Consider the following 57,671-nt stretch of genomic DNA (forward strand, 5'->3'; position numbering starts at 1 on the left):
GCAGCTTGTTACGCCTTATCAGCCGGATTAGCTTACACGCTGCCGCAAAGCTTTGTCTTTTCTAATACGCTCTACAGCTTTGACAAGGCTATGCTGGTGTTGAGCCTGTTCACCTTTCTATCATTAATTTTAGGGCAGGTTTTGCTGTATTTCGTCAAAAAAAGGTGGCGTTTTTTGGGACAGATTCTTTATCTGCTTTTGATCGCTCTTGCGCCGCTCTTAATTTTTTATCTGCTGGAAAGCCCTTCAGCTTATGATTCTAATTTGAATGCAGCTGATATTCCGGCCAATCTGGCTATTATTACTATCGTTTGGCTGACTTTAGCCATGATAACCACTTCTCTGCGCTTGGCGAGCATGCTGGCTGCAGTTGCCGCTCTTATCATGGGAATCGTCAATAAGGTATTGATTGCCCTCAGGTCAACCCCCCTTTTAGCTTACCATTTTCTGCAGATTCGCGATGGTTTAAATGTAGCGCAAAATACGGCTATCATCGTTGAACTGATTATCCCGAGACTTATTTTTCTAAGCGCTCTTTATTGCATAGCACTGGCTTTCCTGCCATCTTCCAGAAAACTATTTGCCAGACCAAAGCCTTTTTCTGTTTGGCAGAAACTGCCAAGCAGGCTGGCCTTTTTGCGTCAGACAGTTTATCAGAAAATCATAACCGCTTTTATCGGTGTACTGGCCGCATTTTTTGTGGCCAGACCCCTGGTCTACCATATTGCTGACAGTGTGGAGATGCGCCTGCTCTTTTTTGCGATGCAGAAAACATATTATGAACATGGATTTGCTCTTTCTTTTGTCAGATTTTATGAAGTCTCGCACGTCACAGAGCCGGAAGGTTACAGCACTGATGCTGTCAAGGATATTTTGAGTCAATACCCGAGAAAGACAGAGACTGCCAAGCAGAAACCGAATATTATCATTATCCAAAATGAATCGCTGACCGATTATGCGCAATTGACGTCTTTGGAATTTGAGCCTGATCCGCTGGCCTTTATCCACTCTATGGATGATAATACAATCAAGGGGGTGCTCTACGCTTCTGTACTGGGCGGCGGTACGGCCAATACGGAATACGAGGTGCTGACCAGCAACAGTTTAGCTATCTTACCACCAAATGCTTTTCCTTATCAGCAGCTGATCACCTCACCTAAAAATAATATCACCAGTGCTTTAAACAGTTATGGCTACCAAAGCGTAGCCCTTCATCCTTACTTGGAAAATTTCTACCGCCGCAATTTAGTCTACAGCTACTTTGATTTTGCCGAGAGCTATTTCAACAATTCAACACCTAGCATTGAAGATCTTGTTGAGGTTCAGAATTTGCGCAACTATGTCAGTGATGCCAGCCTTTATCAGGCCAGTCAGAAACTGATTGAAGAAAAGCAGGATCCGCTCTTTAATTTTATTGTTACCATGCAGGGACACGAAAGTTACGGTCTTCCGGAAGAAGAGAGCCCGAGGACTGTCTCTATTGTCAATGGAGATGATGACAGCAGTGCGACTGATTTCTTATCCAGTGTCAAAGCATCGGATGAGGCATTCAGCGACTTTATCACTTATCTTAAGACTTCTGATGAACCGACTGTGGTCATCATGTACGGCGATCATCAGCCGGGACTTTCTAACAGCTATTTTGAACCGGCATTAGATGCCAATGATCCCAGCGCCAAATATCAAACGCCTTTTGTCATGTGGGCTAATTTTGATCTGCCCCAGAAAGAAGAAATTCAGCTCAGTCCCAATTATATTGTTCCTTATCTGTTTGACATTCTGTCGCAGACAGACTATCCTTTGCCAGTATCGTCTTATTATCAGTTCCTGTCAGAACTGCAGCAGCAAATTCCTATCATGACGACTTGGGGCTATTATGATGACGGCTATACTTATTCTGAAGAAGCCCCTGCAGACAGCCAGCTCCTCAGCCAGTACCGGCTGTTGGAATATAATAATGTGATGGATAAAAGTGCCCTGACTTTAACACAGTATTATGAATAAATCAAAAAAACTCACATGATGTGAGTTTTTTTGATTGACCTGCAGATTATTTAACTAGTTATTGATAGCTGCCAAGACAGCATCTGCCTGTTTGCTGAGTTCTTCTAAAACGTTATCATTTAAGGTCAGCTCTCCGCTTGCCCAAGCTTCATCATTAATTTGCGCTGCAGTGACTTGATCTACAAAAGTTGTTCGAATGAAAGGAAGCAGGTCACGATAAATAGCAGCTGTTTGCTCATGACCGCCGTTAGCCAGAAGAGACACTGTTGTTACTTTGCTGTCAATAGCTGATAGCCCTGTCGGATCAGCCAAATCAACGGCGCGTGACGCCCAGTCCAGTAAGTTTTTCACCGGACCTGGAATTGAAAAATTGTAAACGGGTGAGAAAATCCAAACAGCATCAGCTTCCTGAATGGCTTTGCGCATATCTGCGACTGCTGGCAGAACCGACGTTTCAAGATCCTGATTAAAGAGAGGCACTTGACTGTAATCCAAGTAGGATACCTTGGCTTTACCGGCAAGGATCTTTTCTGCGGCCTGAGCCATTTGCAGATTGAAAGAACCCTCACGAAGTGAACCGACAACAAATAAAATATTTTTCATTTCCTCTTCTCCTTTAAAAAACTGTTTTAATGCGTTAATAAAAGACATTTGCACTCCTATCTATTTATCACTATATAGTTATAACTGTTACTATGTAGTAAATTATAAAACAGTCTGCCGCTAAAGTCAATCAAAATGCCTACAAATCTTTAAATTTTTTTAATAGGGCAATCAGCTCTTCTTGTTCGTTTTCAGAAAGCAAAGAGAAGACCGCTTCCACTTTTTCAATATGAGCTGGCAGAGCACGTTCAATAACACGGCGGCCCAGACTGGTCAGATCAACCAAATAGGCCCGCCTGTCCTCAGGATTAAGTCGGCGGCTGACCCAGCCTTTTTTTTCCATATTTTTGATAACCACAGTCATATTCCCTGATGTTGCCAGCATCTTGTCAATCAGTTCACCGATTGTCATCTCTCCCTTAGCATAAAGGACATCAAGAGCAGCAAACTGAGTTGCAGTCAGGTTATCTTCTTTGTAAGATTCCGAAACTTTAGCGTCTATCGTTCGAAAAGCTTTACGCATAACAACCATTAATTTGACAGCTGAATTTTTAAATTCTGTCATTGCTCCCTCCTCACAGTGACCCTCTTTTTTATCCTAACACTAATTAACTGTTTTCTCAACCGGCACTGCCAGCTTTTAAGTCAAAACAAAACTCCGGACAGCTGGAACTATCCGGAGATACCACTGCTGAAAATAGGAGTTTATCCATTGACTGATTAAAGAGCTCAGGCTGTTTCGTTTAGTCTTAAAAGAAATCGTCAAACAGACTGAGCTGATTGTCTTCCGGCAGGTTGCCTAAAATTCCCATTTCGTCCATTTTTTCAACAAGAGTTGCCGGCAGACCGCCGCGCTTGCGCAGCTCCATCTTCGATAAGAACTCACCTTCTTTGCGGGCAGCTACAATCTGTCTGGCAACATTTTCACCCAAACCATCCAAGGCTACAAAAGGCGGTATCAATGTATCGCCATCAATCAGAAAATCCACCGCATCGCTCCGGTATAAATCCAGCTGACCGAATTTATAGCCACGCTCCAGCATCTCATTGACAAGCTCTAGGCTGGTGAACAAATCGATTTCCACATTAGAAGCTTCATTGTTTTTGCGCTTCGTACTGATATTCGCCATCCGTGCTTTAACCGCTTGAAGACCAGCACTCATGGTTTTTAATTCAAAGGCCTTAGCACGGATAGAGAAATAGGCACAGTAATAATAAAGCGGATAGTGCACCTTAAAGTAAGCCACACGAAGTGCCATCAAAACATAAGCTGCTGCATGGGCTTTAGGAAACATGTACTTAATTTTTCCGCAGGATTCAATATACCAATCAGGAACATTATTCTCCCGCATAGCCTGAATGTAGCCGCTGCGTTCTTCTTCAGATATCTTAAGCCAAGCTCCTTTACGGACCCGCTCCATAATGGTAAAGGCCATTTTGGGTTCAAGACCGGCATGCATAAGGTAAACCATGATATCATCACGGCAGCCGATAACAGTGGAAAGGGTGGCAATACCTTCTTTTATCAAATCTTGAGCATTGCCCAGCCACACATCGGTTCCGTGGGAGAGCCCCGAAAGCTGAAGGAGCTCGGCAAAAGTGGTTGGATGTGTCTCATCAACCATTCCCCGAACAAAGTTTGTACCGAATTCAGGGATACCCAGCATTCCTGTTGAGGCCCCGATTTGTTCGGGTGTAACCCCGAGCACCTCAGTTCCTGAGAACAGTTTCATGACGTCGGGATCGTCAACAGGAATTTCAGTCGGATCAATCCCTGACAAATCCTGCAGTTTGCGAATCATTGTGGGATCATCATGCCCCAGAACATCCAGCTTAAGAACATTTTCATCGATATCGTGGAAATTAAAGTGAGTTGTCCGCCACTCAGCTTTTGAATCATCAGCAGGATATTGAACCGGAGTAAAATCGTATACATCCATATAACTTGGAATAACAACAATTCCACCCGGGTGCTGGCCGGTTGTCCGTTTTACTCCGGCTGAACCGCTGGCCAGACGGTCAACCTCTGCATCGCGGTAGTATTTGCCATAGTCTCTCTCATAACCTTTAACAAAGCCGTAAGCCGTTTTTTCAGCCACCGTTCCTACAGTGCCGGCACGAAAGGCATATTCTTCACCAAAGATATCACTGACATCGTGATGGGCCCGCGGCTGATCATCTCCGGAAAAGTTCAAATCAATATCCGGAACCTTGTCGCCATCAAAGCCCAAGAAAGTTTCAAAAGGAATATCCTGGCCGTCTTTTTTGTAAGGTGTTCCGCATTCCGGACAGTTTTTATCCGGCAGATCATAACCGGAACCGACTGTTCCGTCTGTAATAAACTCTGAATGCTGACAATGAGGACAGACATAGTGGGGCGGCATCGGATTAACCTCTGTAATCCCAATCATCGTGGCCACAAAACTGGAACCGACCGAACCGCGCGATCCGACCAGATAACCGCGTTCATTGGAGCGATTAACCAGCATTTGAGATGCCAGATAAATCACCGCAAAACCATTCCCCAGTATTGACGTCAGCTCTTTTTCGATTCGCAGGTCAATGATATCAGGCAGCGGATTTCCATAAACAGCAAAGGCTTTTTGGTAGGTCATCTCAGCAACCCGTTCCTCTGCATTTTCAATAAAAGGGGTGTAAAGGTCTGATTTGACAACCTCAACCTCTTCAATACGGTCGGCAAAAGCATTGGTATTTGTCACGACAAGTTCATAGGCCAGCTCTTCACCCAAAAAGGCAAAGTCATCCAGCATTTCATTGGTTGTTCGGAAATGGGCTTTAGCAAGCGGAGCCGGCTGAGCAGACTCCCCGCGGCCGATCGGTCTGTTGATCGCCGCCCCCTGTCCCAGACTGCGAACAATTATTTCACGGTAAATCTCCTCCTCAGGTTCAATATAATGGACATTTCCGGTAGCCATAACAGGCTTATTCAGCCTGCGGCCAACCTCAATCAAATCTTTGATAACCTGTTGGATACCTTCTTTATCCTTAATCAGTTCATTGGCAAGAAGGGGTTCATAAATGGCTGGCGGCATGACTTCGATAAAGTCATAATATTTAGCTGCTTCCACTGCTGCGTCCACACCGCTGGTCAGGACAGCATCAAAAACTTCTCCTTCTGCGCAAGCCGTCCCCAGAAGCAGACCTTCGCGGTGCTGATCTAAAACAGTTCTGGGAATTCGGGCGACACCAGCAAAATAATCCACATTTGCCAGACTGACCAGCTTAAACATGTTTTTCAGCCCGATCTGATTTTGCACATAAACCGTCGCATGCTTAACCCGCGCTTTTTTAAAGGAATCTTTGGCAACCAGTTTCGTATTGAGCTCTGCCAAATCGGTTAAACCGTGCTTTTCTCTGGCTTCCTGCAGGAAAATAAAGAGCAGACGCCCTGTCGCTTCAGCATCATAGTTAGCCATGTGATGGTGTTCAAGAGAAACCTGAAAGCGTTTTGTCAATGGACCTAAACCGTGACGCTTGTATTCCGGGTAAAGATTTCTGGCAAATTCCAGCGTATCGATAACCGGCTGACTGATGACAGGCAAACCGTGACGCTCATAATTAGCATCCATAAAGCCAACATCAAAACTGGCATTATGTGCTACCAGAACCGTCCCTTGGCAAAAAGCCTGAAACTCCTGCAGAACCTGCAGCAAAGGCTTAGCCCCTTTGACATGATTATCGGTAATACCCGTTAACTCAGTAGTAAAGGCTGAGAGCGGATGGCCCGGATCAATAAACTCGTCGAACTGCTCCACAATATTTCCCTTAAACATTTTTGAAGCAGCAATTTGAATTAAGTCATTGTTTACAGCAGAAAGTCCGGTTGTTTCAACGTCAAAAACAACATAGGTCGCCTCGTGCAGATCCATAGTCACCGGATGATAAACAATCGGCACCTTATCCTCGACAATATTAGCCTCTAAACCAAAGATAGCCTTGATGCCGGCCTGTTTGGCCCGATGATAGCCGTGGGGAAAACTCTGTACATTACCATGGTCGGTAATAGCCACGGCTCTGTGCCCCCATTTGGCAGCCGTATCAATCAAGCGCTCAACAGTCGGCAGGGCATCCATTGTCGACATGTTAGTATGAGCATGAAGTTCAACACGCTTTTGCCCCTCCGGCATTAAATCTTTACGCTCCTGATGGACAATGGTTTTTACATCTTGAACATTCATTGTTAGGGTGCGGGTAAAAGGGTTATTCTCAATATTGCCCCGAACACGCAGCCAGGCCCCTTTAGCAATCATGTCGTATTTTTTCAGTTCGTCATCATTTTTGACCCATTTTTGCATAGCAAAACTGGATGTATAGTCTGTCATCTTAAAATTGATAATGTGCCGGCCTGTCCGGGTTGTCTTGCGTTCGGATTCAAAAACCATCCCTTCAAACACAATGCGGTTCTCTTCTGTTTCAACATCGGCCATAGGCGTAATTTCAGCTTTATCTAAGCTGGACTGACGTTTTTGACTGCGGCTGGCAAAATCAAAAGCTGTCTTTTCCGCTTCCTGCGGCGGAGGAACAGCTGCCTCCAGCGCCTTCTGAGCTTCTAAGCTATCCTGCACTGCTTTTTCAAGCAAAGCTTCGCGGCTGGCCTCAAAAGATGTCTGGAGTTCTTGGGTTATCGCTTCGTCTGCTGCTATTTGAAAGTGAACTTTGCCAAAGCCAAAAAGGGCAAATTGCTTTTCTAGCTTTGGCAGATGGTTCTTGATAAAATGATCGTTGCTGGCATACTGGGGGGCACTAATTAAAATGCTTTCTCCATCATAAGAAACAGGAAGAGAGGAAAAAACCGACTTAAATCCAGCACTGCTGCACAGCGGCAGTTCAAAGGCATAACGGTAGTATTCCTGAAGCAAATCGGGTGAAAAATCTTTTTTGGGAGCCTCAATACTGAAAGATGTTTTAATATCAGCCTTTGCAAAAGCAGATGACAGTCGGTAGGCCAGCTCACGGTAATCGTCCAGCGGCAAAATATGCGGGAAAGAAAAGTGAAATTCCCAAAGACGCGAGACCGAATGCAGCTTAACCTCAATAATATCAGCAGCTAAAAAAGCACTTGAAGTTTTGATTTCAAGCGGCATTTCAATTTGATCCATTAATTTCTTAAATAAATCTGACATAGCTTTCTCCTGAATCTCTCAATTCTTATTTTATCATAAGTCCTCTTAATTTTCGAGCTCAAACTCAAGTCCATGTCTGTCATTCAGCAAAAAAACAAAAATTTCTGCAGAGCGGTTCTCATCCGTTCTCCCAGCAGGCTCACGCCTCTACTTTAGCATCCGACCGCCCCTTCTAGGAGGACTAGAAGGGGGCGCGGACGAAATCATAGCTTTCTGGCTCACTGTTTTTTGCTTTTGCAGCTTGTGTGAAAGGTAGCCATAAGCAGCCTTTGGCTATTTACTGACATAAAAAAGGCTGGGACAAAAGTCCTGCCTCGTTTCATTTTTTAGATATATGCGCTTGATGCAGTGGCTGATTAGGAGCTGGGGCAGTAAAACTGAAGGCGTCATTTTATGATGGTTTACCGATTTTTGCCCCGCTCTCTAACTTTAATATATCGGCTAAAAGGCAGAGAGCGGGCCTTAACTCTACTCAGAACTCCCTTTTCCTAAAATTTCAAGCGTTTCACTTAGATTTTCGGCATTAACCTCAATGGTGTCGCCTGTTGCTTTTATCTTTACTTCAACAATCCCTTCAGCTGCTTTTTTGCCGACAGTTACACGGATTGGCAGACCGATTAAATCACTGTCAGAAAACTTGGAACCAGCACGCTCATTGCGGTCATCGGTCAGCACTTGATAGCCTTCTTCCTGTAAGTCACGTTCGATCTTAGTCGTCAAGCTATTAGCTTGCTCATCTTTGACATTAACGGTGATTAGATGAATATCATAAGGCGCCAGTTCGCTAGGGAAATTAATCCCCCACGAATAGCGGTAATCACCTTTTGGTGTTTTATTGACAAACAAGCGGGCATGCTGTTCAATTACAGCTGACAGTATACGGCTGACACCGATTCCGTAGCTTCCCATTACAATAGGAACAGCGCGGCCGTTTTCATCAAGAACCGTTGCCCCCATGCTTTCAGAATAGCGTGTCCCCAGTTTAAAGATATGACCGATTTCAATTCCTCGGGCAAATTTAAGAGTCCCTTTACCGTCCGGAGACATCTCACCTTCTCTTACTTCACGGATATCGGCATAGTCTGCCTTAAAGTCGCGCCCAGGATTGACCCCTGTCAAGTGGAAACCATCAGTATTTGCACCTGTAACTGCATTGGCAATAGCTTCAACTCTGCGGTCTGCAAGCAGACGAACGGTATCTGGCAGACCAACCGGCCCAAGAGAACCAAAACCAGCTCCCATAATCTCTCTGGCCGCTTCTTCACTGGCAGGTTCAAGAAAATCAACTCCCAAATAGTTCTTGAGTTTAATGGTGTTCACTTGGTCATTGCCAACAAGAAGGACAGCAAGCGGCTCATGGTCTGCCATGAACAGAAGGGTCTTAATCGTTTGTTCCACAGGTACATCTAAAAAGACTGATACCTCATCAATGGTTTTACAGTCCGGAGTGGCAACACGCTCAACTTCCTCCTGTACAGCCACCTTTGTTACTGTCTTGAACTCGCTGCTTGCCATCTCCAAATTGGCTGCATAACCGGACCCATCAGAATAAACAACTGTGTCTTCACCAGCTGTCATCCAGGACAGCAGTTCCTCACGGATAGCCTGCACAGTATCTTCCGGAATTTCTTCGAGAGAAGCAATAGATTTATCCAAAACCAGCCAATGATCCAGAGCTGTCCGATCTGGTGTGATAGCCATGAATTCCTGACTGTCTTTGCCGCCCATAGCACCGCCGTCACCGATAATCCCTTTGAAATCAAGACCTGCCCGCTTAAAAATAGCCTCATAAGCTTTGCGGTAGTCTTCATAAGTCACATCCAAACTGGCATAGTCAGCATGAAAACTGTAACCGTCTTTCATAATAAACTCACGGGTTCTTAATAAGCCATTGCGCGGCCGTTTTTCATCCCGGTATTTGGGCTGAATCTGATACAGATTTAAAGGCAGCTGCTTGTAGGATTTAACAGCATCTCTGACCAGTACTGTCAGTGTTTCTTCATGGGTTGGCCCCAGGATAAAATCGGACTGGTCTCTGTTTTTTAATTTGTACAAATCATCCCCGTAAGTTTCATAACGCCCTGATTCACGCCAAAGATCTGCTGTCAAAAGAGCCGGAGCCAGCATTTCAACTGCATCAATCTTTGCGAACTCTTCATGCATAATCGTTTTCAGCTTTTCAATCACACGATTAGCCAAGGGCAGGTAAGCATAAATCCCAGCTGAAATCTGGCGGACATAACCCGCACGCAGCATAAGCGCATGACTGATAACCTGAGCATCACTTGGCATTTCACGAAGCGTTGGAATAAGCATTTTGGATTGTTTCATAAGTTAAGATTTGAGATATCAAGACAATAAAAACGATAAAACAGCGGTGTTTACGCCTGCACAATTTTCTGTTTTAACCTTTCTCCCGTCTTGATTCACTTCCTTTCAAATAAGATATGGTAACTATTGGTTCTGAATTTTAACAAGGTATTAGAAAAACAGGGCCGGCGCAGCTGGATAAGGAAATGTTTAAGAAAACCCATTATCCTCTGGGCGGGCAGGACCTGTTTTATTCTGATGCTGAAGCCATAAAAATCGGCATTCAGACAGCAAAAGCAGCACTTCCCCGCAGTAGGAGCAAGGAGCTGTTCTTGGGTAAAATGATAACTGAAATAGAAATTAAAAGAAAGCCCGAATAATATCATTCCATGTTACTGCAATCATTAGGACAATCATTAAAGCAACCCCAGCTAAGGTAATATAATTTTCTGTTTCCTGTCTGAGAGGTTTGCGGCGAAAAATTTCAACAAGGTTAAAGGCGATTTTTCCGCCATCCAGTGCCGGAATCGGGATTAAATTGAAGATTCCTAAATTGATAGAAAGCAAAGCCATCAGCGATAATACAGACTCCAAACCGTTTTGAGCAGCCTGACTGGACAACTGATACATAGCAACAGGACCGCCCAATTGATCCAGACTAAAATCAGCCAATAAATTTTTTAACGCTGTCACAATGAGAGTGGCTCCATCCCAAGCCATGCTAAAACCGCCTGCAATCTTATCTGTGAAGCTGGTCTTCAAGGCTTGAGATACGCCGATGTAGTAAGAGCCACTTTGTTCTTGCGGCTGGATATCCAGAGTCTTAGCCTGCCCGTCTTCTTCAACGGTAACCGCAATTGTCCCTCCCGGCTCTAAATGCTCAGTTGCCCTGCCGACAGCCTCTGTCAACTCAGACCAATTCTCAATATCACGGCCGTCAATCTGCAGGACACGGTCCCCGTCTTTTACACCAGCCTGGGCCATTGCCCCGTTTTCGATTACACGGACCTGATTAGTATCGGGATTAGCAGCGCCGCCTTGTACAAAGACTAAAATGATAAAGACAAAAATACCTAAAATAAAATTATTGAGGGGACCGGCAAAGTTTGTCATGAGACGGCCCCAAACAGATGCATTTTGATATTGGACATCAAGCGGTGCAACCCGCAGCTCTGTGCCGTCTTCCTCAATAATGGTCGCATCGCGGGCAACAGAGTAAGTTTGTTCCTCATCTAAAACCCGGCCCGTGATTTCCAGTTTATCTTCCAAATCATAAGTCAGGACAGTCAAAGGCAGGGCTGTCTGATCCAGATATTTCTGAGACAGATTAATTCGGCTGACTAAGCCCTCTGAATTAAAAGTCAGGCTGACTGTCGAACCGGTTTTTATTTCTGTTTCATCGTCTCCCCAGCCGGCCATCCGCACATAGCCTCCCAAAGGCAAAATACGGACAGTATAAGCAGTCCCTTGTTTATCAATATGCGAAAAAATCTTTGGCCCCATACCAATAGAAAATTCCCTGACTAAAATACCGGATCTTCTGGCAAAATAGAAGTGCCCAAATTCGTGGACAACAACTAAAATGCCAAAGATAATAATAAATGTTAAAATGCCTAGCATAGATTTCCTTTCAAAAGTCTTTTAAGCAGAAGCTGTCGCAGTCAAACAAAACATCTCTGTTTTTAAATACTCCCAGCAGAAAATCTGACCTTTATTTTTCTCACAGACAAAAGGATGAAACGCTGATTTTTTAAAAGCTGAACACTTTTTTAACAGGCAGCTCTCAAGCCAATACTGAAAAAAGACTGGCTTAAAACAAGCCAAAAAGATGCATAATCGGAAAGACAAAAATCATACTGTCAAAACGATCTAAAATCCCGCCGTGGCCGGGAATTAATTTACCGGAGTCCTTAACACCAAAATGGCGTTTGATGGCACTTTCAACCAGATCTCCAAATTGGCCGCAAATACTAAAAATAACAACAAACAGCAGCATTGCAAAGAAACTGCGAGGCTCATAGACATTGCTTCGCAGCAGCATAAAGATCAAAGCGACAAGCAAAGCTGACAGAATGCCGCCCAGACTTCCTTCTACTGTCTTGTTGGGAGAAACTTTGGCCAGAAGCTTTCTTCTGCCAAACCGCCGCCCAATCAAATAGGCCCCGATATCTGTCGCCCAAACAATAAAAAGCGCCAAAAGAACCTTGTCTATTCCGGAAATACGCGCACTGACCAGATTTTGAAAACCGATACCAACATATAAACTGGCAGCAATCGGATAGGCCGCATCCTCAAAAGAGTAGGAATCACTGTTGAAGACAGTCCCTGCCAGCAGCAAGAAAACAAGCAGACCAAAGGTCGAAAAACTGGCGTCAATCGGCAGAAAAGTTAAATAATTATCCAATGGAACTGTCAGGACAAAGGCTCCCAGCATAGCTAAGACACCTTCTATTGAAAAAACTTCAAGCCTCTTCATTCTTAGCATTTCAGCCGCTCCCAGCATGGCCAGCAAGCCGACAAAAAACTGAAATGGCAGCCCCCCCCATATCAGAAAGGGAATGAAAATAAGCAGGGCAGCCGCTCCCCAGATAACACGTTCTCTCATGATTTCCTTCTTTCTAGACACCGCCGAAACGCCGCTGGCGCCGATTGTATTCACTAACTGCTTTTAGAAGTCCTTCTTTTTTAAAATCCGGCCACAAAGTCGGTGTAAAATAAAATTCACTGTAGGACGCCTGCCAGGACAGAAAATTACTGAGCCTTTGTTCCCCGCTGGTACGGATAATTAAGTCGGGATCCCGGTACAAATAAGGGAGGCTGCTGGTCATTAGATAGCTGGAAAATAAATCTTCAGTGATATCACCTGGATTGAGCTTAGCATCTAAGACTTCCTGTGCAATCAATTTGGCTGCATTGGTAATATCTGCACGGCCGCCGTAATTCAGAGCAAAGTTGAGAATCAAGCCTGAATTATGCTTGGTTTTAACCCGGGCACGTTCCATAGCATCACGAGTCGCCTCTGGCAGGCGGCTCGTTTCCCCGATAACCTGAATACGAACATTATTGGCATGAAGCTGGGGCACATACTGATCAAAAAATTCCACAGGCAAATTCATAATGAAGTTCACTTCTTCCTGAGGACGGGACCAATTCTCAGTGGAAAAAGCATAGACCGTCAGCACCTTGACACCAAGATCTGATGCTGCTATTGCAACCTCCTGCAGCGTTTCCATCCCGGCCTTATGCCCAAAAACACGCGGCTGCAGCCGCTTTTTAGCCCAACGTCCGTTCCCATCCATAATAATAGCGATATGGTTGGGAATCTTCTCTAAGTTATGTTCTTCTTTTCTTCTAAAATTAAACATTATCCACCCTAAAAAAGTTACTGCTCCTATTATTTTACCATACTTTAAACTTTTTTTACCACTTAATGTATTATTCTCATCAACAGCAGCAGAATTCTTAAGCCCAAAAGCTCCTAACAAAAGCAGAAACAGCAAAGAGCAGCTTTAACTCTCATTCTTCGGCAGACTGGGACAACTCCCCGCATTTCACCGAAAAATAAGCATAAAAAATTGCCAAACCTCTGTTATTGTCGGCAATCTTATATATAGGTAAAAACGCTGTAAACCGCTGCTTGCTCAGCCTGACACTATTGATCGATAGCAGAATCCATCGTTTCCTGAGTGTCTGCAGCATCATCAGCAGATACTTCAGCAGCTTCTGCCGTTTCTTCAGTCACAGCAGATGCTTTAGTAATAACTGTTTTAAGAGCTGATAATTCAAAAGTCAGATAAACACCATCAACATCAAGAACCATTTGCTTTTTATCAGTATCAATTTCATCAATAATACCGTATAAACCGCCGATGGTTACGATTTCATCACCCTTTTGAACCGCATTTAACTGATTTTGACGCTCCTGCGCCTGCCTCCTCTGAGTACGCTGCATAAACCACATCATTCCCAGCAAAAGCACAAGCAGAATAATAGTTGAATAACCCATATTTCCCTCCTTTAAACAAGATACAAAGCCCGTCTAAAAATCCGTATGAAAATAGGGGATGGCAAGTGATGCTGGCATCACGATGACAGCCATCTTTTTCACTAGGATTTTAGGGCGTGTTCAGTTCCAACAAGATACAAAGGCCGTTTAAAGAGCAAAGCAAAAATAGGAAAATTGACGAAGAGTCGCTGAGACTCTAGGAGATTTTATCTTTTTTGCACAGCTCTTAGGCCGTGTTCAATTAACAAGATACAAAGCCCGTTAAAAGAGCAAAGCAAAAATAGAAGCCAGACCGATAGGACGACAAAGCCTTCAGACGGCTACAGCTGGCGGTAAGTCCGAAATCTTTGATTTCGCAGACGCACCCCTGCCAAGACGACTAAGGAGTGGGACAGAACCCTAGACCACAAAGTTCCTTGCCCCACCCTCGCAAAGCCTAGTAGGCATTTAAAGCTTTGAAAAGCGAATAAAGTGCCACTAGACGACTAGCGTCTTGCACACAAGACTATAACAAACACTAAGGCCTATTTTTAAATCGTCCTTCAGACAGCTACGACTGACAGTAAGCAGTAACACAGAAGCTCAGTTTAAAAGATTTTCCCTCACTCTTTCATTTCCAAGTTTGGACCGCTATGTGATGTTTTTGACACCAGATTTTACTATACCAGATTTGAGGTCAGCAGGCAAGTCAAAGTCATCAGGAATGCAGCATTTGAAAATGAGAGTTCAGCAGCCTTTTAGGCATCTGGCGCCCACATCTGCATAACTGCCATTTTAAGCAATAAAATCAATGATGGCTTCTACTGATAAAGAAGAGTCACAAACCACTCTGACCTGTCCGTTTTCAGCCACTAAAAGACCCGGTACTGTCGGAATATGATATTGCTGGCGAAAATCTTGAATGGCTTGACTATCTGACACCGCTTCACTGTTTAAAAAATAGACAGACGCTTGAGATGTCTGAGCCGCTTGAGCCAGTTTAGGAGCAAAGCGCCGGCAAAAAGGACAGGTTTCCCGGCCGACAAACAAAATAAATTTGTCGTTTGACACGATATGCTCCTGCGCCTCGGCAGCAGAAATTTCTGTAAATGTTTTGATGGATTCAGCAAATGTTGACATACATAAACCTCGCTTTCTTTTTATCTCGATTGAGAAACTGTTTTGAAAAACTGGCTTATAGCCCGTACCTGCCAGCTACTAGCTATTTAAGAACAATATTGACCAATTTATTAGGAACAGCAATGACCTTGACAATTGTTTTGTTAGCTGTTGCCGCTTGAATTTTTCTGTCGGCTAAGGCCAGTTCTTCCAACTCTTTGCGGTCAGTGTCTTTAGCAACAAGAAGCCTTGAGCGGACCTTGCCATTAACCTGAGCGACAATCTCCACCTGATCCTCAACCAGAAACTTCTCTTCATAAATTGGCCAGGTTTCATAGGCCAAAGACCGGCCTGACTGTGTCAAATGCTGCCAGAGTTCTTCAGCTAAGTGCGGAGCAAATGGAGCAAGGAGCTGCACATAGCCTTTAGCATAGTCGATAAAGAGCTGACTCTCTTTATTAGCACTGTTGATAAAGACCATCAGCTGGGCAATTGCTGTATTAAACTTCAGACTTTCGATTTGTTCAGTCACTGCCTTAACCGTCTCGTGGTAAACTTTATCTAAAGCACCGTTGTTTTCCTTGGTTATTGTTTTGGTCGTTATCAACCGATAGACACGGTCCAAAAACTTCCGGCTCCCTTCAAGGCGTTCTGAGGACCAGGCGATGGAAGCGTCAAGCGGTCCCATAAACATCTCATAAACCCGTAAAGTATCCGCCCCAAATTGTTCTACAACGTCATCAGGGTTGATAACATTTTTGAGCGATTTTGACATTTTAGCCGGTGCCTGTTCCAGCTCTTCGCCTGTTTCGATATTGACATAAGCTCCATCGCGTTTTTCAACCTTATCTGAAGCAACTAAAGCTCCGCGGCTGTCACGGTAGCTTGTGCCTAAAATCATCCCTTGGTTAAACAGTTTTTGGAAGGGTTCTTTAGTAGCAACCAAACCGAGATCATAGAGAAATTTATGCCAAAAACGGGCGTAGAGCAGGTGCAGTACGGCGTGCTCAGCACCGCCAATATAAATATCCACCGGCAGCCAAGCTTTCAGCAGCTCAGGGTCTGCCAAGGCTTGATCATTATGAGGGTCTATGTAGCGCAGGTAATACCAGCTGGATCCGGCCCATTGCGGCATAGTATTGGTTTCCCGCCGTCCTTTAACACCATCTGCGCGTGTCACTTCCAGCCAGTCTGCCAGATTAGCCAGCGGGCTTTCTCCTGTCCCAGAAGGCTTTATATCATCCGTCTTAGGCAGAACCAGCGGCAGCTCTGATTCGGAAAGAGCTGTTGAGGTCCCGTCTTCCCAATGGATAATAGGAATTGGTTCTCCCCAATAGCGCTGGCGGCTAAAAAGCCAGTCTCGCAGCCGGTAAGTCACTTGCTTTTCCCCTGCTCCTTCTGTTTCCAGCCAAGCCACCATCTTATCAATAGCAGCCGCTTTATCCAGACCATTTAAAAAGTCAGAATTGATATGCCACCCGTCTTCTGTATAAGCAGCCTCTTCGACATTGCCGCCTTCCAGCACCGGAATGATGTCGAGCTGGTATTGTTTAGCAAACTCCCAGTCTCTTTCATCGTGGGCAGGAACAGCCATAATAGCTCCCGTCCCGTAGCTTGCCAGAACATAGTCAGCAATCCAAATCGGAATAGCTTTGCCATTTACCGGATTGACAGCATAGCTTCCCGTCCAGACACCGGTTTTTTCCTTAGCTAAATCGGTACGGGCCAAATCAGACTTCAAACTGGCCTGCTGCTTATATGCTGCTACAGCCTGAGCCTGACCTTCAGTTGTAATAGCATCTACCAATTCATGCTCAGGCGCCAGCACAGCATAAGTCGCTCCAAAGAGTGTGTCCGGACGTGTAGTGAAAACTGTAAAAGTCCGGTCGCTCCCTTGAATTTTAAAAGTGACATTAGCTCCGACAGATTTACCGATCCAGTTGCGCTGCATATCCTTGATGGATTCCGGCCAGTCTAAATCATCTAAATCATTGAGCAGACGCTCAGCATAAGCCGTAATCTTCAGCATCCACTGGCGCATCGGTTTTCTGACTACCGGATAGCCGCCGCGTTCAGAAGTTCCGTCAGGCAAAACTTCTTCATTAGCAATAGCTGTCCCCAGCTCCTCGACCCAATTGACCGGTACTTCAGCTTCATAAGCCAGCCCTTTTTCGTAGAGCTTGGTAAAAATCCACTGGGTCCATTTATAGTATTTGGGATCAGTTGTATTAACCTCACGGTCCCAATCGTAAGAAAAGCCGAGCGCATTAATCTGACGCTTAAAATTTGCAATGTTTGCTGCAGTGAAATCAGCGGGGTCATTGCCGGTATCCATTGCATACTGCTCTGCCGGCAGCCCAAAAGCGTCCCAGCCCATAGGATGCAGGACATTATATCCTTGTGCCCGCTTATAGCGGCTGAGAATATCCGTTGCTGTGTAACCTTCGGGGTGCCCGACATGTAAGCCGGCCCCGCTGGGGTAAGGAAACATATCAAGAGCATAAAAATTGGGTTTGGCAGTATCTGTGCCTGTTTTAAATGTATGGTCAGTAGCCCAAAAGTCCTGCCATTTTTTCTCAATTTTTTGGTGATTGTAGAAAGTCATTTTTCCTCCCATTTAAGCGGCCGGTTTTCTGCGGCCTCTTAACTATTTATCCTTTTTATTATATCATTTTTACGCAGAATGAACAGAAAAAGAAAAAGCAGCTAAACGGCTGCCTTTTTATGTCTTTATTTTTCAAAGGAAATCCCGCACTTCTGGCAGCTCTTCCGGCCTGTCACAGATGACAGCTCAGCTTCCCACTCGTAACGGCAGCTCTCACAGCGAAAACGCCCCTTGCTCTTATCAGACTGTAATCCAAGAAAGGCTACATGGGCGATACTGAGTCCCAAGCGCCACTTGAGCATACTTAACGCTTCAGCCTGCTGACGCTCCTTCTTCTGCTGCTCCTGCAGCTCCTCTACAGCCTGATTGTAGGCAGTGGTTTCTTCTGTTCTAGCTTCCTCTAACTCATCTTCTTTCTGACGAATCTCACGCAGCAGCTGGTCACGCTCATCTTCTAATGCCCCTATCGTGTGGCTTGGCATAGCCTCAGGCAGATCACGGCATTGCTCTAGCAGCCAGTTAGTCAGAGTCTCTGTCCGCTTAGAGGCCTCCTGCTGCATATCCTCGCAGCGCCAAACAGCTTCGTCTATGGCTTTGACCCGCTCCAAATGCTCCTGTGTCAATTGCTCTTCTTTATCTTTCATCTCTTCCTCCCCTTTTAAGCCCGTATCAAGCTGCTAAAGTCTGCCTGAGGCCATTCGGCCAGATAGGCCACTGCACTGTCGGCTGCCTGACCCGTAAAACAATCCGCCAGCTCAGAAGCTATCGTCCCCTGCGCTAAAGTCTGCAGTTCAGAAGCTTTCGTCTCTAAGCGGCTCTGTAAATCAAACGATTGGCTCTCCCAATCGCCTTGCTTTGCCGACAAAGCCCCCTGAATGGCCAAACGCTCCTGCACTTTCTTAGTCTCCTTGGCCGCTTGGACAAGCATGTCTAAATCAGCCGTTACTCCCATCCCCATAAGAACCCCACCTTCTATGCTTCAGTTACAATGCCCTTTATGCACCTCTGTCTGCCTACTTCTTGTTAGTTGAAAACAAAGCTGCCCCTTCCTGATCGGTCGCTATTAGATTGTCTGCCGCTGCTTCCAGCTTATCCGCAAAAGCCATCATCCTGTTCTGGTAGGCATCAGCTTCGGCCAGATTTTGGGCCTCTGCCTGACTGTCCCATAAATTCTCCATAGTATAGGGGCTCAGCAGTTCGGCCACTTCACTATCCGTCAGTTCTTCTGCTATTTGGTACATAGCCTGATGCGTCGCCGTGATGTCAGCCTGCAGAGCTTCTTTTGCCTGAGCAATCTCATCTTTAATCTCTTGAACTTTAAGCTCGGCCTGCAGCCTAGCTTTCTCAGCAACTGCCCGCAACAGCTCCTCCCGCAAGCTGATTCGCTTAGACCCTGTCGCTGTTTTCAGCTGACTTCTCAGCTCCTTAACCGTCTTCTTGTAAGAGCTCAGTAACTCAGTCTGGCTTGGTCCAACCGCAAAGTCGCCGTAGGTCATAACATATCTCAGCAGATAAAACCGGTAATCGGTGCTGTTAAACCAAGTGCTGGGATCTTTAATATCCCAGTTTTTCGCAGCTTCTTTAGCCTTCTTTCTGGCTACCTTAATCACCTGCTCCTTGGTCATGCCGGAGACAAACTGGCCCTTCTTCACATAGTAGTCAATATCCAGCTTATCTCCTTTTATGTGGAAGAACTTTGGATCGTGGTCGCCGATGGGATCGTTGAGGCCCTGCGTCCCTTCAACAACCACTACCTTCCCGTAAGGAATTTCACCTTTGCCGCCATCAAGGTAGGTCAAATCTTTTCCGGAATCCGAATAAACTGTCGCATGGTCTTTCAGATAAGCCAGCTCACTGTTAGAAAAGGCACCGCTCTTTACCGCTTGGGCTGCCGCCCAGTCTGTGAAGTTGGTAATCTTTGGCACTTGGTATTTGGCGCCGACTTTAGCCACACCAGGACCGGACTGGCTGAAACCGGACATGTTGGAGACTGTGCCCTTATGCACTTCCAGCTTTTTCACCGTCTCCTGATAAAACTGGTCAATCGTTTCGGTCTGAGCGGTCAGCTGCCCGTCGGTCAGGCCGAAAACTCCGCTGGCCTCGACAGCATTCTTGGTCGATTCATTAAGACCGGGCTGGGTCCCCGCCACAACAATAGCCGTTTGGCTGTAATCTACTTGGCCATCTGAATAAACCGGAGCTACAGCTAAAGCTTGAGTAGTATCGTTGACACTGTTGACAACTTGATATTTTACCCCATCAATCTTGAGCGGTTTATCACCATTTATAATTGATTTATCATCCAGTGTTTTTTTGATTTTACTTTGAAGGGACTGCATATTTTGATCAGTTAACGTTGCCATTCCCAGTATTCCCCTTTCTCAATCTCTACATTATACTCTATCTCTGCCTGAGGGCTACCTTCTGACGACTTTTCTATACCTTGTAATTGCCCCTCATCTATTAATGCTGCCATATTTTCATCAATTTTCCTACTTTCAGAAAGTTTTGCTTCATCAGGTAAATAATCATATTTTGAAACATCAATTTCTTTCCCTGAAGCAGAGTCAGATAAATAAACAACATCATTCTTCCATACATCAAAATCCAAAGCATAAATTCCTTCTAAAAGGCCATAACTTTCTTGGTCCTCTTTCTCAGTCGGCATACCAAGTAAAGCACTATTTCCATTTTCATCATATACGACAGGAACAACATTAGCTGTTAACATTGTAAATTTTCCATCTCCATCAATGAAAATAGGAGAAAATTCAATTTTACTAATTCCAGAATAGTTTTCTTTTATATAAAGTGCTGTTTGTTCCTCTAAAAGTTTAAAACCGTGCTTATATAAATTATCAATCTTCTTTTGTTCCATATAACGATTGTACCCCCAAATTCCAGTGATAACGATGAGAACAGCAGCCAGCAGTCCCCAGAAAATCTTTGCCGGTCTGCTTAACTTTTTCCTTTTAGCCATAGCCTGCTCCTTGTTCTCTGTAGATAATTCGTTTTAATTTTCATTAGTATAGCATAGTAATACTGAAAAAACAAGTACCATTCATTTGTCAGCATTTTTAGGCCCCTGCCACAACGATAGCCGTTTGGCTGTAGTCTACTTGGCCATCTGAATAAACCGGAGCTACAGCTAAGGCTTGAGTAGTATCGTTGACCCTATGTACCACTACATAGAGTTGCCCTTCGCTACTAAATCTTTCACCTTCAGAAATTTTTTTCTTTTCTAAATTTTTCTTTAAATCATTTTGAAGGCTTTGAATTTGTTCATCAGTTAATCCCATTTTACCGCTCCTTCTTAATTTCTAAATTATACTTAATTTCGGCATCTGGACTACCTAAAGTACTTTTTTTCACTTCTTCAAGTTGACCATCTGTAACTAACGCCTCCATATTGCTATCTATCTTTTTGCTTGATGACAATTTAGCCTTATCAGGTAGAGTATTATAACCTGACACATCTATTTCCAGGTTGGCATCATAATCTTTTAAATAAATAATTTCTTTACCATTGATATCATAGTCTAAAGCAGTAATACCATTCAGCAGTCCATAACTTTCATAGGCTGTATTTTCTATCTTCCCCCCTAGCTTTGCCTTATTTCCTTTATTATCATAAATAAAAGGTTCTATCTCTGCTGTTAACATTGTAAATTTTCCATCTCCATCAATGAAAATAGGAGAAAATTCAATTTTACTAATTCCAGAATAATTTTCTTTTATATAGAGTGCTGTTTGTTCCTCTAAAAGTTTAAAACCGTGCTTATATAAATTATCAATCTTCTTTTGTTCCATATAGCGATTATACCCCCAAATTCCTGTGACGGCGATGAGGACCACAGCCAGCAGTCCCCAAAAGACTTTAGCCGGTCTGCTTAACTTTTTCCTTTTAGCCATAGCCTGCTCCTTATTGTTTGAGATAACATTGTTCATTCGTTTTAATTTTTTTCAGTTTAGCATGGCAGTTTCAAAAAAGCAAGTGACCTTTGCCAGCAAATGAAAATTTAAGCATAAGTGAGAAGAAAAAGCAGCCCTGAAATTGTATTTCAAGGCTGCTGTATTTATGCTGGTTAGCTTTTGGACTGAGACAGATGTTAAGTTTTATCTGTCTGCTAAGAGATTACAAGATGGAGCCGTTTGGCTTATTTTTTACGTCGGAAGAAGAACAGAGCGCTGATGGCTAAAATCACGATTCCTAAGCCTGTCAGGAAAATTCCGGCTTGCTCTCCTGTATTTGGCAGTTTTTTCGAACTCTTATCTGTTTTGGCTTGATTATTTGCTGATGTAGGAGATGAAGGGTCCGAGCTGGTAGAAAGAGCTGCCGGATCGGTTGACGTTTCTTGGCTTGTCTCTGACTCCTCAGCAGTTGTTACTGATGTTGTCGGTTGACTGCTTGTTTCCGTTGTTGCAGCAGAAACTGCAGTCGTCGGATCGGTTGTGACAGTTTCTTCAGTCGTACTTGCTGCTGTTGTTGCAGAGGAAGAGGTTGTGCTAGTAACCGAACTTTCTGTTGTTGTTGGAGAGGTTGTGGTCGAACTGCTTTCCGTTGTGGTTGTCTCTGCGTAGCTGTTAGTAAATACCGGTTCAGCATCGTAGGCAACAGCGCCCATTTTGACACCATTTTCATCAGTAACCGTTACAGTTGCTCTGTACTCTGATGAATCATAAGTGATATGGTCTGCAGAGGTATTTTTCTCCTTGATGACATATTGGTAAGTTCCTGCAGTCGAATAGGTGATCGCTGAAAACGTCACGGAGCCATCTGCTGCATTTGTTGTAGTTTGAATAGGAGTTGTTAAATCTTCTGCTGAGTAGAGTTCAAAGGTGAACTCCCCATCTGTCAGTTCTTTCCCGTTTAAGAGTTTGCTTGCCCGCAAAACCACTTGCTCAGACTTTTCAGAAGAAGCTGTTCCGGAAGCTGTCTGCAGTCTTACTAAGGCTTCAACACTGCGTGTATCAAAATTAGAAGCAGACCATGACAGGGTATTATTGACAATAGCACCAGCTGGAGTGTTATCTGGCAGATAGGTCGAATATTCAATATACATGGCCCAGTTATAGTTATCCCCGAAAGGAATAGTAAAACCGGTAATACCTCCGCTGTTATCATAATCAAAGACAGCTTTATCAGTGAAATTATCAATTGGTGTTAAAGTCAGCAAATGCCCTTCTGATCGAATTTTAGTTGGCTGCGTCTCATAGCGGACAGCTCGCAGACTTCCCGGCACCAAAGTTTGCCCTTCACCAAAGACATCTGAGATGGTCATATTACGAATCATGTCCTGCGTAGCATTTAAAACGACACGCCACTTTACAATCCCAGCATCTTCCTGAGCCTGATAGCCATATTTCATCTCATAATCACCGGCTTCGCCTTCTTCATTTTTATAAGTATAAGAAAAGGTCACGCCGCCAAATGATACAGTGGTTTCACCATCAGTATTGTTTCCTCTGTCAGTCAGAATTGTGATCTCAAAGGACATCTTTTTATTTTCCGGAACTTTAGAAAAGTGGTCCGTAAAGGTAACTGTTACCGTCTTAGAGGCTGCATCAGCCTGAGCTGTCCCGACAGTGGAACCATCTGCTGTGGTGATGGGAAAAGAACTGCTGGTCACCAAAGCAAATTCGTCCGGCAGGGTGATGGTCAAAGTATCCCCCTCATTGATTGTCACAGAATCCGGAAATTCAATATTATTGACTAATTTGAGATAGACTCCAGACTGAACAACTACCTCTGCTGTCGTGGAAGTAATTTCAATATTAGTGGCTTCAGGGTCATAATAAAGTGTCGCAGCATTGCTGTAATCTGTTATTTCTGCAGCCTTTACAGCAGACTGGGCTGTAAAAAGGCCAAACAGCACAGCTAAAACTGAAAACAGGCCTAGAAATTTTAACTTCATAACCTAGATCTCCTTGGATTTTTAAAATAATATGATATATAAAAGTAATATACCTTTATCAATTATAACCTATTAATAGGACAAAGACAATATATTTCAACTATTAATTTCGTTTTAAAATTTCTAATAATAAGACTAAAAAGAGACAGCTCTCTCATAAGGACGAGGCTTCTGCCTTTAAGAGAACTTTCTCTATTTTAATACTGTTCTTTCTCGACGGTTAAAAATTGCGCTTAGAGCGGTTATAGCCATATTTTTCCATGAAATCAGCCCGAAATTCCAGCAGGCTGTCGTCTATAATAGCCTGACGGACTTTTTTCATCAGCTGAACTAAGAAGTAAAGATTGTGATAGCTGGTCAGGCGCAGTCCAAAGGTCTCATCTGCCTTATGCAGATGCCGTATGTAGGCTCTGCTGTAATTTTGGCAGGTATAGCAGTCACAGTTCGGATCAAGCGGTCCGAAATCTTCGGCATACTGGGCATTCTTGACAACAAGCCGGCCCTGACTGGTCATACAAGTTCCGTTGCGGGCTATACGCGTAGGCAGCACACAGTCAAACATATCGATTCCGCGGATAACCCCATCTATTAAACTGTCCGATGCCCCCACCCCCATCAAATAACGCGGCTTGTTTTCGGGAAGCAGGGGAGTTGTAAAATCAAGCACCGCATTCATCTCCTCATGAGATTCCCCAACAGCTAACCCTCCGACTGCATAGCCCGGAAAGTCTAAACTGATTAAGTCTTTAGCGGACTGACGGCGCAAATCTTCAAAGCCGGCACCCTGAACAATACCAAATAAGCCTTGCTCCTGCGGTCTGCTGTGTGCTTTCAGCCCGCGCTCAGCCCAGCGGCTGGTACGCTCAATGGACTGCTTCACATAGTCATAGGGCTGGTAAAATTGCGGGCACTCATCAAAAGACATCATAATATCGGAGCCCAGATGATTCTGAATAGCCATCGCTTTTTCCGGTGAAAGAAACATTTTTGCTCCATTGAGATGGTTTTTAAAGGTCACCCCTTTTTCGGTAATATTGCGGCTGTCAGCCAGCGAATAAACCTGAAACCCGCCGCTGTCAGTCAGAATAGGCTGGTCCCAGTTCATAAACTGGTGCAGCCCGCCAGCCTTAGCAATTAAATCATCTCCAGGCCGCAGCCATAAGTGATAAGTATTAGCCAAAATAATACCGGCTCCCATCTCCTTCAATTCTTCAGGAGACTGTGTTTTAACGGTGGCCTGCGTACCCACGGGCATAAACATCGGTGTCGGGAAAGTACCGTGCGGGGTGATGATTTCCCCTAAGCGGGCCCCTGTGTGCTTTTCTTTTTTTATTAAACGGTACTGAATGGGCTGAACGGACATTTTTTCTCCTTATTTATTGGTCAAAAGGCTGTTTTTCATTCTGCCTTATTTAGGCAGAAAAAAAGCATATCACCTAGAATCGATATTTTTTCTACTATTATACAGATCCTATAAATTTTATCAAAAAAAACTTATTCTGTCATGGTCTTAAAAATAAAAGAGTTAGGAAAGCCCCAACCCTTTAAGCTGCGACGCAGCATTTACAAACAACTGCTTTTATTACTGCTCAGACTGTTCTTTCTTTTTCCTGGCCTGACAGTCTGGGCAGATTCCATAGAGTATTAATTGCGCCTGAGTGACCTGATAACCGGTTTGCTCATGAACTTCTTGATGTATTTTTAAAACATCAACATCCATAAAATCCGTAATCTTACCGCAGGAGTCACAAACGATATTTAAATGCTGGTGCCCCATAAAGTCATAATGGGCAGTGCTGTCCTGACTCAATTTCAGCTCAGAAACGAAGCCTTCATCCACCAGCAGCTTGAGATTATTATAGACAGTTGCCAGACTTAAATTGGGATAATCCGGCAGGAGATCATGGTAGACAGTATCAGCACTGGGATGATCCTGACTGTTTACCATATAAGCGATAACAGCCTTGCGCGTTTGAGTAATCCGAATATGTTTTTCCTTAAGATGCGCTAAGACGTTTTCATAGGCATCCAAAGCTTGATGGTTATGAGAATGGAAGTCCATTTGTGTCTCCTTATTCAACTTTCATAAATCTAATGGCAGCGCAGTGCAAAAGCATTCCGTCTAAAACCTCACAGGACAGACAAATCCTTAGGCAGCCTGTCAGGCAGTAATGAGACACGATTCTTTCATTCCAAACAAGAAAGAGAATCAAACATCAAAAACCAGCCGTTAAAATGAAAGACAGCTGCAGGCCTAACTGAAACTTTAAGTAAGAAGTTTTAAATACTCTACTTTAATGCACTTATTCATCACAATATTATTACGGCCGGCAGTCCGCAGAATTTCTTCAGCCTCTTCGCTTTGCAAGCCCAGCTGAGCCCAAAAAACATCAGCATCAGTTGCCAAAAAGTCACGTGCGACATCTGGCAGAAATTCACTGCGCCGAAAAACATCAACGATATCCACATGCTCCGGGATATCCTGCAAGGCAGCATATACTTTCTCGCCTAAAATTTCGTCCCCGGCCAGCCTTGGATTAACCGGAATAATCTTGTAGCCTGCCTGCTGCATGACCTGTGCCACTTGATAAGCAGCGGTCTCTTCTCGGCTGGACAACCCTACAACAGCGATGGTTTTAGCCTTCTGTAAATAGTCTTTAATCACCTGAGAATCAGGATTTTGAAAAACATAGTCCATAACATCCTCCCATAAACAAGATACAAAGCCCGCTAAGAACGCAAAAGGAAAATAGGCGGTAAGTCCGAAATCTGTGATTTCGCAGACGCACCCCTGCCAGAACGACTAGAAAGGTGCGGTCGCCCGTAGGACGACAAAGCTTTCAGACGTTTACGGCTGGCGGTAAGTCCGAAATCTTTGATTTCGCAGACGCACCCCTGCCAGAACGACTAGAAAGATGCGGTCGGCCGTAGGACGACAAAGCTTTCAGTCGTTTACGGCTGGCGGTAAGTCCGAAATCTGCGATTTCGCAGACGCACCCCTGCCAAGACGACTAGAAGGGTGCGGTCGCCCGCTAAGGCGACAAAGCCTTCAGACGTCTACGGCTAGCTAACTTGAAAACAATTCTAAACTTAGCCATATCTTTTTCCCGCAGCTCTTAGGCCGTGTTCAATTCAACAAGATACAAAGGCCGTTAAAAGAGCAAAGCAAAAATGGCGGTAAGTCCGAAATCTCTGATTTCGCAGACGCACCCCTGCCAGAACGACTAGAAAGGTGCGGTCGACTGTTAAGGCGACAAAGCTTTCAGTCGTTTACGGCTAGCGGTAACTAGGTAACGATACAGATTTCCAGTCCCCTCACTCTCCCTTTTCTGGGTTCGGGCTGAAATCATCCACTGGATGATTTCACTGCACAGCTCTTAGGCCGTGTTCAATTATCAAGATACAAAGGCCGTTAAAAGAGCAAAGCAAAAATAGGAGCCTGACCGCCGAGTCACTAAAGACTCTAGGGAGGGCTGTACTCACAGAGCAGCCACATTCGTACGTCAGCTTGCGCTTCCTACGACTGCGTCTCTTTTTTGCAAAGAGCTTAGCCCGTGTTCAGTTCCTGCTGTCAGATTTTGGCTTTTTCCTAAGAGCTGCCATCATCTCTAAGGTAACGTTTTCATCTTTCAGAAATTTTTCTTTTTGGAAGCCAATATAGCCCTGCTCTTCTTCCAGCCGATACTTTTCCCTGCTGAGCTGATCCAGCGTCTCATCAAGGTCAGCTATTATCTTAGTCATGTGCCCCTGTGCTTCCAGAACCTGTCTACCTAAAGTCTCATTTTGCGTACTTTGGGCATAGGCCATTATCTTTTGAATAGCCGGAATGGTTTCATAATAGGTTCTAAAAACAGTCTTTCTTGTCTTCTTGTAACTGTCCAGTTTTGCCTGCCTGACCTTTTCCCGCATATCCAAAACCATTTCTTTTATCAGCAGCCGCTCCCAGTCCTTTTTGCGTTCAACATCAAGATTCTCAGCTCGGTTCTCAGCCATAAAGATTCTCCTTTTTATTTTCGCTGTTTCTTCGGTCCGTGATGAATCAGTTTTACGGACCATCGTTTCTGCTGCCTGTGCATCTTTGATCCATCTGCAGTCAAAGAAAGCGAACCTTACTTCGCTTCATACCAAGTTTGACCGGCGCTTTCATCAGCGACCAGCGGCACTGACAGCTCAATGGCGGTTTCCATGGTTTGCTTAACCAAGTTTTTGACTGTTTCCAGTTCATCTTTTGGCACCTGCAGAACAATTTCATCATGGACCTGCAGCAGCATCTTGCTCTGTAAACCAGCGGCCTCCAAAGCCCGATCCAGATTAATCATGGCAATCTTCAAAATATCAGCTGCACTGCCTTGAATAGGTGAATTAATGGCTGTTCGTTCCGCAAAATTTCGAATATTGAAATTGCGCGAATTAATATCAGGAAGCTCCCGCCGCCGTTTAAAGAGAGTTTCGACATAGCCCTTGTCTTTGGCTTCACGCACCACTCTTTCCATATAGTGCTTAATTCCGGGATAACGTTCAAAATAAGTATCAATGTACTGTTTAGCGCGTTTCCGCGGAATTCCCAAATTATTAGCCAAGCCGTAGTCAGAAATGCCATAGACAATCCCAAAATTGACAGCCTTAGCATTACGGCGGTCATTGGGGGTAACCTCTTCTGCCTTTCCAATACCAAAGACCCGCATGGCCGTGGAAGTATGGATATCAGCCCCTTCTCTAAAGGCAGCAATTAAATGTTCATCCTGCGAAATATGGGCTAAAACCCGCAGCTCAATCTGCGAGTAATCAGAACTCAGCAGCAGCGCATCCTTTTCGTCGGGCACAAAGGCCTTACGAATCAGCCGCCCCTGCTCTAAGCGGATAGGAATATTCTGCAAATTGGGATCGACACTGGACAGACGTCCGGTCTGAGTGAGATCCTGCAAATAGCGGGTATGTATCTTACCATCAGACTGGATAAAATCCTGCAGGCCGACAATATAGGTTGACTGGAGCTTAGCAACCTGCCGGTATTCCAAAATCTTTGAAACAACCGGAGAAATGGGAGCCAAACGCTCTAAAACATCAACAGCTGTAGAATAGCCTGTTTTTGTTTTTTTTGTCATAGACAGAGGCAGCTGAAGTTTATCAAAAAGAATCTCTCCCAGCTGTTTGGGTGAGTTGATGTTAAACTCTGTTCCTGCCAGGTCATAAATTTCCTGAGTCAGTGCGTCAATCGCCTTCTGATTAGCGGACTCCATTTCCTTCAAAGTCGATTTCTGGACCGCAATACCTGCGATTTCCATCTTAGCCAGAACATCAGCCAGAGGCAGCTCCATATCAAAAAGTAAGTTCTGCTGTTCATTCTGCGCCAGTTTATCCAGCATCACTTTTTCAGATTCCTGCAAGACCCTGATTTTTTTGGCTAAATGGGCAAGCAAGCTGTCTTTTTCAGGGACAGCACGCTTGACTCCCTTGCCGTAAACGGCAATGTCTGTTTCCAGCGGCAGGTCTGTGTAGAGGCGGGCAATAGTCGAAATATCGTTATTTTCAACAGTTGAAAGTAAGTACTTAGCCAGCCTGCTGTCAAAAGCGGCCTGCGGCAAATCAATTCCCAGACGGCTGAGCAGAACTTTGCTGCGCTTAAAGTCATAGGTCTTAATCGGACGGGACAACGCCTTTTTGAAAAGCGGTTCCTCCAGCAAAGTCAAATCAGCTGAAGCATAAATAGTCCGCTCATTCCCCCAAGCAAAGCCGATAATCGGTTCAACATGGTAATTCTCTCCCAATACTTCAAAGTAGAAATACTGGTCATCTGTAAACATTTCTTCGGTCAGACGGCTGACTTCTGTATAGGCAGCGGCAAAACTTTCCTGAGGAGTCTTGCCATCCAGGGCAGCCTTAAACTGTTTGAACTCCATTTCATCATAAAAGCTGAGCAATTCCTGAGTATTGGGGCCATCATAGAGGATATCATCAAGACCGATAGCAATCGGTACCTGCGTATCAATAGTCGCCAGTCTTTTAGACAGAAAGGCCTGTTCTTTATCATTAATGAGGTTTTCCTTCATTTTAGAAGCCTTGAAACTCTCAAGATTCTCATAGACCCCCTCTAAACTGCCATAATCGCCCAGCAGTCTCAGACCCGTTTTCTCTCCAATCTTGGTTACTCCGGGAATATTATCAGACTTATCCCCCATCAAGGCTTTAAGATCGATAAACTGTTCAGGAGTAATCCCCATCTTTTCCTTGAGATAGGCTGGTGTATACTGCTCAAACTCAGCCACCCCTTTTTTTGAAATCTCAACCACCGTATTGCTATCTGTCAGCTGAATGAGATCGCGGTCCCCGCTGACAATCGTCACCTCATATTGTTCCCCGTTTTCAGCCAGCTTATCCAGTGTCCCGATAATATCATCAGCTTCATAATTTGCCAGTTCATAAGAAGCAATTCCTAAGCCCTTGAGCATATCGCGAATATAAGGGAGCTGTTCGCGAAATTCGTCCGGTGTCTTAGCTCGGCCGGCTTTATATTCTGCAAATATCTCTGTCCGGAAAGTTGTTTTTCCCGCATCAAAGGCCACTAAAACATGGGTCGGCTGCACACGCTCAAGCAAATGATTCAGCATCAGATGAAAACCATAAATAGCATTCGTATGCAGACCAGAGCGGTTTTTAAAGCGATCAATCTGATTGTAGAGGGCAAAGAAAGCCCGATAAGCCACAGAAGAACCGTCAATTAAAAGTAATTTTTTCTTCTTATCTTTCATAGCTTTATTATAACACTTCCAACAGGCATTTGCTATTGGGACCTACCGCATGCGGCCTGACTTTTGGAAAGTCCTTGCCGCTGTTTTGTCTTCTTTCCTCTCTGCAATCTGCCTGCAGCATTGTGCAGCAAGCACTTCCTGTTATTATTTATTCATAAATAAAAAACAGAAACTTAACGTTTAAGCCTCTGTCTTATGATTTGAAGCGGTCTGTAACTGGCTGAAAATGGGCAAGACACTGTCTCTCTGGCTTAAGCACTAAACCTTTATCTCTCTAGAGCCAACCGTTAAGGACCCTAAAACGCCCATCTGGAGCACAAGCTTTTTTAGCTGTCCTCTTTCTCATTAAGCTGAAAAATATCTTCCACAGGCAGCTGAAAGATAGCTGCGATTTTAAGAGCCAACTCAAGGGAAGGATTATAGCGATTATTTTCCAAATGCACTATTGTTTCCCGCCGGACCCCTACCAGCTGAGCCAGCTCTTGCTGGCTCAATTTCCGAGACTTCCGCAGTTCTTTAAGATGCGTTCGAATATTAGCCACATTAACCACCCCGCTTTTCAAAAGCATAAAAAGCGATATCAAAGATCAAAACCATCGCCGCACTAAAGACGAGAACCATACCGGCAGTCAGAATAAAAGGAACAAAGAAGGTTACAAGGCTCAAAACCATTAAACTGACTAGCATTAAAAGCAGAGTTAGCGAGGCCGCTTTTGCTAAATTAGCATAAAACCGGTCATCCGGATACTCATCAACTTTCTTAAAAGCAAAATACAAAGCCAGACCAACAAGAACTAATAAAGCAAGCCCTAAGAACAGATGTTTTATCCAAACAGGGTTCGACGCTGGCGAAAGCACCCAAATGCCTTTGACGTAAATCGCCGAGGCTGTCAAGATGGTAACAGTATAAAGCTTTTCAGTTAAACCGAAATAGCGCTTTTGCTGTTCTTTTGTCCCATCCAGCACCCTTAACTTCAGCATGATAAAAAAGCAGACAGTCTGAAGCAGCATAACAGCCAAAAGAGAAAGCGGCTTGATCCATGACGGATGAGACGGAGGCATAATGAACCAAAGGAGAGCCATAGTAGACAGCCAAGGAATAATAAAATAGGTAACGTATTTCATAATAAACATCCTTTCTAATAGCTGGCTTCGACCAACCAAACTGCGCTGCGGTGAGACTGACAGCAAGCAAATAGGCTTAAAAGAAGCACTTGACAGCGGCTGTACAGCCTCTCCTATCAACAGAAAAACTACTGTAAAATTATCCGATGCTTTCATAGGCAACTAAACAAGGCCGGTTTCTTATTTCTGTTATAAATATATCACATTATACAGCCAGTGTCAAGGAAAAAGTTAATTATTTATAACAAAAAAATGAGAACAGCTGGCAAACACATAAGCCCCCTTTTTGAAAGCAGAAAAGCGGGGAAACAACCGGCTTTCGAAATCACGATTGTTTCCCCGCTCTTTTGACAAGTTTGCCTGTACTGACGAGGCCCTATTTAGTCCATTCAGCGACCTTATCCTGATTGTCCGCAATCCAATTTTTGGCTGCTTCAGAAGGGGATGTGCCGTCGCTGATATCCAGCATCACAGACTGCATATCCTCTGAAGTCCAGCTGAAACGATCAATAATCTGATAGGCTTTAGCATTATCGTCTTTCAGCCCCTCTCTGGCAATAGTATGAATATCTTCGGATCCACCGTAAACCCCCTCAGGGTCTTCCAGCATAGTCAAATCATATTTGGCGAAAATCCAGTGCGGAGTCCAGGCTGTAATGACAATATCCTGCTGATTCTTGATGGCTTGCTCCAATGAGGTCACCATTGCACCTGTCGATGAAGGGGTCAGCTTCCAACTGGAAAGATTAGAATAAGTCTCAAGCGCTTTTTCTGTACCGGACATAATTCCTGCTCCAGGCTCAATGCCTACAATCTCAGAGCTGGCTTGGTCCGTTAAGTCAGAAATACTCTTGATATTCATGTAGGCAGGAACAGCTAAACTCAGACTGGTCCCTTTTAAGTTAGCCCCTAGATCATCCAACTGTTCCTTATACTGAGCATACTGCTCTCCATGTGTCGTTGGCAGCCAGGCACTGACAGAAGCATCAACATCGCCTTCTGCAACAGACTTCCACATGACTGTATTATCCAGAGGAACAATCTCAACAGCATAGCCTTCTTCTTTTAGCACTTCTGCCAGCACATTGGTCGAAGCCACTTCTGAGTCCCATTCTACATAAGCCAGTGTCACCTTCTCTTTTTGCTCTCCCTGACTGTTCATGAAAGCTTGTACCGCACCGGTAATCAGAAAAGCAAGCAGCAGCACAGGGGTAATGAATTTCTGCCATCTAGGCTGCTTGGCCTGGCTTCTGTTTGATGTGCTCAGATTTTGCGTGAAGCGGTCAATCACAATAGCTAAAATAACCAAGGCTAAACCGTTGACAAAACCTTCTCCGACTTCTGCCCGCTGCAGAGCCGACAGTACGCCGTTCCCGAGCCCGGGTGCCCCGATCATCGAAGCCGTTACAACCATAGACAGTGACAGCATGATGGTCTGGTTAATCCCTGCCATAATTGTATTTTTAGCAAGAGGAAGCTCAACTTTAAACAGCTTTTGGACATCGGTGCTCCCAAAGGCATCCGAAGCTTCAATCAGCTCTGTCGGTATCTCGCGAATGCCCAGATTCGTGAAACGGACGGTAGGCGGCAAGGCAAAGATAACAGAAGCAAAGACCCCAGGTACCATACCGATGCCAAAGAAAGCAACTGCAGGAATGAGATAAACAAAGGCCGGCATTGTCTGCATGAAGTCCAAAATAGGATTGATTACCCTTTTAGCACCCTCGCTTTTAGCCATCCAAATCCCTAGAGGGACCCCAAGGACAATCGAAATAATACTTGAAAGCAGAACCAAGGTAAAGGTATTGATCATATCTCCCCACAGTTCTTGATTGTAAATGTACAGCAGACCGATAGCTGTTAACACCGTAAAACCCCAGCGGCGTTTTGAGATAATATATGCCAGAACTACAATAATGACCATCAGCAGCCAAGGATTGATAAAGGTCAGCGTATCCGATATAAAATCCATAAGTCCGCTGCCAATGGCTTGAAGAACATTGAAAAAGCCTGAAAAAACATCTGTTATCCAGTCAACAATCCGGTCAACCCAATCGGCAACCGGCAGTTTAGCCAGACCTATACTTACCAAACTTTGTAATAAAATACTCAACTTTCTCTCCCTTCGCCCTTCTATTCCTCTTCAAGACCTTGCTTAGTCAAAGCTTCAATGACTCGGCCCTTAATAATAACACCGACCAGTCTGTCTTTATCAATAACTGCAATCGGCGCAGCCGAATCATAAATCAAAGGCAGGATATCCGTTAAAACAGTGTCTTTGCTAATCGTCCGAATATCAGGATCCACACAATCAGCCAGAGCCGTTTTATTTTTTCTGGCTTCGTAAGCGGCCTCAGCCGTAATGGTTCCAAGGAGTTTCCGTTTGCGGTTAATCGCTAAAAGCATACTGACTTCTTCAGTGTCCATCCGCTTGAGTGCCACATTGGGACCATCAATGTCAACGTTAGTTGTAATCGGCTTAATCATGATGTTCTGTGCGGTCAAAACTTTAGAACGGTCAACATCTTCAACGAATTCACGGACAAAATCATTAGCAGGCTGGGTCAGAAAATCTTCCCCTGTCCCAATCTGTATAATTTCCCCATCTTTCATCAAAGCAATACGGTCCCCCAGACGCAGAGCCTCATTAAGATCATGAGTGATAAAAATAATGGTTTTTTGTACACGGTCCTGCAAGTCGATCAGCTCATCCTGCATTTCTTTACGAATCAGTGGGTCTAAAGCCGAAAAAGCTTCGTCCATCAAGAGGATTTCTGGGTCATTGGCCAAGGCACGTGCCAGTCCAACCCGCTGCTGCATACCGCCCGAAAGCTGATCGGGGTACTGATCTTTAAAAGCAAGCAAATTAGAATTTTCTAAGGCCTGCTCAGCCATCTGCTGCCGCTCCTCCTTAGGCACTCCGCGCAGCTCTAAACCATATTCAGTATTTTCTAAAATCGTTTTATGCGGAAAAAGACCGAAATTTTGGAAAACCATATTGACAGAATGCCGGCGGATTTCCCGAAGCTCTGCAGCATTCATTTTGGCAATATCCTGTCCGTTCAGATAAATATCCCCTGACGAAGGGTCAATCAGGCGGTTCAGCAGACGGACTAATGTTGATTTTCCGCTGCCGGACAGTCCCATAATCACGAAGATTTCCCCTTCTTTAACCGTAAAATTAGCATCATAAACGCCGACTGTACAGCCAGTCTTCTCCAGAATCTCCGTCTTACTTTTTTCTTGCTTAACCATTTCCAGAGCAGCTTTTTGCCTTTTCCCAAAAATCTTAGTTAAGTGTTTAACTTCAAGAATATTTCCCATATTTGTCCTTTCTTAAAATGATGGAAAGTCTGTTTATTATTTTGAAAGAGACATGTTATCAAACTACTGTCTCTAAAAAAAGAAACTGTTGTAGGAATCAACAGAACATTTTTATTTTATCATATGTGGTCACTTTCTGTCAACCGACAGACAGAGAACCCACATCTGTTAAACAAGATGTAAAGCTAACTTTTCTGTTTTTATGATTAAATAAAAACTGCCGCAAACTTGCTTTTTAAACCACACAGATAAGTGCTGACCAGCCAAAAAAGCCGGCCAGCTGCCGACTTCATATAATGGGGCTGAAATTTAATTGTAAAACAAAAATAACAAACCGCTGCTCTATTATCACAAAAGACCGTCAGCTATCCAAATTAAAAACATTCTGCATCCGCGAATAAGACAGTTCATCTCCGATAAAGTAAACAGCGTCCTCTTTCTCTAAAACAGCATAAGGTCCCGGTGAAAGAAGCAGCTCTCCCTGATGTTCAATCGCAATGATGGTGGCTCCGGTAGCCTGCCAGAGATTCAGCTCACCAAGCGGAGTTCCAAAGTGGGCACAGTCCGCATCTAACTGCAGTTCATAGGGCTCAAAAGGGAATTTTTTATTGAGAAATCTGTTTTGTGATATCAAACTATCGACCAGACCCGACAGGTGTTTTAAGTCTTTTTGCTGCTGACTGATTCCTGCACGGATTTCTTTTTTTATTTGACTGAGGGAATTAGTCATTTCATAATTTTTAAGAAATTCCTGAGCCCGCTCTTTGGAAATAATCGTTACTCCGCTGCCATGTTTAACCTCTGCGATATCCAAATCAACCAGAATATTGATGGCTTTGCGCGCCGTCTCCGGAGAAACATTAAAATTGCTGGCCAGTGTGGAACGGGATTTTATTTTCTCCCCAACACGGTACTTCCCAGCCACAATACGTTCAGCTATCCCCACAGCTACTTGTTGGTAGCGGGCCTGAGCTTTATTCGAATGTGTTTGTGCCATTTTACCTCCTTTGCCTTATTTGATTGTTACCTTAATTGTAATGTTATTTTTCTAAATAATCAAGACATCATATTATGCTTTTGACCTAGGAAGCTGAAGCGTTTTAAGCATAGAAAAAAGGAGAACGGCAACCGTCCTCTCTTAATCTTAAGCTTCTCTGCATAAAATCTCCAGCTCCTGCTGTGAACAGGAACAGGCTGAATCAACAAACCTTTGACCTTCCAGACTTGCCTGCCTTTAAAAACAGAACACTGCCTGATTGCCGCCAGTTAATCTTTCTGTTGGTTGCAGAAAGATTAACTGTAAATACAAATCTGACTATAAGCGCTGAACCGCTTTGATAATATGTTCAACAGTAAAACCGTACTCTTCAATCACTTGGGCAGCCGGTGCTGAAGCTCCAAAACTGTCAATTCCCAGCACAGCCCCATCTAAGCCGACATATTTATACCAAGGCTGACTGGCAGCCATTTCGATGGCCAGCCGCCTGCGGACAGCATCAGGTAAAACAGCTTCTTTATATTCAGGACTTTGCTTGTCAAAAAGATTGGTGGCAGGCACTGAAACAACCCGAACCTTTTCTCCTTGTTGGGCCAGTGCTTTGGCAGCCCGGACAGCTAAATTCACTTCCGATCCTGAGGCCAGTAAAATAGTATCAAAATCCGTATCCGATTCATAAACAACATAGGCTCCTTTAGCTACCGCTGCAAAGCTTGACCCTGCCTCAACCTCTAAATTCTGCCGGCTCAAAACAAGGGCTGTCGGCCCGTTTTTAGCAGTCAGGGCATAATGCCAAGCAGCCTGTGTTTCACGCGCATCAGCCGGCCGGAAAACGGTTAGATTTGGCATAGCGCGTAAACCCGCTAAATGTTCGATCGGTTCGTGGGTCGGACCGTCTTCGCCAACAGCAATAGAGTCATGCGTAAAGACATAGGTCACCGGCAGTCCCTGCAAAGCAGACAGCCGCATAGCAGCTTTTAAATAATCCGAAAAGACAAAGAAGGTACCTCCGTAAACACGCAGACCGCCGTGCAGGGCCATACCGTTTAAAACCGCTGCCATGGCAAATTCACGCACCCCAAACTGGATATTGCGCTCAAGCGGATGCTGCGCATCCTGTAGCTGATCTGCTTTGATGTAAGTCATATTGGAATGTGCTAAATCAGCTGATCCGCCAAGAAAATTTGGCAGAACCGCCGCTGCCGCATTGATGGCATCTTGCGAAGAAAGACGGCTGGCTTGCGAGAAACCATTTTCATAAACAGGGAAGTCAGCTTCTTGTATCGTTACCGGATCATCCCCAGCAATGATAGCATCCACTTCCTGTGCCAGTTCCGGATAAGTTTGGCGATAGCCAGTCAGCAGGTCTTCCCAGTCAGCGTAAGCAGCACTGCCGCGCATGGCAACATTTTCTTTAAAGTCAGTATAGACCTCTTCAGGAATATCAAACGGCGCATAAGACCAGCCGAGATTTTCTCTGGCTGCAGCAGCTTCCTCATTTCCCAAGGGCGCACCATGAACAGCATTTGTACCTCCTTTAGTCGGTGCACCAAAACCGATAACTGTCTTTACTTCAATCAAACTCGGTTTAGCGACGCTCTTAGCCTCACTGATAGCCAAATCAATCGCTTCAAGATTATTCCCATCTTCAACAAGACTGGTATGCCAGCCATAAGCTTCATAACGAGCCCGAATATTTTCAGTAAAGGCATCCTTGGTTTCACCATCTAGACAGATAGCATTAGAATCATAAAGAACAATTAATTTATCAAGATTTTGCTTAGCAGCATAGGACGAAGCCTCACTGGCCACTCCTTCCATAAAATCACCATCACCGGCAATGACATAAGTGTAGTGGTCAAAAATAGGATAGCCGTCTTTATTATATTTAGCCGCCAAGAATCGTTCTGCCTGTGCTAAACCAACTGCCATTGACAGCCCCTGTCCCAAGGGTCCTGACGTTGCGTCCACACCAGCAGTATGACCGAATTCAGGATGCCCGGGCGTTTTAGACCCCCACTGACGGAAAGCTTTCAGTTCCGACAGAGGCAGATCTTTAAAACCTGATAAATGCAGCAAGGCGTACAGCAGCATGGAGCCATGGCCGGCTGAAAGAACAAAGCGGTCACGATTCAGCCAGCCCGGCTGATTAGGATTGATGCGCAGATGTTTAGTAAAAAGACTGTAAGCCATAGGTGCAGCCCCCATGACAACACCGGGGTGACCGGACTTCGCCTTTTCAATAGCATCAACCCCCAAAAAACGAATCGCATTAACTGATAAATCTGACATAAACTCCTCCTTTAAACAAGATACAAAGCCCGTATAAAGAGCAAAGCAAAAATAGGAGCCTGACCGCCGAGTCACTAAAGACTCAAGGGAGGGCTGTCTTTTTTGCACAGCTCTTAGGGCGTGTTCAATTAACAAGATACAAAGCCCGTTAAGAACGCAAAGTAAAAATAGGAAAATTGACTAAGAGTCGCTAAGACTCTAGGAAATTTTATCTTTTTTACACAGCGTTTAGGGCGTGTTCAATTAACAAGATACAAAGCCTGTTAAAAGAGCAAAGCAAAAATGGCGGTAAGCCAGAAATCTATGATTTCGTAGGCGCACCCCTGCCAAGACGACTAGGGAGCGGGACAGAACCCCAGACCGTAAAGTTCGATGTCTCGCCCCCGCAAAGCCTAGCAGACATTTTAAAGCTTTGAAAAAGCGACTAAAATGCCGCTAGGCTACTGCGTCTTGCACATAACACTATAGCAAACATTAAGGCCTATTTTTGAAATCGTCCTTCAGACGTTTACGGCTGGCGGTAAGCCAGAAATCTATGATTTCGTAGGCGCACCCCTGCCAGAACGATTAGAAAGGTGCGGTCGCCCGTTAAGGCGACAAATCCTTCAGGCGGCTACGGCTGAAGGTAGTCCGAAATAGCCTGAGACAGATGGTACAGCCTAGAAAAATACCCGCACATCCTGCGACATGCGGATATTAAAACCTTCAGTCAGCTGCAGCCGACTGCTGAAAAAGCCTTATGAAACACGAGGAAAACCTAAAAAGCAGGTTTACAGCAAGGCCTTAAATTGAATATTGGAATCCTCTTCAAAGCAATCATCAAAGCCGCGAGGATGATGGTATTCAATGAGGTTTTTATCCTGAGGATAAGTATACTTACCGCCGACTTCCCAGATAAATGGATGGAATTGATACTGAAGCCGATCTTTACGCATTTTCCAAAGCTGAATAATCTCATCTGTTGAAGCCATGAAGTTAGACCAGATATCATAGTGTACCGGAATAACAACTTTTGCCCGCAGATTCTCAGCCATACGTAAAAGATCAATTGAAGTCATTTTGTCTTGAATACCAACTGGATTGTCACCATAATTGTTAATGGCCACATCAACATCAAAGTCTTTGCCGTGTTTTGCAAAATAATTAGAAAAGTGTGAATCTGCCCCATGGTAAACCGTACCGCCAGGAGTCTCAAAGACATAGTTAACAGCTTTGCGAGCCATTTCTTCGTCTGTAACAGGCAGTCCTGCCAATTCGCCGTTCTGAGCCTCAGCACCTTCTACCGGCAGGGTTACCAGGCAGGTCCGGTCGAAAGATTCAACTGCAGTGATTTTAAGATCTTTTAATTCAATCGTGTCGCCAGGTTTAACAACAATGATGCGTTCTTCAGGAACCCCCCAGTTTTTCCAGATTTTTGCACATTCGTAAGGGCCGACAAATTTGACATGATCAAGTTTAGGATTATTGACAATAGCAGCTGCAGTGTTGATGTCAATATGGTCACTGTGAAAATGCGAAACCAAATAGTAATCTAATTCATTGATAGCAAATGGATCGATGACCATCGGCTGAACACGAAGATTGGGCTGGAGCTTGCGCACTCCGGCCATATTAGCCATCTGGTGGCCGCGAACCATGTCCTTAACTTTCTTTGTATGCTTGCCTCGATTGGACCACAAATCCATGACAACATTTGCTCCTCCGGGGGTTTTGAACCACACGCCGCAGTTCCCCAGCCACCACATCGCTACATTGCCTGCCGGAACCTCTTCTGCTTCAATTTCTTCGTTGAGCCAAGTCCCCCATTCCGGAAAGGTATTTAAAATCCACGACTCTCTGGTAATGTCTTTTACATTTGGCATAATTTTACTCCTCCTGAAAGTTTTACATTTTTCTACACTACTAGTATAGACCCAAAAAGGGGCACAAAAAAGACCAAGTATCACACAAGCATGTGTGCAAAAATGTACTTTATGCACTTAACGGCCTTCATTGTATCAGAAGTCGGGACGGAACTTGACGAGCAGAGGAAATAGACGCAGGCATTCTCGTTTTTTAGATTAGAGCCATCTATCTGTGCTTTATTGGAGGAACTGAGTAATCCAATGTCCGCTATTGGTTGGCCACAATATAGTCGTAGATTTTATCTGGGGCAGATTGGTCAAGCGTTTCGAAAAAATCTTTTCGGGTGAGCAATTTCAGCAACTGGTTCATAGCTAACAGATGAACACTGCTCTTAGGGGCTGAAAGGAGTAAAATGTATTTAACTTTTGTCTGTTCTTTAATCATGTAGGGCTTTTTCAAAACAATCAAACTCATCCCTAAGTGATTACCGCCTGTATCTCTGGCATGCGGCATACAAAACAGATCAGTCAGCTGCATAATCTTTCCGGACTGATAGTCTTCTAAGAGTTTTTTTAAATAAGACTCTTTAATGATTTTATTTCTCAGCAAGGGAGCAGCTGCCAGAATAATCCCTTCTTCATAGCTGGATATTTTAACAATGCTTTGAATAAATTCCAAGCGCAAAATATCTGATAAGTTTGGTTTGTCCGAACCTTTTTCCTTATCTGTATCAATCGCCGGACTCAGTAAATAATCATATAATTCACCTTGGAGCTGCTCAGAATTTTTGATATCGCTGTTTTTACCGATAATAGTCATCAAGTCTGTTACCTTAGGAAAGCGAACCTGACCAATACCAAATCTGCTGTAGACTTTCTTGAGCAGGTGATAGCGTTCTTGCGGTGTCATTGCTGGATTGACAATGAAAATATTTTTGTTGACTTGGTATAAATCAACATTATTTTCTGTTGAAAAAATCAAGTCAACCGAGGAAGTTTCCTGTAAAAAATGATGACTGTCATAAGGGCCGATGAAATAAAAATCCGGAAAAAGAAGCTTGAGCTGCTGGAAGACAAAACTTGAGCTGCCAATACCTTTCTGGCAAATAACAGCCGCAACTTTTTTACCATCTTTTTTAATCCCGTAATCTTCGATAGCGACAATGAAATGCATACTTAAATAAGCTACTTCTTCATCAGGAATTGGGAACTGATAATAGGATTCAATCGCTTTTAAAGAAGAACGGACAAGCTGAAATACATTAGCATACTGCGAACGAATCCGTGCTGAGAAATTATTGAGAATCGGAATTTTATATAACATACGGTAATGAACTGCTCGAAAATGGCTGTACAGATTACTTTTGACTTCTTTAATATTATAAAATTCAATGCCGGATAAAAGTTCAAAACGATTGATAACCTTATTGACCAGATTAAGTATAATAGTCCGGTCAAATGTAGCTTCTGAAATAGATACAGTCGTAAAGGTCAGAATCCATGAGGTCAAAAAGCTAATAGCCTTTGGACCTGGGGTAAGGGCCAGAATTTTTTTGAGCACAGCTGCAGCAATCATAAATTCCTTGGAGGATTTTAAAGAAGTATAGCCCATTGTATCTTGAGGGGCAGTTTTAGCCAGATAAGGTTTGAACAGGGTCAAAGTATAGGTAATTTCAAGCAGCTGCTTATCCGTAAGCGTAAGCCCGTATTTTTCTACGGCACAGTGCCTAAAAATAGCCGTGACAGATGCTAATTCGTTAATCTTTTCATTGTAAAACAAATAATCATAGAAAAAAGTCTGCCAATCCGAGGATAAGTCCTCTAAAATATAAGACATGGCCAAATAACGAATTTGATAGTCATCACCCGATAAATAATAGCCGACAGTTCTGTCATTAGCAATACGGATATGATAAGGTGACAGCTCTTTTTGCAGTTTTTTAATATCTTCCATAACGGTTGATTTACTGACTTTTAATGAAGCGAGAAAGTCGCTGGTTGACAGATAAGCTGTCTCCTTTCGAAAAAGGATAAAATAAATATATTTGCGGCGCTCCTCTGCAGTCAGCAGATAATCATCAAAAAAGTGTCCCTTATTAAAACAGTCAATAAAAAATTCTTTATTCTTAAAAGATAAAATAAGGTTCTGCTGCAGTAAAGACAAAGCTTGCTGATGATGGTCCTTTAAAAAATCGTTAATATAATCCAGTGCATAAAGAACCTGTTTTTTTGATAGACCTGTTCTTGCCATCAGCTTGGTTAGGCTGATTTCTTCTTCACTGATAAGAATATTAATGATTTGGATTGATTTTTTATCTAACATGGCCTTCTCCATTAGATCATCCTGCAGCAGTACGGCTATGAACGCTTAATATATCGTTTAACAGCCTGCCGCAACAGACGGGCATGTTCCTCAATTGCTTGAGCGCTCCCGCTGGTCAGCAAAGAGCCGATTCCCATACAGTCCACTCCGGCCTCCAACCAAGCATCTACGTTTTCTAAAGTAACCCCGCCAGAAGAGAGAAGCGGAATAAAGGGAAGAGGGGTTTTCAAGGCGGCAACCAGTTCCGGCCCCCAAAATGATGAGGTTGGAAAGGCTTTAATCATTGCCGCACCGGCTTCCAAGGCTGTAACAGCTTCTGTTACAGTCGTGCAGCCGGGCATATAGGCGATTTGATAGCGGTTGCAGATTTTCGCTACTTCTTCTTTGAAAGTAGGAGCAATGATAAACTGCGCCCCTCTCATAATCGCTTCCCAAGCTGTTTCGCTGTCCAGAACCGTTCCGGCACCTATTAGTAGTTCTTCTCCATGCTCTTTGTACAGTTCTTCAATCAAATGACCGGCATTAAAATGAGTGTAACTGATTTCCAGACAGCTGACGCCGCCGGCTAAACAGGCGGCTGCAATCTCTTTAGCCCTCTCTAGTCTTTGTGTACGGACAATAGCCATAATTTTACCGCTATCGATTTTATTCAATACAGCTAATTTTTTCATGTTACTACCTCGTAAATCCTTCATATTCCTGATAAGCTGCTAACACCTGATTTATCGTGTCTTTTTGGTGGTCAGTCAGGCGGCTGCGTACAGGGGCCAGTGGCTGGCCGACAGGAATGCCGATTTGATTGAGTGAAAATTTCAAAACAGCTGGCACAGTAGCCAATTTAAGAACTTTACGAAAGGCTTCGATACTGTTTTGAAGTTCCTGAGCTTCTGCCTGACACCCTGCTACAAAGGACTGATAAATCCCTGCGTCTGTTTTAGTTAAAAGATTGGATGTTGCTGCAACTGCTCCCTTGGCTCCTAGTTTTAAGGCTGCTAAAATCTTCGAATCCGACCCTACAAGTACTGAGAAGTCTTCATGATCCGTCAGCTCAATATAACGTTTAAGCTGTTTAAGATCGCCGCTGCTGTCCTTTACAGCGATAATATTAGGGATTTTAGCCAAACGCCCTACTGTTTCTGCTTCTAAATTATTACCGCTGTTTTTCGGTATATTATACAAAATAATCGGCAAATCAACAGCTTGAGCAATAGCTTTATAATGCTCATATAGCTCCTCTTGTGTCAATGAGAGAAAATACGGAGCGATAACAGAAACAGCAGCAACCCCTGCATCTGCCATACGCCTGCTTAAATCAATAACTTCCCTAGTTGTGACAGCTCCCGTCCCGGCATAAACCGGCAGCCGGCCTGCTGTTTTTTCGACAACTAGCTTAGCGTAAGCCAGTTTCTCATCCGGACTTAAGCCATAAAACTCACCGTTGGTTCCAAGAATAAATAATCCCTGTACACCGCCTGCCACTAATTTTTCAATTAATTTTTCAATTCCTTCATCAGAAAAACTGCCATCAGCAGCAAATGGTGTGACCATAGCCGTTATGATACCATCAATAGTCACTTTTTTATTCCCTTTCTAGCGATTCGCCTAAAGCTCCGCCCGGATGCCAGAGATGGTACTGTTTCAAATTAAGTCTGTTTTTTTCCTGTAAAACAATCGATAAGGCTTGTAAAATCAAGATTTCGACAACAACTGATGCTCTGGGGGGCTTATTAAAAGAGTCTCCTTCTTGCTCTACACCGGCAAATAGGGTCAAATCTGTATTTTCAGCCAGCCAGGAAGAGGCTCCGCCTGTAACAGCAATAAGGGTCACTCCCAGTTTTTTCAAAGCTTCGACTGTTCTCTGTAGCTCTTGTGTCTCTCCGCTGTTTGAGACAGCGATTACAATATCTCCGCTCATAACCTGTCCGGCAGAACCATGGAGTGCTTCTGTCGCATCTAAAAAATAACTGGGGGTACCTGTTGACGAAAATAGAGCCGCAGTATAATGTGAAACATGACTGGGTTTGCCGATTCCTGTAATATGGACACGACCGCCCTGCTGTTTAGCATTTAGGATAAGATCGGCAGCCTGATAAATTTTGGACTTATCTAATTGCGCCATAAACTGGCTGACTTCGGTTGCCAGTGTTTCAGTAAAATAGTTTAATTGTTTTTCTGCTATGTCGTTTGCCATAACTCCCTCCTATTATTCTGCTGGGGCTATTAAAATATTTGCTTTCTGATTTTCAATAGTTTAACGGCCTATCACCTTTAAAACAAAGTCCAGCAGGTTTCCAACGATATTATAGTCAATATTAGGAAATGTAGAGCCCTCAATTCCTAATGAACCGTAAAGCGGGTAGAGAAGAACCGGCAAAAAGGCTAATAGGAGGCCCTGAATAAAAGAACCTGCCAAGGCTCCCCGCCAGCCGCCAGTAGCATTGCCAAATACCGCAGCTGTTCCGCCGGAAAAAAAGCAAATATGCGCTGCCGGAATAATGATAACCGGAAATTTGAATACAACCATGACAAAGACAGCAATTAAGCCGGCTATGTATGAAGAAATAAAGCCGATAATAACAGCTGTCGGTGCAAAAGGAAAGACTGTCGGAACATCCAAAGCCGGCCGGGAATTGGGAATAAATTTTTCTGAAATAGAGACGAAAGCTGCCGTAATTTCTGCCAAGAACATTCTAACTCCTGTCATCAAAATAGACATACCGGCAGTGAAGGTAAAGGCCTGAACAAATGGGAAGACCAGCCAATGGGTATCACCGGCTAATTCCTGTGTTGCTGCCGGTCCCGCTTTTAAGGCCGACAGATAGAAAAGCAGCAGCATAATGACAGCCACACCCATCAGGAAATCTCGGAAGATGGATAACCAGCCAGGAAAATTAAAACCTTCCGTTGTCTCCTGTTCATGCTTTTTAAAAAGTTTACCGATATAGCCTGAAGCAGCATAGCCAATCATATTAAAATGTCCGATTGCGGTAGCATCGCTGCCAGTAATCTTTCTCATAAAAGGTTGACATAGCTGCGGTAAGGCTGCTGAACAGAAACCCAGAATCAGGCCGCCACTGATAATGGCTGTAACATCACTGACCCCGTGAGCTTTTAATACAAGTGATAATACACAAGCAAAGAACAGACTGTGGCCGGTTGTAAAGAAAATATTTTTAAAAGGTGTTAATCTGGCGACAACCAAATTCATCACAAAGCCCAAAATAAGTGTACAGCTTGTAACAAAAGCAAATTCGCTCTGTGCAAGAGCAGTCGCTGCCTCTGGCGAAGCAACAACTCCTACCAGATGAAACCCCTTCTGAAAAAGTGTGTTAAAGTTTTGAAGGGCTGCAGTCATGATAGAACCGCCAGAACTAAAGACAACAAAACCAATAACCGTTTTAAATGTTCCAGTTAAAACGTCCGGACCGCTTTTTTTCTGAGCCAAAAGACCGACCATAGCAACTAAACCCAGCAAAATAGCCGGTGTACTTAAAAAACTAATAATAAAATCCATTTTTCCCCCTCACACAAAGATACAAAGCCCGTTAAAAGAGCAAAGCAAAAATGACGGTAAGTCCGAAATCTTTGATTTCGCAGACGCACCCCTGCCAAGACGGCTAGAAGGGTGCGGTCGGCCGCTAGGACGATAAAGCCTTCAGACGGCTACGGCTAGCGGTAACTAGGTAACGATACAGATTTCCAGTCCCCTCACTCTCCCGTTTCTAGGTTCGGGCTGAAATCATCCACTGGATGATTTCACTGCACAGCTCTTAGGGCGTGTTCAGTTCCACAAAGATACAAAGCCCGTTAAGAACGCAAAAGGAAAATAGGGGACTGACTGACGAATCGCTAGATTCTAAGTCAGGACATCTTTTTCCCGCAGCGTTTAGGGCGTGTTCAGTTCCACAAAGATACAAAGCCCGTTAAGAACGCAAAAGGAAAATAGGGGACTGACTGACGAATCGCTAGATTCTAAGTCAGGACATCTTTTTCCCGCAGCGTTTAGGGCGTGTTCAGTTCCACAAAGATACAAAGACCGTTGCCAAGCATAAAGAGGCTTGCCGATAATTCTAAGAGTTAGTGCAGCTAAAAGTAACCTTGCTCATAACTGACTTATCCCCGCATCAGGCTGTCTCTTTTTGCTGAAGCTTGAAGCTGGCTAATTTAAAACATTTTCCAGCTGTCTTTTAATTTCTTCTTTGTCCACAACACTGTTGATGCCAATAATTTTCTGGGGGATATGCCTTTCAGCCAGCTCATCAGCCACATCTGTCAATGTAATAACAATGTCTCCGTTAAAGCCCGGCAAAGCATCTAAAGATGCATGCTCTACCTCCAGAGGGAGCTTATGCTCCCGTATAACTTCCTCAACTTTAATTTTTAACATCAGACTAGAACCTACTCCTGCACGACAGGCTACAAGTGCTTTAACCATAACTGCTGCCTCCTTCATATTTTTTTAATAATGATAGAAAATCCTCTTTTGTTGCTACTGACGCTAGCTGTCTTACAAATGCTTCACGGCTTAATAAATCGGCTAATCCCGATAATAATTCAAGGTGAGAGTGGTTAGCCGCAGCACTTAAAGGAAAAAGATATTTCACAGGATCGTTTGTCTTATGTCCAGAAAAAACAGGCCGCTTCAGTTTCGTAAAACCCAGAGCTGTTTTTAAAGCGCCGCTGCCTTCCGGTGCATGCGGCAGGGCAATATGTCTGGTAATCACAATATAGGGTCCGCTTTCATGAAAAATACCAACAATCCGTTCAGCATAAGCACTCGTTACAAAACCATTTTCTGCCAAAGGCTTTACCGATAATCTGATTGCGTCCGAAAAATCTTGTGCCACAACATCCATTAAAATTAAACGGCTATCTATAGCTTCCGATAACATAATGCCGCTTATCCTCCTTTCTTCATGACAATAGTAACAAAAAAATAAGGGCTTTTTAAGCCCTGTTTTGGTCCGAGTTTTGGCCTGCTGCCAGCTAAAAATCGGACTCTTAGTTTTAAATAAAAATAAGAATAGTCTGTTTTTTTATTTTATGCAAATATCAAATTGAAAGCTCACAAGTTATAGCTTTACAGCATTAAAAAAACTGGGACAGTCCTCAGTGCTTATTGCAGAGGTCTGTCCCAGTCTCTCTTATCTATGGCATCTTTTCATTCCAAATCAGTTAGTGAAGCCAGCTCCTCACCTACTATTTTTTCAATTTGGGCTTTTAAAGCATAGCGGTCTTTAGCATTAGAAATATAGCCCTGTAGGCATTTTTCCAATTTTTGGCTGAACAGTGATTCCGTTTGGCTGCCTTGATTTTTAACAAAACGCTTTAGCTTAATAATGTCATCATCATTCATAATCGGGTTCACGACAATCCAAGGAATACGGCTGTCTAAGGCATCGCTGGTTGAAATCACTAAATCAGCTTCTATAATATCGTTGACACTGTGAAACTGTTCCGAAGTCAAAACAGCATCAATTTGGCAGTTATGCAAATGCGTCCGGCACTGGCTCAGAAGGAGCTTTTGCACTCCGATTCCTTCATCACATACCAGAACCGCTTTCTTTTGGTATGAAACTGTGTCTTGCTTTTTCTGCAGTTCCCCGCCTAAATGAATAGTAAGGTAAGCTGTATCATCATCGGTCATACGAATCAGCCAGGCTTCTTCTAAAAGGGGAACACAGGACTTGGTCATAGCAAATAAATCACCATATTTCTCTTTGATATGCTTGGTCAGAGGATTAACCGACAAAACTCCGTACGTTTTCCGATAAAGCATAGCTTTACAGTGGGTCAGAAGCTGATTCAGCAGATAATCATGATGTTTAAAGCTAAGACCGTAGCGCATCTGAATCTCTTTAAGAAATGCTTCTAAAGTAGCACGCATCTCATCATAGTCACGGCTTTCCAAGTGACTGTCACGGTCTTTGCGAAAAGAGAGTAAAAGCATAGCAATCAGGCTGATTTCAACATCATCCAGCTGCAAAGCAAAAGAAGAAGACAGACCATCAGCAATTTCGCGCGCCAGCTGATATTCTTTTCGCTGCCAAGTCATACTGAAGTCCCTTTTAACCGCTTCTTTTTCAGCTTCTGTCAGATCAATACTGCGGTAGCTCAGCAGCAGGTAAGGCAAAACCTGAACCATAAATTGGCTGTCTTGAGCATTAAGGGTTTTCCCCAGACTTTTTTGAGCAGATGCCAGCCGCTGCTGCAGATAAACCGTCACTTCATCGGAAAAATAGCTGTTGAAACCAGTTAAATCAATAATTTTCTCCCTGATAATATCAACAAAATTTTTATTTCCCTCAGTATAGATTGTATAAAGCAAACGGTATAAAAACTGAATTTTGGACAAAGGGTGGCATTTTAAATAATAGCCACTGGACTTAGTAACCTGCAGCTGAATATCATATTCATCGGTCATCAGCTTACGCCGAATATCATTAAGGTCATTAAGAATCGTATTGCGGGAAACAGCATTCAGCTGCATCAGCTGGTCAATGGTAACTCGATCCTTTGAAACAGCAATATAGGTTAAGGTCAGCTGAATGCGCTCTTCTACACTCATAACATAGCTGTAATCATCAAGCTGTTCCAAAAGCTCTTGACAGACAGTCTTCTGTTCTTCATTTAAAACAATACCGACCCGCGGATAACTGACTATTTTCTCCATACCTGCCGGCAAAGCTGCATTAATTTTCTCTAAATGGTAATAAATTTTACGTCTGGACTGATTGAGCTTCTTTGAAATAGCCATAACCGTTTCAGGCTCATCAAGGCTCAGTAAATACGACAAGAGGGCATAACTCTTTTTATCTAATATAATCATCGATTCCCAACAAGATACAAAGCCCGTTAAAAGAGCAAAGCAAAAATGACGGTAAGTCCGAAATCTTTGATTTCGCAGACGCACCCCTGCCAAGACGGCTAGAAGGGTGCGGGCGTCCGCTAGGACGATAAAGCCTTCAGACGGCTACGGCTAGCTAACTTGAAATCAATTCTAAACTTAGCCATATCTTTTTTGCACAGCTCTTAGGGCGTGTTCAATTAACAAGATACAAAGGGCGTAAAAAACGCAAAAGGAAAATAGGGGACTGACTGACGAATCGCTAGATTCTAAGGCAGGACATCTTTTTCCCGCAGCGTTTAGCCCGTGTTCAATTCAACAAGATACAAAGCCCGTTAAAAGAGCAAAGCAAAAATAGGAAAATTGACGAAGAGTCCCTAAGACTCTAGGAGATTTTATCTTTTTTGCACAGCTCTTAGGGCGTGTTCAATTAACAAGATACAAAGGGCGTTCAAGCTCACAGCAAAAATGACGGTAAGTCCGAAATCTCTGATTTCGCAGACGCACCTCTGCCAAGACGGCTAGAAAGGTGCGGGCGTCCGCTAGGACGACAAAGCCTTCAGACGGCTACGGCTAGCTAACTTGAAAGCAATTCTAAACTTAACTATATCTTTTTTGCAAAGAGCTTAGCCCGTGTTCAATTCCAACAAGATACAAAGGGCGTTTAAAACGGTAGGACCGCGGCCTTATGCTTATCTATTAAATAGTATAATATAAAAATGCCATTTTTTGCCAATTTCTAGCTGAATGATTGTTTTTCTTCATCTTTTACGGCAAGAAAACTTCCAAACAGCTGCAAATTTTCAGAAAGACTTTTGCTGTCTTTTCTTCTTTACAGCTCTTTAGGACCGCGAATGGTTATAGCAAGGTTTGAATGCCAAATCGCTATTAAGACAGTAAGGAGGCTGGGACAAGAGTCCTAACCTCTTTTTTATTCTTCCATATTTTCTTCGGCCGCTTTTAATTCAGCCCTTGATGGTCCTGTTCAGACTGACGGAGCTTATCCAATCAGAAGAAGAGCAGCAAGCTTTCTTTTGTTGATCGTCTTTGCTGCTAGTCTGCATTTTTTTGTCCATAATAAGCATTAGGACCGTGTTTGCGCAGGTAGTGTTTATCTAAGATATACTGAGGTGCAGGCTGCACTTGAGGATTGATCTGCTCTGTCAGCCGATTCATCCGTGCTACCTCTTCTAAGACAACACTGTGGTAAACAGCCTGAGCCGGATCTTTCCCCCAGACAAAAGGACCGTGATTGCGGACGACAATTCCAGGAACAGCCACCGGATCAAGACCGCGCTCTTTAAAGGTTTCAATAATAACAGTCCCTGTCTCTTTTTCGTAGGCTGTATTAACTTCGTCAGGTGTCAGCGAACGGGCGCAGGGAATCGGGCCATAGAAATAATCAGCATGAGTTGTGCCATAAAAGGGGATATCCCGGCCGGCCTGAGCCCAGCCAACAGCTTCTGTCGAATGGGTATGAACGATACCGCCGATTTCTGCAAATGCTTTATAAAGCTGAACATGCGTCGGCAGGTCGGACGATGGATTGAGATCGCCTTCAATCACATTTCCGTCAAGGTCTGTCACAACCATGTTATCCGGCGTCAGTTTTTCATAATCAACGCCGGAAGGCTTGATGACAATCCGGCCGCCTTCTCGGTCAACCTCCGAAACATTCCCCCAAGTAAATTTTACTAAACCGTGGGCAGGCAAAGCAATATTCGCTTCATAAACGCGCTGCCGCATATCCTTTAATGATTTAACCATTTATTTTAACCCCGCTTCTTCAATTAAAGGGTAGAGAAAATCCTGAGCTGCTTTAATCGCTTTTTCTGTCTCCTCTACTGTCTCGCAATTTTCAGACCACATCTCCAGTAAAAACGGCCCTTGATAATTGGTTTCTTTCAAAACAGCAAACATCCCCGGCCAGTCAACGCAGCCATCGCCAAAAGCAACATCACGGAACTGCCCCTTACTTTGATGCGTAACCGCATAAGTGTCTTTTAGGTGCAGGGCGGCAATAGAGGTGTGCCCAAGGAAGAATTCACTGTAAATGTCGTTATGCCAGGCTGAAAGATTGCCCGTGTCCGGATAAACAAAGAGATAAGGAGAATCAACTGCCTTTTCGACTGCTAAATATTTTTCAATAGAGTTAATAAAAGGATCATCCATAATCTCGATGGCCAGAATGACTTGAGCCGCCTCGGCCCAGTCACAGGCTTTCCTCAGGTTCTTAAGGAAACGGGCCCGTGTTTGTGCCGATTTTTTCTCATAATAAACATCATAACCAGCCAGCTGGATAACCCGAACCCCCAGGTCCTGAGCCAGCTCAATACATTTCCGCATGGTCTCCAAAGACTGGGCTTCAATTTCAGGACTGTTAGAACCCAAAGGATAACGGCGATGACCTGAAAAACAGATGCTGGGTATCCGGATACCCGTCTCATAAACAGCTTTGACCAGATCAAGCCGTTCTTCTTTGCTCCAGTCCAATCTGGCTAAGCGGTCATCGCTTTCATCAATGGACATTTCAACAAAATCAAAGCCTAATTTTTTAGCAAATTCAAGACGTTCCCTCCAAGAAAAGGTCTTGGGTGTCGCTTTCTCATAAATTCCGATAGGACGAGCCATGCAGTCACCCCCAAATCCGTTTAATTTCTTCTTTAAACGCCCGGGCTGCAGCTGCCGGATCATCGGCTTCTGTAATGCCTCGGCCGGCGATGAACGTAAAGACATCAACGCCTTCAAAAAGTTTCAGTGTGTCAACTGACAAACCGCCGGTTACTGACACACGAAAGCCCATGTCAATAAGTTTCTTTACTTTATTAAGATCCTTTTCTCCCCAAGTTTCACCGGCCAGCAGCGCATCGCGCGATTGATGGTAGATGGCCTGAGAGATTCCGGCATCCAGCCATTGCTGCGCTTGCTCATAAGTCCAGTCCCCATACAGTTCGATTTGGATTTCTCCGCGTTCGCCGCGCACTGCTTCGATAGCCTTGCGAGCCGCCTCCATAGTTGGAATAGTCGCACTGCAGATGCAGGTCATCCAGTCAGCTCCGCGCTCAGCATTATTCTTGGCTACTGTCCCCCCGGCATCTGCACATTTCGTGTCGGCAACAAGCCATTTATCTGGAAAAAGACTGCGCAGTACTTCTACTAATTCGCTGCCGACTTGCAGCAGACAAACTGTGCCGGCTTCAATAATATCGACTTCCTGTCCTACAGATACAGCGGCCTTAATAGCCCCCTGAAGGTCGGAGTGGTCCAGAGCAACTTGTAAATGTGGAAGTGTTTTTGTCATATCTCATCATCCTTTCATTTGTATGCAGTATTATGCAGCAAAGACGGTATCAGTCAGCCGTCTGCTGTTTTGAAAACGGCAAATCATCTTGTCTTATTTTTTTAAACAAGAGCTAACTGTCAGAGAAAAGGCTGCAGTCAGTCCTATCTTTATTTTCATTAGGAATCTAAGTCCAAACCTTCAAGATAGGGACTGTCTTTAGATTCCTCAACCATAGCCAATACTTCTTCTGCTGTTTGGCAGGCAACTAGACGCTCAATAGAATTATTCAGTTCAAAAAGCGCAATAATCTGCGGAATCGCTACAGAAGTGTGAATTTCTGAACTGGTTGCCGCCAAGGCTAAAAGAACTGAGACTTCCTTCCCATCTGGAAAAATAACCGGTTCGGTCAGTGTCACCAAAGAAAAAGCATCACGATTAACCCCCGCTTCAGGACGGGCATGCGGCATTGCCATACCGGGCATCAAAATATAATAGGGGCCGTATTCATCAGTCGAATCAATGATGGCTTGATAGTATTCTTCTTTAACAGCACCGCTTTCGATCAAAGGATCGACAGACAGCCTGACAGCCTCTTTCCAATCTCCGGCTGTCAGACCCAAGCGAATGGACTGATTTTCTTTAAAAGCTTGTGTTAAATTCATATGTCTTCCTTTCTTTATCTTTTTCAAATAAGATACCTCCCAGCTATTAATATCAGCAGAGATAAAATGATGGGAGATAGCCTGAGGGCAGGTCAGCAGTTTTTCAGCGTCATTTTGTTTAATAGTAAAGGTGCCCTCAGCAAAATGGAAAGCACCTTACCACATATCATTACAAAATAGCCTGCAGTTTTGTTTTGATTTCATTATCATCCATCAGATTATCAAGGCCGACAAGATGCCCATCGGTGCGCCCTTCCAATTCCTTGATTAAATGATTGGAGGCCACAACAATATCGTAACCCGAAGCCAGACCTTTAGCTTCACCGACTGAACAGGAAGCTGACTCGATATCAGTCACTCCCAGCTGGCGCAGAGCGTTCTCAACTTTCATTTTAATCACCATAGATGAGCCCATACCATTACCGCAGGCCGTAAGAACTTTAACCATTTGTTTTTCCTCCTGTTTTTCTTTTTATCCTAAATCATTTCATTTTCAGCGCTCCTCTGCAGCTTAACTGTACTCCTAAAAACAGCTCTATACTTAGATTTGAGCATACCGCTGCATTTACTCTTCGGCTGGAGCATCTCCGCGATAGTAAGCTTCTTTATCCTTAGCTTTGATAAACTGCAGCTGAGGGATAGCAAGCAAGAAGAGACAAACAAGAACAAAGCCGATAATACCAATATATTTGAAAAGATAAGCAAACGGTACCCATGGAATCGCAAAGTCAATATTGCCATGGTAGCCGCCATAAGAAGCAAGACCCAGCAGCGATACAGCCAAAGCGCCGACTGCTACTTGCAGAACCCCTGAAATAAAGGAGAGGATTACAGCAGCTTTCCAGCCGCCGCGTTTATCCGCATAAACCGCAACCGCAGCATTATCAAAGAAGACGGGCACGAAACCAGTAATAATCAGGACCGGATTTCTAAAGACAATTAACAGTACAATCGTCACTAACTGACCAATCAGACCAGTGGCAAACCCAAACAGTGTCGCAGAAGCGGAACCAAATCCGTAAGAAGCAGCAACATCGACCGCAGGGAAGGAACCTGGCAGCAATTTAGCTGAAATCCCTTGGAAAGCGTTGGTCAGTTCTGCTACGAACATCCTTACCCCCTGCATCAAGATAAAGAGATAAACAGAGAAGGTAAAGGCTGTTGAAACCACATACATAAAGAATGACTGGGTTTCTGGATTAAAGAGGGTGCCTGTCGTAATGATTTCCGGATCTGACATGATTTCCGGACCCAAAATATAGAGAATGACACCGAAAAAGAGCAGCATCAAGGTCGCAGAAGCAACAACTGTATCATGGAAAATATTTAGAAAAGCAGGTAATTTTAAATCATCTAAGTTTTCTTCTTTTTTACCTAATTTCGGTGCTACTTTATCAACAAACCAAATAGCAAATTGCTGCTGGTGCCCGATGGCAAAGCCTCCGCCGCCAGTCAGACGCTGAGTCGCTTCCACGGTCATATTAGAGCTGACAGCCCAGTACAGTCCGCAGATAATACCGATAGCCAGAGTCCCCCAGAACTGGTTGCGCAGCACCGGTATCAAAACTAAGATCATCATTGTAACAGTTGCCGCCTGCTGCACCATGATGTGACCGGTAATAAACAAGGTCCGAATCTTAGTGATTTTGCGCAGAGCAACCAGCAGAATATTGAGGAAAAAGCCAATCAGCAGGGCTGTTGTTGCCGTTCCTACAAAAGCCGGAAATTTCTCTTCAATCAAAGTATTAGCAGCTGTCAGCCCAAAATAAGGGTCAATCACCGCCGCACCAATGTTAAACTTTGTATTCAAAGCGGCCAAAATCGGACGGAAAGTGGTAACCAAACCAGAAGCGCCGACATTGAGAATCATATAGCCGACGGTTGCCTTAACAAATCCTGCAAAAACATCATGCCAAGGCTTCTTAAGCAGAATATAGCCGATTAAAACCAGAAGTCCGACGAAAAAGGCCGGCTGCTGCAAAATGTTTTGTGAGAACCAGTTAAGAATATTTAGTAGTATATCCATATGAACTACTCCTTTTCTAAATGTTCTTGTTTTCTTATATCTTTATTATAGATTCTGAAAGCCTAAACAAAAAGACCAAGAAACACACAATCATGTGTACAAAAATGTGCTGAAAGGTTTTGGTCAAACGGCTGGCAATCCTATTTTGAGACTTTGAAATCTGCTTAAATACAAGCCGGCTCAACAGCACTGCCGGCTGCCTTATTATCTCCTATCCGTCTTAGTCTTTTTTAGCTGCTGATACTGACATAAGTTTAACGAAAAGATAATCATTGTTTAGAGGGCAAACACAGCAGCTGTCTTTGCAAATAGAGATAACAAAAAAAGACAGAGCCATGGATTTCTTTCAGGGAAAAATCCATGGTCCTGTCTTTGTAGAAGTGACAAACAAAACAATAAGGCTGTTAAAGTTTTTTGAATAAGAAAAACCGGGACTTTTGTTCAGCCCGGTCTTAAGAAATTCTTTTAAAAGGGTCACAGCATTTGTTTTCAGGCAGATGGAATTAGTCTAAACTTTCCCACTGCCAGCCTTTAACCTCCGGAATATCGTCGCCATGCTCCCGAATATACTGTGTATGGTAAGCGATTTTGCCATCCATCATTTTGGCAAAATCAGCTGCCTTATCTCCTAAAACGGTCACAGCAGCATCCTGCGCCAGATGGAAGCGGTCCAATTCAGACAGGACACGCATGTCAAAAGGTGTAGTAATATCGCCGTTTTCTCGGTAGCCATGGACATGAAGATTGTGGTTATGCCGACTGAAGAAGATATCCCGAATCATTCCCTCATAGGCATGAAAAACGAAAATAACAGGTTTATCTTTTGTAAAGACGGCATCAAACGCAGCATCGCTTAAACCTCGTGAATCGACATCAGGGTGGCGGAGCTTAAGTATATCAACAACATTGACAAAGCGAATTTTCAGATTTGGGAAAGCCTGATGCAAAATAGTAATAGCAGCCAAAGCCTCCAAGTTCGGTTCCGTTCCAGCAGCAGCAAAGACCACATCCGGCTCCTGCCCCTTATCAGTCGATGCCCAGTCAATGACCTTATAGCCTTGTTCAGCCAGCTCTTCTGCTTCCTTGACAGAATAAAACTGAGGACGGGGATGTTTTGATGTCACCACTAAATTAATTTTATCCTCTGACTGCAGCGCCTTATTCATTACAGCCAGCAAAGAATTGGTATCTGCCGGCAGGTATTCTCGAATAAACTCCGGTGTCTTTTCAGATAGATGAGTCAGAATGCCTGGGTCTTGGTGGGTATAGCCATTATGATCCTGCTGAAAAACAGTAGAAGTAGAGATTAAATTTAAAGACGGATAATTCTTGCGCCACTTCGTATGTGTTTTCGATTTACGCAGCCATTTAAAGTGCTGAGTAATCATCGTGTCAACCACACGCAAAAAGGACTCATAAGAAGCAAAGAAACCGTGGCGTCCCGTTAAAACATAGCCTTCCAGGAGCCCTTCAGCCTGATGTTCAGACAGCTGGGAGTCAATCACACGCCCGACCGGACTGAGCCATTCGTCATAAGTCTCATCCCTGCGGGCCAGCCACTGCCGATCTGTTTTAGTAAATACTTCATTCAGCCGATTGGATTTTGATTCGTCCGGGCCAAAAATACGAAAATGATTTGGGTTGGCTTCCACTAAGTCGGCAGCATACTTCCCGAATTCTATCATATCTTGAGCAAGGACAGTACCTGGTTTTGCAGTATCTACAGCAAATTTTTTCCAGTCAGCAGTGTCTATCGGCTTAAGGACACCGGCATTAGTAATCGGATTAGCAGACATACGCCGGTCCCCCTTAGGAGAAATAGCAGCAACATCAGGAACCAATCGGCCAGCCTCATCAAAGAGCTCTTCCGGCCGGTAAGATTTCAGCCACTTTATCAGAGCATCTGCTTGTTCCATATGCGCAGCATCGACAGGAATCGGAACCTGATGGGCACGAAAACCGCCTTCAATAGGTGCACCCTGCCATTCTTTAGGACCTGTCCAGCCCTTTGGAATACGCGCAACAAGAACCGGCCATTGGGGCATACTGGCTTGCTCAGCCGGATACTGACGGGCTGCTGCCTGAATGGATTTAATCTTTTCAACAGCTTGATCCAGCTTTTCTGCCATCAGCTGATGAGCAGCTAAATCGGGAGTCTTAACATCAACAAAAATAGGATCCCAGCCCAAGCCTTGGAAAAATTGCTGCAGTTCTTCATCCGTACGGCGGGCAAAAATAGTCGGATTGTGGATTTTTCCGCCATTGAGATACAAAATCGGTAAAACTGCCCCATCATTAACAGGATTGATAAAGGTGTTCGACAGCCAGCCCGCCATCAAAGGGCCTGTCTCAGCCTCACCATCTCCAATAACAGTTGCTGCAATAACATGAGGATTGTCTAATACTGCACCAGCTGCATGGGACAGCGCATAACCTAATTCTCCGCCTTCATGAATGGAACCCGGAGTTTCAGGAGCAGCATGTGAAGCGATTCCTCCAGGAAAAGAGAATATT

The 57,671-nt window shown here is 44.0% G+C and carries 45 protein-coding genes (2 of these 45 running past the window's edge); 1 reads left to right on the plus strand and 44 read right to left on the minus strand.

Going from position 1 to position 57,671, the window contains the following annotated elements; translation table 11 throughout:
- Positions 1-2,004, plus strand: the 3' portion of a protein-coding gene (locus A0O21_RS08040) for an LTA synthase family protein (protein WP_082854435.1). It extends 627 nt beyond the left edge of the window; the window shows 2,004 of its 2,631 coding nt (coding positions 628-2,631); the start codon falls outside the window, past its left edge; its stop codon occupies positions 2,002-2,004.
- A 54-nt stretch (positions 2,005-2,058) separates the two neighbouring features.
- Here the strand turns inward: A0O21_RS08040 and A0O21_RS08045 are convergent, their stop codons facing one another.
- The 44 genes from A0O21_RS08045 to A0O21_RS08265 all read right to left on the minus strand — a co-directional run.
- Entirely contained in the window at positions 2,059-2,655 is a 597-nt protein-coding gene (locus A0O21_RS08045) for an NADPH-dependent FMN reductase (RefSeq protein ID WP_067064039.1), read from the minus strand.
- Between the two features lie 91 nt (positions 2,656-2,746).
- Positions 2,747-3,172, minus strand: coding sequence for a MarR family winged helix-turn-helix transcriptional regulator (locus A0O21_RS08050; RefSeq protein ID WP_067064042.1), 426 nt, complete (start codon positions 3,170-3,172; stop codon positions 2,747-2,749).
- Between the two features lie 184 nt (positions 3,173-3,356).
- On the minus strand, positions 3,357-7,751 hold the full coding sequence (locus A0O21_RS08055) for a PolC-type DNA polymerase III (protein ID WP_067064044.1): 4,395 nt from the start codon (positions 7,749-7,751) through the stop codon (positions 3,357-3,359).
- A gap of 468 nt (positions 7,752-8,219) precedes the next feature.
- Complete coding sequence (locus A0O21_RS08060; RefSeq protein WP_099092224.1) at positions 8,220-10,082, minus strand: proline--tRNA ligase; 1,863 nt, start codon at positions 10,080-10,082, stop codon at positions 8,220-8,222.
- A gap of 339 nt (positions 10,083-10,421) precedes the next feature.
- On the minus strand, positions 10,422-11,681 hold the full coding sequence (rseP, locus tag A0O21_RS08065; protein ID WP_067064050.1) for an RIP metalloprotease RseP: 1,260 nt from the start codon (positions 11,679-11,681) through the stop codon (positions 10,422-10,424).
- Positions 11,682-11,871: 190 nt separating this feature from the next.
- Complete coding sequence (locus A0O21_RS08070) at positions 11,872-12,666, minus strand: phosphatidate cytidylyltransferase (protein ID WP_067064052.1); 795 nt, start codon at positions 12,664-12,666, stop codon at positions 11,872-11,874.
- Positions 12,667-12,679: 13 nt separating this feature from the next.
- Positions 12,680-13,426: an isoprenyl transferase gene (locus tag A0O21_RS08075; RefSeq protein WP_067065243.1), complete on the minus strand. Its 747-nt coding sequence runs from the start codon at positions 13,424-13,426 to the stop codon at positions 12,680-12,682.
- Positions 13,427-13,713: 287 nt separating this feature from the next.
- Positions 13,714-14,067, minus strand: a complete 354-nt coding sequence (yajC, locus tag A0O21_RS08080; protein WP_067064054.1) for a preprotein translocase subunit YajC — start codon at positions 14,065-14,067, stop codon at positions 13,714-13,716.
- 774 nt (positions 14,068-14,841) lie between these two features.
- Positions 14,842-15,186, minus strand: coding sequence for a DUF6568 family protein (locus A0O21_RS08085; RefSeq protein WP_067064057.1), 345 nt, complete (start codon positions 15,184-15,186; stop codon positions 14,842-14,844).
- A gap of 82 nt (positions 15,187-15,268) precedes the next feature.
- Positions 15,269-17,770, minus strand: coding sequence for a leucine--tRNA ligase (leuS, locus tag A0O21_RS08090; protein ID WP_067065245.1), 2,502 nt, complete (start codon positions 17,768-17,770; stop codon positions 15,269-15,271).
- A gap of 125 nt (positions 17,771-17,895) precedes the next feature.
- Positions 17,896-18,414, minus strand: coding sequence for a hypothetical protein (locus A0O21_RS08095; protein WP_067064059.1), 519 nt, complete (start codon positions 18,412-18,414; stop codon positions 17,896-17,898).
- 14 nt (positions 18,415-18,428) lie between these two features.
- Positions 18,429-18,728 carry a hypothetical protein gene (locus A0O21_RS08100; RefSeq protein ID WP_067064061.1) on the minus strand — a complete coding sequence of 100 codons (300 nt, stop codon included), beginning with the start codon at positions 18,726-18,728 and terminating at the stop codon, positions 18,429-18,431.
- A gap of 55 nt (positions 18,729-18,783) precedes the next feature.
- Positions 18,784-20,133 carry a hypothetical protein gene (locus A0O21_RS08105; protein ID WP_067064063.1) on the minus strand — a complete coding sequence of 450 codons (1,350 nt, stop codon included), beginning with the start codon at positions 20,131-20,133 and terminating at the stop codon, positions 18,784-18,786.
- A complete protein-coding gene (locus A0O21_RS08110) occupies positions 20,121-20,750 on the minus strand; it encodes a hypothetical protein (protein WP_067064065.1) in 630 nt (209 codons plus the stop codon). Before A0O21_RS08110 ends, A0O21_RS08105 begins: the two co-directional genes overlap by 13 nt.
- 97 nt (positions 20,751-20,847) lie before the next feature.
- Positions 20,848-21,069 carry a hypothetical protein gene (locus A0O21_RS08115; protein WP_067064067.1) on the minus strand — a complete coding sequence of 74 codons (222 nt, stop codon included), beginning with the start codon at positions 21,067-21,069 and terminating at the stop codon, positions 20,848-20,850.
- A 1-nt stretch (position 21,070) separates the two neighbouring features.
- A complete protein-coding gene (locus tag A0O21_RS08120; protein WP_067064070.1) occupies positions 21,071-21,682 on the minus strand; it encodes a hypothetical protein in 612 nt (203 codons plus the stop codon).
- Positions 21,683-21,927: 245 nt separating this feature from the next.
- Positions 21,928-23,685, minus strand: a complete 1,758-nt coding sequence (locus A0O21_RS08125; RefSeq protein ID WP_082854436.1) for a Spy0128 family protein — start codon at positions 23,683-23,685, stop codon at positions 21,928-21,930.
- Between the two features lie 220 nt (positions 23,686-23,905).
- A complete protein-coding gene (tgt, locus tag A0O21_RS08130; protein WP_067064073.1) occupies positions 23,906-25,048 on the minus strand; it encodes a tRNA guanosine(34) transglycosylase Tgt in 1,143 nt (380 codons plus the stop codon).
- A 219-nt stretch (positions 25,049-25,267) separates the two neighbouring features.
- Positions 25,268-25,747 (minus strand): peroxide-responsive transcriptional repressor PerR, encoded by a 480-nt coding sequence (gene perR, locus A0O21_RS08135; RefSeq protein ID WP_067064075.1) that lies wholly within the window; start codon positions 25,745-25,747, stop codon positions 25,268-25,270.
- A 204-nt stretch (positions 25,748-25,951) separates the two neighbouring features.
- Positions 25,952-26,383, minus strand: coding sequence for a CoA-binding protein (locus A0O21_RS08140; protein ID WP_067064078.1), 432 nt, complete (start codon positions 26,381-26,383; stop codon positions 25,952-25,954).
- 860 nt (positions 26,384-27,243) lie between these two features.
- The gene (locus tag A0O21_RS08145; protein ID WP_067064082.1) at positions 27,244-27,678 is read right to left on the minus strand and encodes a hypothetical protein; all 435 of its coding nucleotides are present in this window, start codon (positions 27,676-27,678) and stop codon (positions 27,244-27,246) included.
- A 116-nt stretch (positions 27,679-27,794) separates the two neighbouring features.
- Positions 27,795-30,434: a DNA polymerase I gene (polA, locus tag A0O21_RS08150; protein ID WP_067064084.1), complete on the minus strand. Its 2,640-nt coding sequence runs from the start codon at positions 30,432-30,434 to the stop codon at positions 27,795-27,797.
- Positions 30,435-30,760: 326 nt separating this feature from the next.
- Positions 30,761-30,976, minus strand: a complete 216-nt coding sequence (locus A0O21_RS08155; protein ID WP_067064086.1) for a helix-turn-helix transcriptional regulator — start codon at positions 30,974-30,976, stop codon at positions 30,761-30,763.
- A gap of 1 nt (position 30,977) precedes the next feature.
- Entirely contained in the window at positions 30,978-31,559 is a 582-nt protein-coding gene (locus tag A0O21_RS08160) for a hypothetical protein (RefSeq protein WP_067065248.1), read from the minus strand.
- A 376-nt stretch (positions 31,560-31,935) separates the two neighbouring features.
- Positions 31,936-33,672 (minus strand): ABC transporter permease/substrate binding protein, encoded by a 1,737-nt coding sequence (locus A0O21_RS08165; RefSeq protein WP_067064088.1) that lies wholly within the window; start codon positions 33,670-33,672, stop codon positions 31,936-31,938.
- Between the two features lie 20 nt (positions 33,673-33,692).
- A complete protein-coding gene (locus A0O21_RS08170; protein WP_067064090.1) occupies positions 33,693-34,883 on the minus strand; it encodes a quaternary amine ABC transporter ATP-binding protein in 1,191 nt (396 codons plus the stop codon).
- Positions 34,884-35,244: 361 nt separating this feature from the next.
- Positions 35,245-35,880 carry a GntR family transcriptional regulator gene (locus tag A0O21_RS08175; protein ID WP_067064093.1) on the minus strand — a complete coding sequence of 212 codons (636 nt, stop codon included), beginning with the start codon at positions 35,878-35,880 and terminating at the stop codon, positions 35,245-35,247.
- Positions 35,881-36,198: 318 nt separating this feature from the next.
- The gene (gene tkt, locus A0O21_RS08180; protein WP_067064095.1) at positions 36,199-38,172 is read right to left on the minus strand and encodes a transketolase; all 1,974 of its coding nucleotides are present in this window, start codon (positions 38,170-38,172) and stop codon (positions 36,199-36,201) included.
- A gap of 770 nt (positions 38,173-38,942) precedes the next feature.
- On the minus strand, positions 38,943-40,034 hold the full coding sequence (ulaG, locus tag A0O21_RS08185; protein WP_067064097.1) for an L-ascorbate 6-phosphate lactonase: 1,092 nt from the start codon (positions 40,032-40,034) through the stop codon (positions 38,943-38,945).
- Between the two features lie 250 nt (positions 40,035-40,284).
- Positions 40,285-42,339 (minus strand): BglG family transcription antiterminator, encoded by a 2,055-nt coding sequence (locus tag A0O21_RS08190; RefSeq protein WP_067064100.1) that lies wholly within the window; start codon positions 42,337-42,339, stop codon positions 40,285-40,287.
- Between the two features lie 35 nt (positions 42,340-42,374).
- Complete coding sequence (locus A0O21_RS08195) at positions 42,375-43,010, minus strand: beta/alpha barrel domain-containing protein (protein WP_067064102.1); 636 nt, start codon at positions 43,008-43,010, stop codon at positions 42,375-42,377.
- Positions 43,011-43,014: 4 nt separating this feature from the next.
- Positions 43,015-43,914 (minus strand): 4-hydroxy-tetrahydrodipicolinate synthase, encoded by a 900-nt coding sequence (dapA, locus tag A0O21_RS08200; protein WP_067064104.1) that lies wholly within the window; start codon positions 43,912-43,914, stop codon positions 43,015-43,017.
- A gap of 4 nt (positions 43,915-43,918) precedes the next feature.
- Positions 43,919-44,530, minus strand: a complete 612-nt coding sequence (locus A0O21_RS08205; protein WP_067064106.1) for an SIS domain-containing protein — start codon at positions 44,528-44,530, stop codon at positions 43,919-43,921.
- A gap of 60 nt (positions 44,531-44,590) precedes the next feature.
- Entirely contained in the window at positions 44,591-45,853 is a 1,263-nt protein-coding gene (locus tag A0O21_RS08210; RefSeq protein WP_067064108.1) for a PTS ascorbate transporter subunit IIC, read from the minus strand.
- A gap of 645 nt (positions 45,854-46,498) precedes the next feature.
- Positions 46,499-46,774, minus strand: a complete 276-nt coding sequence (locus tag A0O21_RS08215) for a PTS sugar transporter subunit IIB (RefSeq protein ID WP_067064110.1) — start codon at positions 46,772-46,774, stop codon at positions 46,499-46,501.
- Positions 46,767-47,231, minus strand: a complete 465-nt coding sequence (locus A0O21_RS08220) for a PTS sugar transporter subunit IIA (RefSeq protein WP_067064112.1) — start codon at positions 47,229-47,231, stop codon at positions 46,767-46,769. The genes A0O21_RS08215 and A0O21_RS08220 overlap by 8 nt, the downstream gene beginning before the upstream one ends.
- 269 nt (positions 47,232-47,500) lie before the next feature.
- The gene (locus tag A0O21_RS08225; RefSeq protein ID WP_067064114.1) at positions 47,501-49,168 is read right to left on the minus strand and encodes a BglG family transcription antiterminator; all 1,668 of its coding nucleotides are present in this window, start codon (positions 49,166-49,168) and stop codon (positions 47,501-47,503) included.
- A gap of 1,071 nt (positions 49,169-50,239) precedes the next feature.
- Positions 50,240-50,953, minus strand: coding sequence for an L-ribulose-5-phosphate 4-epimerase (locus tag A0O21_RS08230; RefSeq protein ID WP_067064116.1), 714 nt, complete (start codon positions 50,951-50,953; stop codon positions 50,240-50,242).
- Positions 50,954-51,817, minus strand: a complete 864-nt coding sequence (locus A0O21_RS08235; RefSeq protein ID WP_067064118.1) for an L-ribulose-5-phosphate 3-epimerase — start codon at positions 51,815-51,817, stop codon at positions 50,954-50,956.
- A 4-nt stretch (positions 51,818-51,821) separates the two neighbouring features.
- Positions 51,822-52,487: a 3-keto-L-gulonate-6-phosphate decarboxylase UlaD gene (locus A0O21_RS08240; protein WP_067064121.1), complete on the minus strand. Its 666-nt coding sequence runs from the start codon at positions 52,485-52,487 to the stop codon at positions 51,822-51,824.
- Between the two features lie 158 nt (positions 52,488-52,645).
- Positions 52,646-53,131 carry a PTS sugar transporter subunit IIA gene (locus A0O21_RS08245; RefSeq protein WP_067064122.1) on the minus strand — a complete coding sequence of 162 codons (486 nt, stop codon included), beginning with the start codon at positions 53,129-53,131 and terminating at the stop codon, positions 52,646-52,648.
- A gap of 169 nt (positions 53,132-53,300) precedes the next feature.
- Positions 53,301-53,579 (minus strand): PTS sugar transporter subunit IIB, encoded by a 279-nt coding sequence (locus A0O21_RS08255; RefSeq protein ID WP_067064165.1) that lies wholly within the window; start codon positions 53,577-53,579, stop codon positions 53,301-53,303.
- Positions 53,580-53,696: 117 nt separating this feature from the next.
- Positions 53,697-55,157 carry a PTS ascorbate transporter subunit IIC gene (locus tag A0O21_RS08260; RefSeq protein ID WP_067064167.1) on the minus strand — a complete coding sequence of 487 codons (1,461 nt, stop codon included), beginning with the start codon at positions 55,155-55,157 and terminating at the stop codon, positions 53,697-53,699.
- Between the two features lie 503 nt (positions 55,158-55,660).
- Positions 55,661-57,671 carry the 3' portion of a phosphoketolase family protein gene (locus A0O21_RS08265; RefSeq protein WP_067064169.1) on the minus strand. The gene runs 353 nt beyond the window's last position, so only the last 2,011 of its 2,364 coding nucleotides appear in the window; its start codon lies beyond the right edge, outside the window; its stop codon occupies positions 55,661-55,663.

Source organism: Streptococcus pantholopis, from assembly GCF_001642085.1.
In the GTDB taxonomy this organism is placed as follows: domain Bacteria; phylum Bacillota; class Bacilli; order Lactobacillales; family Streptococcaceae; genus Streptococcus; species Streptococcus pantholopis.

Excerpts from the sequence above, each read along its gene's own strand:
- A0O21_RS08215 (WP_067064110.1), bottom strand. The coding sequence starts at position 46,774 with ATGGTTAAAGCACTTGTAGCCTGTCGTGCAGGAGTAGGTTCTAGTCTG.
- tkt (WP_067064095.1), bottom strand. The coding sequence starts at position 38,172 with ATGTCAGATTTATCAGTTAATGCGATTCGTTTTTTGGGGGTTGATGCT.
- A0O21_RS08230 (WP_067064116.1), bottom strand. The coding sequence starts at position 50,953 with ATGGTTAAATCATTAAAGGATATGCGGCAGCGCGTTTATGAAGCGAAT.
- A0O21_RS08095 (WP_067064059.1), bottom strand. The coding sequence starts at position 18,414 with ATGAAAGATAAAGAAGAGCAATTGACACAGGAGCATTTGGAGCGGGTC.
- A0O21_RS08145 (WP_067064082.1), bottom strand. The coding sequence starts at position 27,678 with ATGGCTGAGAACCGAGCTGAGAATCTTGATGTTGAACGCAAAAAGGAC.
- A0O21_RS08120 (WP_067064070.1), bottom strand. The coding sequence starts at position 21,682 with ATGGCTAAAAGGAAAAAGTTAAGCAGACCGGCTAAAGTCTTTTGGGGA.
- A0O21_RS08045 (WP_067064039.1), bottom strand. The coding sequence starts at position 2,655 with ATGTCTTTTATTAACGCATTAAAACAGTTTTTTAAAGGAGAAGAGGAA.
- A0O21_RS08170 (WP_067064090.1), bottom strand. The coding sequence starts at position 34,883 with ATGGGAAATATTCTTGAAGTTAAACACTTAACTAAGATTTTTGGGAAA.
- A0O21_RS08110 (WP_067064065.1), bottom strand. The coding sequence starts at position 20,750 with ATGGCTAAAAGGAAAAAGTTAAGCAGACCGGCAAAGATTTTCTGGGGA.
- A0O21_RS08105 (WP_067064063.1), bottom strand. The coding sequence starts at position 20,133 with ATGGCAACGTTAACTGATCAAAATATGCAGTCCCTTCAAAGTAAAATC.
- leuS (WP_067065245.1), bottom strand. The coding sequence starts at position 17,770 with ATGACTTTCTACAATCACCAAAAAATTGAGAAAAAATGGCAGGACTTT.
- A0O21_RS08060 (WP_099092224.1), bottom strand. The coding sequence starts at position 10,082 with ATGAAACAATCCAAAATGCTTATTCCAACGCTTCGTGAAATGCCAAGT.
- A0O21_RS08190 (WP_067064100.1), bottom strand. The coding sequence starts at position 42,339 with ATGTTAGATAAAAAATCAATCCAAATCATTAATATTCTTATCAGTGAA.
- A0O21_RS08235 (WP_067064118.1), bottom strand. The coding sequence starts at position 51,817 with ATGGCTCGTCCTATCGGAATTTATGAGAAAGCGACACCCAAGACCTTT.
- A0O21_RS08255 (WP_067064165.1), bottom strand. The coding sequence starts at position 53,579 with ATGGTTAAAGTTCTTACGGCCTGCGGTAATGGTATGGGCTCATCTATG.
- yajC (WP_067064054.1), bottom strand. The coding sequence starts at position 14,067 with ATGGGTTATTCAACTATTATTCTGCTTGTGCTTTTGCTGGGAATGATG.
- A0O21_RS08085 (WP_067064057.1), bottom strand. The coding sequence starts at position 15,186 with ATGTCAACATTTGCTGAATCCATCAAAACATTTACAGAAATTTCTGCT.
- A0O21_RS08205 (WP_067064106.1), bottom strand. The coding sequence starts at position 44,530 with ATGGCAAACGACATAGCAGAAAAACAATTAAACTATTTTACTGAAACA.
- rseP (WP_067064050.1), bottom strand. The coding sequence starts at position 11,681 with ATGCTAGGCATTTTAACATTTATTATTATCTTTGGCATTTTAGTTGTT.
- A0O21_RS08070 (WP_067064052.1), bottom strand. The coding sequence starts at position 12,666 with ATGAGAGAACGTGTTATCTGGGGAGCGGCTGCCCTGCTTATTTTCATT.
- A0O21_RS08125 (WP_082854436.1), bottom strand. The coding sequence starts at position 23,685 with ATGAAGTTAAAATTTCTAGGCCTGTTTTCAGTTTTAGCTGTGCTGTTT.
- A0O21_RS08260 (WP_067064167.1), bottom strand. The coding sequence starts at position 55,157 with ATGGATATACTACTAAATATTCTTAACTGGTTCTCACAAAACATTTTG.
- A0O21_RS08210 (WP_067064108.1), bottom strand. The coding sequence starts at position 45,853 with ATGGATTTTATTATTAGTTTTTTAAGTACACCGGCTATTTTGCTGGGT.
- A0O21_RS08055 (WP_067064044.1), bottom strand. The coding sequence starts at position 7,751 with ATGTCAGATTTATTTAAGAAATTAATGGATCAAATTGAAATGCCGCTT.
- tgt (WP_067064073.1), bottom strand. The coding sequence starts at position 25,048 with ATGTCCGTTCAGCCCATTCAGTACCGTTTAATAAAAAAAGAAAAGCAC.
- A0O21_RS08175 (WP_067064093.1), bottom strand. The coding sequence starts at position 35,880 with ATGGCACAAACACATTCGAATAAAGCTCAGGCCCGCTACCAACAAGTA.
- A0O21_RS08195 (WP_067064102.1), bottom strand. The coding sequence starts at position 43,010 with ATGAAAAAATTAGCTGTATTGAATAAAATCGATAGCGGTAAAATTATG.
- A0O21_RS08075 (WP_067065243.1), bottom strand. The coding sequence starts at position 13,426 with ATGTTTAATTTTAGAAGAAAAGAAGAACATAACTTAGAGAAGATTCCC.
- A0O21_RS08100 (WP_067064061.1), bottom strand. The coding sequence starts at position 18,728 with ATGGGGATGGGAGTAACGGCTGATTTAGACATGCTTGTCCAAGCGGCC.
- perR (WP_067064075.1), bottom strand. The coding sequence starts at position 25,747 with ATGGACTTCCATTCTCATAACCATCAAGCTTTGGATGCCTATGAAAAC.
- A0O21_RS08050 (WP_067064042.1), bottom strand. The coding sequence starts at position 3,172 with ATGACAGAATTTAAAAATTCAGCTGTCAAATTAATGGTTGTTATGCGT.
- A0O21_RS08240 (WP_067064121.1), bottom strand. The coding sequence starts at position 52,487 with ATGACAAAAACACTTCCACATTTACAAGTTGCTCTGGACCACTCCGAC.
- A0O21_RS08245 (WP_067064122.1), bottom strand. The coding sequence starts at position 53,131 with ATGAATTTAACACAAGCTTTTAAAGAAAATCAGTCCATTCGCTTGGGT.
- A0O21_RS08140 (WP_067064078.1), bottom strand. The coding sequence starts at position 26,383 with ATGGACTATGTTTTTCAAAATCCTGATTCTCAGGTGATTAAAGACTAT.
- A0O21_RS08160 (WP_067065248.1), bottom strand. The coding sequence starts at position 31,559 with ATGAAATACGTTACCTATTTTATTATTCCTTGGCTGTCTACTATGGCT.
- A0O21_RS08115 (WP_067064067.1), bottom strand. The coding sequence starts at position 21,069 with ATGGGATTAACTGATGAACAAATTCAAAGCCTTCAAAATGATTTAAAG.
- polA (WP_067064084.1), bottom strand. The coding sequence starts at position 30,434 with ATGAAAGATAAGAAGAAAAAATTACTTTTAATTGACGGTTCTTCTGTG.
- ulaG (WP_067064097.1), bottom strand. The coding sequence starts at position 40,034 with ATGCCAAATGTAAAAGACATTACCAGAGAGTCGTGGATTTTAAATACC.
- A0O21_RS08220 (WP_067064112.1), bottom strand. The coding sequence starts at position 47,231 with ATGTTATCGGAAGCTATAGATAGCCGTTTAATTTTAATGGATGTTGTG.
- A0O21_RS08225 (WP_067064114.1), bottom strand. The coding sequence starts at position 49,168 with ATGATTATATTAGATAAAAAGAGTTATGCCCTCTTGTCGTATTTACTG.